This window comes from Streptomyces sp. NPDC021224 (assembly GCF_044332905.1).
In the GTDB taxonomy this organism is placed as follows: Bacteria; Actinomycetota; Actinomycetes; order Streptomycetales; family Streptomycetaceae; genus Actinacidiphila.
This window is the reverse complement of the sequence record NZ_JBIRPW010000004.1, coordinates 535,173-592,843: the sequence shown is the minus strand read 5'-3', so window position 1 is coordinate 592,843 and position 57,671 is coordinate 535,173. Positions and strand designations below refer to the sequence as shown.

General features: G+C 72.6%; 47 protein-coding genes and 1 pseudogene (1 of these 48 only partly in view). 36 read left to right on the top strand and 12 right to left on the bottom strand.

Going from position 1 to position 57,671, the window contains the following annotated elements; translation table 11 throughout:
- From ACH4PY_RS14235 to ACH4PY_RS14205, 7 genes are all read left to right on the top strand, one after another.
- Positions 1–296 carry the end of an HAD family hydrolase gene (locus ACH4PY_RS14235; protein ID WP_398180743.1) on the top strand. The gene continues 421 nt to the left of window position 1, outside the view, so only the last 296 of its 717 coding nucleotides appear in the window; the start codon falls outside the window, past its left edge; it ends in the stop codon at positions 294–296.
- Positions 297–611: 315 nt separating this feature from the next.
- The gene (locus ACH4PY_RS14230; RefSeq protein WP_398180741.1) at positions 612–2,189 is read left to right on the top strand and encodes an ABC transporter substrate-binding protein; all 1,578 of its coding nucleotides are present in this window, start codon (positions 612–614) and stop codon (positions 2,187–2,189) included.
- Between the two features lie 119 nt (positions 2,190–2,308).
- Entirely contained in the window at positions 2,309–3,328 is a 1,020-nt protein-coding gene (locus ACH4PY_RS14225; protein WP_398180738.1) for an ABC transporter permease, read from the top strand.
- Complete coding sequence (locus ACH4PY_RS14220; protein WP_398180735.1) at positions 3,328–4,392, top strand: ABC transporter permease; 1,065 nt, start codon at positions 3,328–3,330, stop codon at positions 4,390–4,392. The genes ACH4PY_RS14225 and ACH4PY_RS14220 overlap by 1 nt, the downstream gene beginning before the upstream one ends.
- Positions 4,389–5,450 (top strand): ABC transporter ATP-binding protein, encoded by a 1,062-nt coding sequence (locus ACH4PY_RS14215; protein WP_398180732.1) that lies wholly within the window; start codon positions 4,389–4,391, stop codon positions 5,448–5,450. Before ACH4PY_RS14220 ends, ACH4PY_RS14215 begins: the two co-directional genes overlap by 4 nt.
- The gene (locus tag ACH4PY_RS14210) at positions 5,434–6,780 is read left to right on the top strand and encodes an ABC transporter ATP-binding protein (RefSeq protein ID WP_398180729.1); all 1,347 of its coding nucleotides are present in this window, start codon (positions 5,434–5,436) and stop codon (positions 6,778–6,780) included. The genes ACH4PY_RS14215 and ACH4PY_RS14210 overlap by 17 nt, the downstream gene beginning before the upstream one ends.
- A 150-nt stretch (positions 6,781–6,930) precedes the next feature.
- On the top strand, positions 6,931–8,526 hold the full coding sequence (locus ACH4PY_RS14205; RefSeq protein WP_398180726.1) for an ABC transporter substrate-binding protein: 1,596 nt from the start codon (positions 6,931–6,933) through the stop codon (positions 8,524–8,526).
- 97 nt (positions 8,527–8,623) lie between these two features.
- Here the strand turns inward: ACH4PY_RS14205 and ACH4PY_RS14200 are convergent, their stop codons facing one another.
- Together ACH4PY_RS14200 and ACH4PY_RS14195 are read right to left on the bottom strand one after the other, a co-directional pair.
- Positions 8,624–9,295: a response regulator gene (locus tag ACH4PY_RS14200; protein WP_398180723.1), complete on the bottom strand. Its 672-nt coding sequence runs from the start codon at positions 9,293–9,295 to the stop codon at positions 8,624–8,626.
- Positions 9,296–9,314: 19 nt separating this feature from the next.
- Positions 9,315–10,217, bottom strand: a complete 903-nt coding sequence (locus tag ACH4PY_RS14195) for a RecB family exonuclease (protein ID WP_398180720.1) — start codon at positions 10,215–10,217, stop codon at positions 9,315–9,317.
- A 159-nt stretch (positions 10,218–10,376) separates the two neighbouring features.
- Here ACH4PY_RS14195 and ACH4PY_RS14190 point away from each other — a divergent pair, with 159 nt between their 5' ends.
- The 3 genes from ACH4PY_RS14190 (at position 10,377) to ACH4PY_RS14180 (ending at position 13,554) form a co-directional block, all read left to right on the top strand.
- The gene (locus ACH4PY_RS14190; RefSeq protein WP_398180717.1) at positions 10,377–11,582 is read left to right on the top strand and encodes a site-2 protease family protein; all 1,206 of its coding nucleotides are present in this window, start codon (positions 10,377–10,379) and stop codon (positions 11,580–11,582) included.
- Positions 11,583–11,777: 195 nt separating this feature from the next.
- A complete protein-coding gene (locus tag ACH4PY_RS14185) occupies positions 11,778–12,680 on the top strand; it encodes a tRNA (adenine-N1)-methyltransferase (RefSeq protein ID WP_398180714.1) in 903 nt (300 codons plus the stop codon).
- A gap of 274 nt (positions 12,681–12,954) precedes the next feature.
- Positions 12,955–13,554 (top strand): hypothetical protein, encoded by a 600-nt coding sequence (locus ACH4PY_RS14180; protein ID WP_398180711.1) that lies wholly within the window; start codon positions 12,955–12,957, stop codon positions 13,552–13,554.
- Positions 13,555–13,594: 40 nt separating this feature from the next.
- Here the strand turns inward: ACH4PY_RS14180 and ACH4PY_RS14175 are convergent, their stop codons facing one another.
- Entirely contained in the window at positions 13,595–13,894 is a 300-nt protein-coding gene (locus tag ACH4PY_RS14175) for a ferredoxin (RefSeq protein WP_398180708.1), read from the bottom strand.
- Positions 13,895–14,135: 241 nt separating this feature from the next.
- Between ACH4PY_RS14175 and arc the strand changes: the two genes are divergently transcribed.
- The 6 genes and pseudogenes from arc (at position 14,136) to prcA (ending at position 19,855) form a co-directional block, all read left to right on the top strand.
- Positions 14,136–15,902, top strand: a complete 1,767-nt coding sequence (gene arc / locus ACH4PY_RS14170; RefSeq protein ID WP_398180705.1) for a proteasome ATPase — start codon at positions 14,136–14,138, stop codon at positions 15,900–15,902.
- 95 nt (positions 15,903–15,997) lie between these two features.
- A complete protein-coding gene (dop, locus tag ACH4PY_RS14165; protein ID WP_398180701.1) occupies positions 15,998–17,509 on the top strand; it encodes a depupylase/deamidase Dop in 1,512 nt (503 codons plus the stop codon).
- 184 nt (positions 17,510–17,693) lie between these two features.
- Positions 17,694–17,912, top strand: coding sequence for a ubiquitin-like protein Pup (locus ACH4PY_RS14160; protein ID WP_398180698.1), 219 nt, complete (start codon positions 17,694–17,696; stop codon positions 17,910–17,912).
- 103 nt (positions 17,913–18,015) lie between these two features.
- Positions 18,016–18,231: pseudogene (locus ACH4PY_RS14155) on the top strand (endonuclease VII domain-containing protein); the annotation flags it as partial.
- The gene (gene prcB / locus ACH4PY_RS14150) at positions 18,183–19,028 is read left to right on the top strand and encodes a proteasome subunit beta (RefSeq protein ID WP_398180695.1); all 846 of its coding nucleotides are present in this window, start codon (positions 18,183–18,185) and stop codon (positions 19,026–19,028) included. The pseudogene ACH4PY_RS14155 and the gene prcB, both read left to right, overlap by 49 nt.
- Before the next feature lie 65 nt (positions 19,029–19,093).
- Entirely contained in the window at positions 19,094–19,855 is a 762-nt protein-coding gene (prcA, locus tag ACH4PY_RS14145) for a proteasome subunit alpha (protein WP_398180692.1), read from the top strand.
- A gap of 17 nt (positions 19,856–19,872) precedes the next feature.
- Here prcA and ACH4PY_RS14140 read toward each other — a convergent pair whose 3' ends face one another.
- Positions 19,873–20,895 (bottom strand): LacI family DNA-binding transcriptional regulator, encoded by a 1,023-nt coding sequence (locus tag ACH4PY_RS14140; protein WP_398180890.1) that lies wholly within the window; start codon positions 20,893–20,895, stop codon positions 19,873–19,875.
- Positions 20,896–21,073: 178 nt separating this feature from the next.
- On the opposite strand from ACH4PY_RS14140, the gene ACH4PY_RS14135 reads away from it, so the two are divergent.
- The 12 genes from ACH4PY_RS14135 to ACH4PY_RS14080 all read left to right on the top strand — a co-directional run bounded on the left by ACH4PY_RS14135 (position 21,074) and on the right by ACH4PY_RS14080 (position 33,439).
- Positions 21,074–22,327, top strand: a complete 1,254-nt coding sequence (locus ACH4PY_RS14135) for an MFS transporter (protein ID WP_398180689.1) — start codon at positions 21,074–21,076, stop codon at positions 22,325–22,327.
- 9 nt (positions 22,328–22,336) lie between these two features.
- On the top strand, positions 22,337–23,698 hold the full coding sequence (gene pafA / locus ACH4PY_RS14130; protein ID WP_398180686.1) for a Pup--protein ligase: 1,362 nt from the start codon (positions 22,337–22,339) through the stop codon (positions 23,696–23,698).
- A gap of 161 nt (positions 23,699–23,859) precedes the next feature.
- Positions 23,860–24,858, top strand: a complete 999-nt coding sequence (locus ACH4PY_RS14125; RefSeq protein WP_398180683.1) for an FKBP-type peptidyl-prolyl cis-trans isomerase — start codon at positions 23,860–23,862, stop codon at positions 24,856–24,858.
- Between the two features lie 149 nt (positions 24,859–25,007).
- Positions 25,008–25,379, top strand: coding sequence for an FKBP-type peptidyl-prolyl cis-trans isomerase (locus tag ACH4PY_RS14120; RefSeq protein WP_398180680.1), 372 nt, complete (start codon positions 25,008–25,010; stop codon positions 25,377–25,379).
- Between the two features lie 161 nt (positions 25,380–25,540).
- A complete protein-coding gene (locus tag ACH4PY_RS14115; protein ID WP_398180677.1) occupies positions 25,541–26,479 on the top strand; it encodes a helix-turn-helix transcriptional regulator in 939 nt (312 codons plus the stop codon).
- 25 nt (positions 26,480–26,504) lie between these two features.
- Entirely contained in the window at positions 26,505–27,461 is a 957-nt protein-coding gene (locus tag ACH4PY_RS14110; RefSeq protein WP_398180674.1) for a helix-turn-helix transcriptional regulator, read from the top strand.
- A 9-nt stretch (positions 27,462–27,470) separates the two neighbouring features.
- Entirely contained in the window at positions 27,471–27,722 is a 252-nt protein-coding gene (locus ACH4PY_RS14105) for a hypothetical protein (protein WP_398180671.1), read from the top strand.
- Positions 27,723–27,733: 11 nt separating this feature from the next.
- The gene (locus ACH4PY_RS14100; protein ID WP_398180668.1) at positions 27,734–27,937 is read left to right on the top strand and encodes a hypothetical protein; all 204 of its coding nucleotides are present in this window, start codon (positions 27,734–27,736) and stop codon (positions 27,935–27,937) included.
- A 257-nt stretch (positions 27,938–28,194) separates the two neighbouring features.
- Positions 28,195–28,473 (top strand): Sec-independent protein translocase subunit TatA, encoded by a 279-nt coding sequence (gene tatA, locus ACH4PY_RS14095; RefSeq protein WP_398180665.1) that lies wholly within the window; start codon positions 28,195–28,197, stop codon positions 28,471–28,473.
- 106 nt (positions 28,474–28,579) lie between these two features.
- The gene (gene tatC / locus ACH4PY_RS14090) at positions 28,580–29,518 is read left to right on the top strand and encodes a twin-arginine translocase subunit TatC (RefSeq protein ID WP_398180662.1); all 939 of its coding nucleotides are present in this window, start codon (positions 28,580–28,582) and stop codon (positions 29,516–29,518) included.
- Between the two features lie 63 nt (positions 29,519–29,581).
- Positions 29,582–30,469 carry a diacylglycerol kinase gene (locus ACH4PY_RS14085; protein WP_398180659.1) on the top strand — a complete coding sequence of 296 codons (888 nt, stop codon included), beginning with the start codon at positions 29,582–29,584 and terminating at the stop codon, positions 30,467–30,469.
- A gap of 105 nt (positions 30,470–30,574) precedes the next feature.
- Positions 30,575–33,439, top strand: a complete 2,865-nt coding sequence (locus ACH4PY_RS14080) for a DEAD/DEAH box helicase (protein ID WP_398180656.1) — start codon at positions 30,575–30,577, stop codon at positions 33,437–33,439.
- 61 nt (positions 33,440–33,500) lie between these two features.
- On the opposite strand, the gene ACH4PY_RS14075 is transcribed toward ACH4PY_RS14080, so the two are convergent.
- The 5 genes from ACH4PY_RS14075 to ACH4PY_RS14055 all read right to left on the bottom strand — a co-directional run bounded on the left by ACH4PY_RS14075 (position 33,501) and on the right by ACH4PY_RS14055 (position 41,057).
- On the bottom strand, positions 33,501–34,076 hold the full coding sequence (locus ACH4PY_RS14075) for a hypothetical protein (RefSeq protein WP_398180652.1): 576 nt from the start codon (positions 34,074–34,076) through the stop codon (positions 33,501–33,503).
- Between the two features lie 122 nt (positions 34,077–34,198).
- Positions 34,199–35,830 (bottom strand): allophanate hydrolase, encoded by a 1,632-nt coding sequence (locus ACH4PY_RS14070; RefSeq protein ID WP_398180649.1) that lies wholly within the window; start codon positions 35,828–35,830, stop codon positions 34,199–34,201.
- 237 nt (positions 35,831–36,067) lie between these two features.
- A complete protein-coding gene (uca, locus tag ACH4PY_RS14065; protein WP_398180646.1) occupies positions 36,068–39,631 on the bottom strand; it encodes an urea carboxylase in 3,564 nt (1,187 codons plus the stop codon).
- Positions 39,628–40,254 (bottom strand): urea amidolyase associated protein UAAP2, encoded by a 627-nt coding sequence (locus ACH4PY_RS14060; RefSeq protein WP_398180643.1) that lies wholly within the window; start codon positions 40,252–40,254, stop codon positions 39,628–39,630. Before ACH4PY_RS14060 ends, uca begins: the two co-directional genes overlap by 4 nt.
- On the bottom strand, positions 40,254–41,057 hold the full coding sequence (locus ACH4PY_RS14055; RefSeq protein WP_398180639.1) for an urea amidolyase associated protein UAAP1: 804 nt from the start codon (positions 41,055–41,057) through the stop codon (positions 40,254–40,256). The genes ACH4PY_RS14060 and ACH4PY_RS14055 overlap by 1 nt, the downstream gene beginning before the upstream one ends.
- Positions 41,058–41,202: 145 nt before the next feature.
- Here ACH4PY_RS14055 and ACH4PY_RS14050 point away from each other — a divergent pair, with 145 nt between their 5' ends.
- Positions 41,203–41,865 carry a TetR/AcrR family transcriptional regulator gene (locus ACH4PY_RS14050; protein ID WP_398180636.1) on the top strand — a complete coding sequence of 221 codons (663 nt, stop codon included), beginning with the start codon at positions 41,203–41,205 and terminating at the stop codon, positions 41,863–41,865.
- A 276-nt stretch (positions 41,866–42,141) separates the two neighbouring features.
- Here ACH4PY_RS14050 and ACH4PY_RS14045 read toward each other — a convergent pair whose 3' ends face one another.
- Entirely contained in the window at positions 42,142–43,677 is a 1,536-nt protein-coding gene (locus ACH4PY_RS14045) for an amino acid permease (RefSeq protein ID WP_398180633.1), read from the bottom strand.
- A 291-nt stretch (positions 43,678–43,968) separates the two neighbouring features.
- On the opposite strand from ACH4PY_RS14045, the gene ACH4PY_RS14040 reads away from it, so the two are divergent.
- Genes ACH4PY_RS14040 through ACH4PY_RS14030 form a run of 3 tightly spaced genes read left to right on the top strand, consistent with a single transcriptional unit; the run spans position 43,969 to position 46,531 of the window.
- On the top strand, positions 43,969–44,718 hold the full coding sequence (locus ACH4PY_RS14040; RefSeq protein ID WP_398180630.1) for a PadR family transcriptional regulator: 750 nt from the start codon (positions 43,969–43,971) through the stop codon (positions 44,716–44,718).
- Complete coding sequence (locus ACH4PY_RS14035) at positions 44,715–45,755, top strand: ATP-binding cassette domain-containing protein (protein WP_398180627.1); 1,041 nt, start codon at positions 44,715–44,717, stop codon at positions 45,753–45,755. The genes ACH4PY_RS14040 and ACH4PY_RS14035 overlap by 4 nt, the downstream gene beginning before the upstream one ends.
- Positions 45,752–46,531 (top strand): ABC transporter permease, encoded by a 780-nt coding sequence (locus ACH4PY_RS14030; protein ID WP_398180624.1) that lies wholly within the window; start codon positions 45,752–45,754, stop codon positions 46,529–46,531. Before ACH4PY_RS14035 ends, ACH4PY_RS14030 begins: the two co-directional genes overlap by 4 nt.
- Positions 46,532–46,624: 93 nt before the next feature.
- Here the strand turns inward: ACH4PY_RS14030 and ACH4PY_RS14025 are convergent, their stop codons facing one another.
- Positions 46,625–47,479 (bottom strand): siderophore-interacting protein, encoded by an 855-nt coding sequence (locus ACH4PY_RS14025; protein WP_398180621.1) that lies wholly within the window; start codon positions 47,477–47,479, stop codon positions 46,625–46,627.
- Between the two features lie 92 nt (positions 47,480–47,571).
- Positions 47,572–47,952: a PPOX class F420-dependent oxidoreductase gene (locus ACH4PY_RS14020; protein ID WP_398180617.1), complete on the bottom strand. Its 381-nt coding sequence runs from the start codon at positions 47,950–47,952 to the stop codon at positions 47,572–47,574.
- A 463-nt stretch (positions 47,953–48,415) separates the two neighbouring features.
- On the opposite strand from ACH4PY_RS14020, the gene ACH4PY_RS14015 reads away from it, so the two are divergent.
- The 4 genes from ACH4PY_RS14015 (at position 48,416) to ACH4PY_RS14000 (ending at position 57,559) form a co-directional block, all read left to right on the top strand.
- Complete coding sequence (locus ACH4PY_RS14015; protein ID WP_398180887.1) at positions 48,416–50,053, top strand: cellulase family glycosylhydrolase; 1,638 nt, start codon at positions 48,416–48,418, stop codon at positions 50,051–50,053.
- 247 nt (positions 50,054–50,300) lie between these two features.
- Entirely contained in the window at positions 50,301–51,998 is a 1,698-nt protein-coding gene (locus ACH4PY_RS14010) for an MFS transporter (protein WP_398180614.1), read from the top strand.
- A 245-nt stretch (positions 51,999–52,243) separates the two neighbouring features.
- Positions 52,244–53,251, top strand: coding sequence for a LuxR C-terminal-related transcriptional regulator (locus tag ACH4PY_RS14005; protein WP_398180611.1), 1,008 nt, complete (start codon positions 52,244–52,246; stop codon positions 53,249–53,251).
- Positions 53,252–53,419: 168 nt separating this feature from the next.
- Positions 53,420–57,559, top strand: a complete 4,140-nt coding sequence (locus ACH4PY_RS14000; RefSeq protein ID WP_398180608.1) for a carboxypeptidase regulatory-like domain-containing protein — start codon at positions 53,420–53,422, stop codon at positions 57,557–57,559.
- The last annotated feature ends 112 nt before the right edge of the window (positions 57,560–57,671 follow it).

Here is a 57,671-nt window from a genome sequence, read left to right as displayed (position 1 = left end):
AGAACTTCGCCTTCACCCTCGCGGGCGACGAGATCGCCCGCACCAAGCCGCACCCCGACCCGTACCTGACGGCGGCCCGGCGGCTGGGCGCGGACCCGGCCCTCTGCGTGGTCGTCGAGGACACCGTGACGGGTGTGGCCTCCGGTGAGGCGGCGGGCTGCCATGTGGTCGCGGTGCCGTCGCTGGTGCCGATTCCGGCCGCCCCCCGGCGTACCGTCGTGCGCTCCCTCGACCAGGTGGACGTGCCGTTCCTGAGGTCCCTGGTCCGGGGCTCTGTGAATGTGGATCTTCACTGACGGTGACTGCTGAATAACATCTCACGAAGTGGAATCCGGGCAGTGTGATGATTGTCACACGACGCCCCATCGACAGCCGGTGGTGCGCCTGGGTGAGATTTCACTTATCGGTTTCCTACCCGGGTGATATGTCGCTTTTGACGCTCCGGCACTCGATAGCCCCGACGTTCGCATATCGGTGGTGAACGTCCTGTTACCGGTATGTAATGTCCCCTCAATCACTCCGTGTCCCGGTGGGCGACGGCCGTCCCGCTAATGTCCAGGGCGGTCGATGCCGACTCAACCGATCGGCATGTGAGCAAGGGGATTCACTGGATGTCACGAAACAAGCGTGTCGTCGCCGCAGCCGCCGTGGCCTTCCTGGCCGTCGGCGCCGCCGCGTGCGGTGGCAAGAAGGATAATTCGTCCGGCAGCAGCGGCGGTGGCAACGGTGGCGGCAAGGGCGCCGTGATCGTCGGCACCACCGACTCGGTGTCCTCGCTGGACCCGGCCGGAGCGTACGACTACGGCTCCTGGGAGATCATCGACAGCGTCTACCAGAAGGTCATGCACTTCCCGACCGGCGCCACCACCCCGGCCCCGGACGCGGCGAAGAGCTGCTCCTTCACCGACCCCAAGACGTACGCCTGCCAGATGCAGCCCGGCCTGGTGTTCTCCAACGGCGACCCGCTCACCGCGGCCTCCGTGAAGTTCACCTTCGACCGGATGCTGAAGATCGCCGCGCCCAACGGCCCCTCCAGCCTGCTGGCCAACCTCGACAGCACCACGGTCACCGGGACCGACCAGGTCACCTTCCACCTGAAGAACCCCGACTCGACCTTCCCCTCGGTGCTCGCCACCGACGCGGGCACGATCGTCGACGAGAAGGTCTACCCGGCCGACAAGCTGCTCGACGGCTCGAAGATCGTCGGCTCCGGCCCGTACACGCTGGACAAGTACACCGCCAAGCAGCAGGCGTCGCTGAAGGCCAACCCGAAGTACAAGGGCGACGCCAAGCTCAACAACAACCAGGTCGTGCTCCAGTACTTCTCCGAGGCGTCCGCGCTCAAGCAGGCCGTCAAGGACGGCGCGGTGACCGCCGCCTTCCGCAGCCTGTCGCCGACCGACACCGAGGACCTGAAGAAGACCTCCGGCATCCAGGTCCTGGAGGGCACCGGCACCGAGAAGCGCTACATGGTCTTCGACGCCAAGGTGAAGCCCGCCGACCAGAAGGCCGTGCGGCAGGCCGTCGCGCAGGTCATCGACCGCGCCGGCATCGCCAAGGACGCCTACGACGACACCGTGGCGCCGCTCTACTCGATGGTCGGCAACGGCATCGAGGGCCACACCGAGGCCTTCAAGGACAAGTACGGCGCGCCCGACACCGCCAAGGCCAAGGCGCTGCTCGACGCCGCCGGCATCAAGACCCCGGTGAACCTCGCCTACTCCTGGACGCCCACCCACTACGGCGCCGCGTCCGCCGACGAGGCCACCGCCATCAAGCGGCAGCTGGAGGCCACCGGCCTGTTCAAGGTCACCCTCAGCTCCACCGAGTGGCAGCAGTACCAGAAGGACGAGAAGTCGGACACGTACGCCTCGTACATGATCGGCTGGTACCCGGACCTGCCGGATCCCGACAACGACGTCGCGCCGTTCCTGACCAAGGAGCCCTTCCTCGGCACCGGCTACCTCAACCCGCAGATCCTGACCCTGCTCAGCAAGGAGCAGGGCACGGACGACAAGACCGTCCGCGACCAGGCCTTCGCCGACATCCAGAAGATCGTGGCGGAGGACGTCCCGATCATCCCGCTGTGGCAGGGCAAGCAGACCGTCGTGATCCGCGACGGGGTCACCGGCGCCGACAAGGCGCTCGACCCGACGATGTTCCGGTTCTACGAACTCGGCACGAAGTGAGCGGTGGCCGGCCCGCGGGGGAGTGACCCCCGCGGGCCGGCCCGGCCCGCGGCGCCAGCGCCGCGCATCCCGTCGTCCCCGGTCCGGGCCACTCCGGACAGCCACCGGAAAGTCACCGCATGAGCAACACGAGCAAGCAGTCGGGCTCGCTGCGCCGCTACGTCCTCACCCGGATCGCACTCGCCGTGCCCATGGTGCTGATCCTGCTGATCCTGGTCTTCGTGATGATGCGGGTGGCCCCCGGCGACCCCATCTCGTCGTCGCAGGGCGGCAAGCTGAACGCCACCGAACTCGCCGCCCGGCGGCACGCGGCCGGCTTCGACGCCCCGCTCTACCAGCAGTTCTGGGACTACCTGAAGTCGGTCGTCACCCTGAACTTCGGCACCACCTTCTCCGACCGCCGCAGCGTGCGGGACATCCTCGTCGAGAACGGCGGCGCCACCCTCACCCTGACCGCGGGCGCCCTGGTCTTCGCCGCCGTCATCGGCATCCCCGTCGGGCTGCTCTGCGGCCGCTACCGGGACAGTGCCGTCGACGTCATCGGCCGGCTGGCCAGCATCCTCAGCTACGCCTCCCCGGTCATCGTCACCGCACCGCTGCTCATGCTCGCGTTCGGCACCACCTCCGGGCAGGCGTCCCCGCTGATCCAGCTCAACGTGCCCACCCAGACGCACATCCTGATCATCGACGCGGCCCTGGACGGCGACTGGGACGCGGTCGGCGACATCCTCCAGCACCTGCTGCTGCCGTCCGTCGCGCTCGGCCTGCTGATCGTCGGCGTCTTCATCCGGATGATCCGCATCAACCTCATCCAGTCGCTCCAGGGCGACTACATCGAGGCGGCCCGCGCCCGCGGGGTCCGGGAACGGCACGTCGTCGCCCGGCACGGCTTCCGCAACGCCCTGGTGCCGGTCATCACCGTGCTCGGCCTCCAGGTCGCCATGCTGCTCGGCGGCGCGGTGCTCACCGAGCGGATCTTCAACTGGCCCGGCATCGGCCGCCAGCTGATCGACTACATCAACCAGCGCGACTACGTCGCCGTGCAGGGCATCGTCACCGTCTTCGCCCTGGCCGTCGTCGTGATCAGCCTGCTGATCGACTTCGTGAACGCGCTGATCGACCCGAGGGTGCGCTACTGATGGCCACGACGACTCTCCCCAACGGCCCGATCGAGCCCACCGAACCGGCCCCGTCCGGCACCCCCAGCCCCGGCGGCACCCGCTTCGGCGGACTGCGCCGGATCACCACCGCGGTCCGCGAGGCCCACGGCGTGCCCAAGTTCATGCTGTGGTCCGGCGGGATCATCTCGCTGCTGTTCGTGATCACCGCGGTCTTCGCGCCGCTCATCGCCCCGTACGACTTCGACACCTACCGCGACGGCGGGAAGAACTTCCCCAAGCAGGGCGCACCCGACGGCGACCACTGGTTCGGCACCACCGTGCAGAGCCTCGACGTGCTCTCCCGCACCATCTACGGCGCCCGCACCGCCCTGGAGGTGATGGTCCTCGCCGTCGTCTTCTCGCTCGTCATCGGCGTGCTGCTGGGCCTGCTGTCCGGCTACTTCGGCGGCTGGCTGGACCGCATCCTGGTGCTGGTGATGGACGCGCTGTTCGCCTTCCCGTACCTGCTGCTCGCGATCGTGGCGAGCTTCGTCTTCTCGGGCATCTCCGGCGGCGCGGTCGTCACCGCGGCGCTGTCCATCACGGTGGTCTACATCCCGCAGTACTACCGGGTGGTGCGCGCCTCCGCGCTGTCCGCCCGCGAGGCCACCTTCGTCGAGGCCGCCCGCGCCATGGGCGCCAAGCCCTCGGTGGTGATCCGCAAGTACCTGTTCGGCAACGTCATCCAGTCCGTGCCGGTCATCACCACCATGAACGCCGCCGACGGCATCGGCACCCTCGCGGGCCTGGGCTTCCTGGGTCTGGGCATCCAGCCCACCGACGCCGCCGAATGGGGCTACGACCTGGAGCGCGCGATCGACGACGTCAACGCCGGCATGTGGTGGACCTGCCTCTACCCCGGCCTGGCCATGGTCATCGCGATCCTCGGCTTCACCCTCCTCGGCGAAGGCCTCAACGACGTGCTCAACCCGACCATGCGCCGCCGCAGGATCCGCAAGGTACTGCTCCCCGCCCACACCAGGCGCCGTACCGTCACGGCTCCCGAACTGCCCGACGCGTCCGAAGGCGAGGCCGTCAAGTGACCGAACCCGTCCTGTCCGTCCGGGACCTGCGCGTCTGGTACGGCACCGACCGCGGCGCGGTCCGCGCCGTGGACGGCGTCAGCTTCGACGTCCGGCCCGGCGAGACCCTCGGCCTGGTCGGCGAGTCCGGCTGCGGCAAGTCCACCCTCGGCCGCGGCGTGCTGGGCCTGACCCCGTCCGCCGCCGCCGTCGACGGCGAGGTCGTGCTGCGCAGCCCCGGCGCCGCCGGCCGCGACCTCGTCGGCCTGCCCGCCAAGGAGCTGCAGAAACTGCGCGGCCCCGAACTCGGGCTGATCTTCCAGGAGCCGATGACCCGGCTCAACCCGCTCATGCGGATCTCCCAGCACTTCGAGGAAGCGCTGCGCGCCCACCACAAGGACCTGCCCAGGAAGGAGATCCGGGCCCGCGCCCTGGAGGCGCTGCGCGGCATGGGCATCCCGGAGAGCCGCTACGCCAGCTACCCGCACGAGTTCTCCGGCGGCATGCGGCAGCGCATCATGATCGCGCTGGCGCTCGTGCTGCGGCCCGCGTTCATCGTCGCCGACGAACCGACCACCGCGCTCGACGTGCTGGTCGAGGCGCAGATCATCAAGATCCTCGCCGACCTGCGGAAGAACTTCGACACCTCGCTCGTCCTCATCACCCACAACCTCGGCATCGTCGCCGAGGCCTGCGACCGCGTCGCCGTGATGTACGCCGGGCACATCGTCGAACAGGGCGACGCCCGCGAGGTCTTCGCCCGCCCGCAGCACCCGTACACCAAGGAGCTGCTGCGCTCCACCATCTCGCTGGCCACCACCGGGCTGCACTTCATCCCGGGCAGCCCGCCGGACCTGGTGGAGCCGCCGACCGGCTGCCGCTTCCACCCGCGCTGCCCGGTCGCGATGCGCGGCTGCGCCGAGATCGAGCCGCCCGAGGTGCGGCTGCCCACCGGGGTCACCAGCGCGTGCTGGCAGCAGGCGCTGGACGTCGCGCCCGAACTCGCCGACGAGCTGGGACCGGACGGGCGCGAAGCGCTCCACGCCGTAGAGGAGATCAGCGTTGCTGACGAAGCCTGACATCGAGCCGGCCGGCGACGGCGCCCCCGGCGACGCCGGCGAGCCGCTGGTCGAGGCGTCCGGCCTCGAAGTGCACTTCGGCCTGCGCGGCCGGCTGCTGGGCCGCTTCACCGGGCAGGCCGCGGGCGGCGCCGTGCGCGCCGTCGACGGCATCGACCTGCGGCTGCGCAAGGGCGAGGTGCTCGGCCTGGTCGGCGAGTCCGGCTCCGGCAAGACCACGCTGGGCCGCACCCTGATCGGCCTGACCAAGGCCACCGGCGGATCCGTCCGCTACCGCGGCCAGGACATCACCGGGCTCGGCGAACGGCAGCTGCGGCCGATGCGCCGCCGCCTGCAGATGGTCTTCCAGGACCCGCACGCCTCGCTCAACCCGTCGATGGACATCCGCACCGCGGTCGGCCACCCGCTGCGCATCCACAACCTCGTCTCCACCGAGGCCGAGTACGAGGCCCGCGTCGTGGACGCGCTGGAGCGCGTCGGCCTGACCCCGCCGGAGCGCTACCTCGGCAAGTTCCCCGGCGACCTGTCCGGCGGCCAGAAGCAGCGCGCGGTGCTCGCCCGCGCGATCATCGCCGAGCCCGAACTGCTCGTCGCCGACGAGCCGATCTCCATGCTGGACATGAGCGTCCGCGCCAAGATCCTCCAGCTGATGCTCGACCTCAAACGCGACCTGGACCTCACCTACGTCTACGTCACGCACGACCTGGCCAGCGCGAAGTTCTTCTGCGACACCATCGCGATCATGTACCTCGGCCGGATCGTCGAGTACGGGCCGACCGCCGAGGTCTTCGCCAACCCGCAGCACCCCTACACCGAGGCGCTGCTCGCCGCGATCCCCGAGCCCGACCCCGAGCGGGCCGTACCGCGCGAACTGCCCCGCGGCGAGATCCCGGACGCCGCCCGGCCCCCGCTGGGCTGCTCCTTCCACCCGCGCTGCCCGGTGGCCGTCGCCGGCTGCGGCTGGGAGGCCCGCGACCTGCGCACGCTGCTGGAGAACCGCTGGCTGGAGCTCGCCCCGGAGGCCGCCGAGCGCGAACGCGGGCTGTTCGCCGATGTGGAGGCGCTCGCCGTACCGGGCCTCGGCACCGCCGAGATCCAGCCCGGCCGCGGGCACACCCCCGAGGAGGTCCTGGACTTCCTGCGGGCGCTGCGCGACGAGGACGGCGCCGAGGACCGCCCGCACGAGCCGCTGTGGCGCGGTGTCGCGGACCTGCGCAGCGAGCACGGCCGCGCCGTCGTGGAGTTCGCCGCCGCCCGCGACCCGCGGCTGGCACTCGTCGCCGGCGGGGACGTCCAAGTGGCCTGCCATTTGCGGGAGTCCGTCGGCTGACCTGCGAAGGGACCGCTGCCGGAGCCGTCCGGCACTACGCATAGGGTGAACCACGCGAGCCCCGCACACCACGCGGGGCTCGCACATCTCGTGAGCCAGGCCAACAAGGCGGATCTCACGACCACGCCAGGCAAGAGGAGAACGACGAGGATGAACCGCAAGCTTCTGGTCCTGCCCGTGCTGCTGGGCGCGATGTCGCCACTGGTCACCGGGTGCGGCAGCACCAGTGTGGGAAGCAGCGGCGGCAAGCCCATCGTCGTGGGCACCACCGACAGCATCGAGCTGACCAAGGACAACCCGGCGCCGCTCGACCCGGCCACCTCCTACGACAGCGCCACCTGGAACATCTTCTACAACACCTTCCAGATGCTGCTGACCTACCAGCGCGGCAGCACCACCCCCAGCCCGGACGCGGCGTCGGAGTGCCACTACACCGACAACACCGTGCTGACGTACCAGTGCCGGATACGCGACGGCCAGCAGTTCTCCAACGGGCACCCGGTCACCGCGCAGGACGTGAAGTTCTCCGTCGACCGCATGCTGAAGATCAACTTCGCGGCCGGTCCCGCCACCCTGCTGTCCGGCGTGAAGTCCGTCGACGCCCCCGACGAGTCGACCGTGGTCTTCCACCTCAAGGCCCCCGACACGACCTTCCCGGCCAAGCTCGCCACCCCGGCCGCGGCGATCCTGGACCCCGCGGTCTACCCGGCGGACAAGCCCTACACCGGCTTCCGGCTGGTCGGCTCCGGCCCCTACACCCTCGACTCCTTCAAGGAGGCCAAGGGCGGCGACTTCAGCAAGAACGGCCATTACAAGGGCACGCTGAAGATGAACAACGACAAGATCCAGCTCAAGCTCTTCGCCGACTCCCACGCCATGGAGAAGGCGCTGAAGTCGGGCGGCATCGACGTCATGGCCCGCACGATCAGCCCGGACCAGATCAGCGGCCTGCTCGGGAGCACCGACTCCACGATCAAGACCACCGAGTCGGCCGGCGGCGAGGCCCGCTACCTCTTCCTCGACACCTCCTCGGCCGACCTCAAGACGCTCGCGGTGCGGCAGGCGCTGGCCCAGGTCATCGACCGGGACGCGATCACCCGCAACGTCTACCAGGGCACCGCCGACCCGCTGTACTCGGTCATCCCGGCCGGCATCACCAGCCACACCAACTCCTTCCACAACCGCTACGGCGACCCGTCGGTGTCCAAGGCCAAGACACTGCTGCGCAACGCCGGGGTGACGGCGAAGGTCCCGCTGACCATCAACTACCGCCGTGACACCGGCGGCACGATGAACGGGGCCGAGGCCCAGGAGATCGCCCGGCAGCTCAACGCCAGCGGCCTGTTCACCGTCACCACCAAGAGCGAGCAGTGGAACACCTTCCTGAAGAAGGCGACCCAGCACGACTACGAGCTGTTCGCGCTGAGCTGGCTGCCCGACTTCCCGGACCCGGACAACTACCTGGCGCCGTTCTTCGACAAGGAGAACTTCCTCAACCTCGCCTACAACAACGCCACGATCCAGAACACGCTGCTGCCGGCCACCCGCAAGCTCGCCGACCGCGGCACCACGGCCACGGCGTTCGGCCGGGCCCAGGACCTGATCGCCGACGACGTGCCGATGCTGCCGCTGTGGCAGGGCAAGCAGTACATCGCGACGCGCGACGGCATCACCGGCGTGGAGTGGGCCCTCAACTCCTCCACCACCACCCAGTTCTGGGAGCTGGGCCGCGGCAAGACCGGCTGACGCCCGTCCCGGCCGCAGCACACGTCCGCAGGCGCCCGGTCCCCGCACGGGGGCCGGGCGCCCGGCGTTCCGGGCGCCCGTCTCCGGCCCGGAGGCCTCAGCCCGCCCCCGGGCGCACCAGCCCGCTCTCGTACGCGTACACCGCGGCCTGCACCCGGTCGCGCAGGCCCAGCTTGGTCAGCACGTGCCCCACATGCGTCTTGACGGTGGTCTCCGACACGAACAGCTCGGCGGCGATCTCCGCGTTCGACAGGCCGCGGGCCACCAGCCTGAGCACCTCGACCTCGCGTTCGGTCAGGGCGTGCAGCGGCTGCGGCACCGAATCCTCCCCGGACGGCAGCCGCCCGGCGTACTTGTCCAGCAGCCGCCGGGTGATGCTCGGCGCGAGCATCGCCTCGCCCGCGGCCACCACCCGGATCGCCTGCACCAGCTCGGCCGCCGGCGCGTCCTTGAGCAGGAAACCGCTGGCCCCCGCCCGCAGCGCCTCCACCACGTACTCGTCCAGGTCGAACGTCGTCAGCACCAGCACCTTCGCCGGGCCCGAGCGGTCGGGACCGGTGATCTGCCGGGTCGCCTCCACCCCGTCCATCCGGGGCATCCGGATGTCCATCAGGACCACGTCGGGCTGCAGCGCCCGCACCTGGTCCAGCGCCTGCTGGCCGTCCCCGGCCTCGCCCACCACCGCGATGTCGGGCTCGGCCTCCAGGATCATCCGGAAACCGGTACGCAGCAGGGGCTGATCGTCCACCAGCAGGACGCGGATCGCCACGGTCTTCCTCCGTCTTTCGCTAGACCGGACCATTCTCACCGACGACGGGCAGCGCTCCCGCGATTTCCGCCAGCGGATACGGCGGGGGAGTCCCCCCGAATTCCGGACAGAACGCCTGGTGGTCGCACCACCCGCACAGCGCGGTGCGCCGCGGCAGCCACTCCCCGCTCGCCGTCGCCGCGCGGATCGCCTCCCACAGCGCCAGCAGCCGCCGCTCCGTCCGCAGCAGGTCGGCCTCCGACGGGTCGTACGTCAGCACCTCGCCACTGCCCAGGTACACCAGCTGGAGCCGCCGCGGCACCACCCCGCGCAGCCGCCACAGCACCAGCGCGTAGAACGTCATCTGGAAGAGCGGCTCGTCCCGGTACTCCGGGCGCGGGGCCTTGCCGGTCTTGTAGTCCACCACCCGCAGCTCGCCGGTCGCCGGTGCCACGTCCAGCCGGTCGACATAGCCGCGCAGCGTCAGGCCGGACTCCAGCACCGTCTCCACGTACAGCTCGCGCTCGGCGGGCTCCAGCCGCGTCGGATCCTCCAGGGTGAACCAGCGCTCCACCAGCGCGCCCGCGCCCTCCAGCCACTCCGCGAGCGCGGCAGGCTCCGCCGCGTCGAACAGCGCCGCCAGCTCCGGGCGGGCGGCCAGCAGCCGCTCCCACTCGCCGGGCACCAGGGCGCGGGCTCGCTGCGGGGTGCGCTCGGCGGCCGGGGCGTCGAAGAGCCGCTCCAGCACCGCGTGCACCACCGTGCCGCGGGTCGCGGCCGGGCTGGGCTTCTCCGGCAGCTTGTCGATCACCCGCAGCCGGTAGAGCAGCGGGCAGCGCATGAAGTCCGCCGCGCGGGAGGGCGAGAGCGACGAGGGCGGGCGCGGGTGCCTGCCCCGCCCGGCCGTGCCCGCGCCTGCTTCGCTTTCGGTGGTCGTCCCCATGGCAGACGACCTTACGGCCTGCCACCGACAAGCCGGTGCCCGCCGGACGTAACGGAGCAATAGCATGGCTGCCGAGGCCTCGGTCACGCATGATCGGTACTGATCGCACCGGTCGGGACGGGGCGGGACCGGGATCTTCCAGCCGAGCGAGGGGAAGCAGTGAGCGAGAGCGGTGGGCCGCCGTCCGGCAAGAACGACGCCCCTGGGGGCGACCCCGCCACGGCCGCGCGCGGCCCCGGCGGAGGGCTCCTGATGGGCCGCTTCTTCGGCGTCCCCATCTACGTGGCGCCCAGCTGGTTCCTCATCGCCGCCCTGATCACCTGGGTCTTCGGCGACCAGCTGGACACCGTGCTGCCCGAACTGGGCCGGGCGCGCTACCTGGTCTCGTTGTTCTTCGCCGTCGCCTTCTACGGTTCGGTGCTCGTCCACGAGCTGGCCCACACCGTGGCCGCGCTGCGCTTCAAGCTCCCCGTGCGGCGGATCCAGCTGCAGTTCTTCGGCGGCATCTCGGAGATCGAGAAGGAGTCCGACACCCCCGGCCGAGAATTCGTCCTCGCCTTCGTCGGACCGCTGCTGTCGCTGGTGCTCGCGGGCGTCTTCTTCGGCGGCATGCAGCTGGTGGAGTCCGGCACGGTCCCCGGCGTGCTGCTCGCCGGACTGATGATCAGCAACCTCATCGTGGCGATCTTCAACTTCCTGCCCGGACTGCCGCTCGACGGCGGCCGGATGCTGCGCGCCGTCGTCTGGAAGATCAGCGGCCGCGCCATGACCGGCACCGTCGCCGCCGCCTGGGTCGGCCGGGCCCTCGCGCTCGCCGTCCTCGTCGGGCTGCCGATGCTCTCCTACGGGCGCGACGCCGGCGGCAGCGGCGTCGACTCGCTCACCGACGCCCTGCTCGCGGCGATCCTCGCCGCCATCATCTGGACCGGAGCCGGCAACAGCCTGCGCATGGCCCGGCTGCGCGAGCGGCTGCCCGCGCTGCGCGCCCGCACCCTCACCCGGCGGGCCGTCCCGGTCGCCTCCGACACCCCGCTGTCCGAGGCGCTGCGCCGCGCCAACGACGCCGGCGCCCGCGCGCTCGTCGTCGTCGACGGCCACGGCGACCCGACCGCCCTGGTGCGCGAGTCCGCGATCGTCACCACCCCCGAGCACCGCCGCCCCTGGATCGCCGTCGGCGGCCTCGCCCAGGACCTCACCCCGGGCATGCGGGTGTCCGCCGAACTGGCCGGCGAGGACCTGCTCGACCGGCTGCGCGCCACCCCCTCCACGGAGTACCTGGTCGTCGAGCCCACCGGGGAGATCTACGGCGTGCTGTCCACCTCGGACGTCGAGAAGGCCTTCATCGCGGCCATGTCCCGCCCGTAGCGCCCCCGCCAGGGGTGGACGGGCCGACACCGCCGGGGACGCTCCGGGGCGGCCGGAGCAGGCCCGGTACGGCCGGGGAGGGCGCCCGGTACGGCCGGAGGCGTGCGCGGGACGGCCGGGAGCTGCGTCCGGTGCGGCCGGGAGCTGCGTCCGGGACGGTCGGGAGCGGGGGAAAAGCCCGATAAGGTGATCCCCATGTCCGAACCGACCGGTGCCGCCCGCCGTCGCGGGCCCTTCAGAGTCGGGGACCAGGTCCAGCTCACCGACCCCAAGGGACGCCACTACACCTTCACGCTCGAAGCCGGGAAGCAGTTCCACACCCACAAGGGCGCCTTCCCGCACGACGAGCTGATCGGTGCCCCCGAGGGCAGCGTGGTGCGTACCACGGGAAACGTCGCGTATCTCGCGCTGCGCCCGCTCCTCCCCGACTACGTCCTGTCCATGCCCCGCGGCGCCGCCGTGGTCTACCCCAAGGACGCGGGGCAGATCCTGGCCATGGCCGACATCTTCGCCGGCGCCCGCGTCGTCGAGGCCGGTGTCGGATCGGGATCGCTCAGCACCTTCCTGCTGCGCGCCATCGGCGACCACGGCATGCTGCACAGCTACGAGCGCCGCGCGGACTTCGCCGAGATCGCCTCCCAGAACGTCGAGCGCTACTTCGGCGGCCCGCACCCGGCCTGGCAGCTCACCGTCGGCGACCTCCAGGACAACCTGTCCGACACCGAGGTCGACCGCGTCATCCTGGACATGCTCGCCCCCTGGGAGTGCCTGGAGGCCGTCTCCAAGGCCCTGGTGCCCGGCGGCATCCTGTGCGCCTACGTGGCCACCACCACGCAGCTCGCCCGCACCGTCGAGTCGATCCGCGAGCACGGCAGCTTCAACGAGCCCGCCGCCTGGGAGACCATGGTGCGCACCTGGCACGTCGAGGGCCTCGCCGTCCGCCCCGACCACCGGATGATCGGCCACACCGGCTTCCTGCTCACCGCCCGCCGCCTCGCGGACGGCGTCGAGCCGCCGCTGCGCCGCCGCCGCCCCGCCAAGGGCGCCTACGGCGAGGACTACACCGGTCCCGGCAGCGGCTCGGGCGCCGACAGCTAGGGCCCGGCCGCCGGGGCGCACGGAAGCCGGGGCGCCCGGCGGCCAGGGCCCGGCCGCGGGGTCATGCCCCTGGGGGTACGCCGAATTTCGGCCAACTTCGGTACGACGCCGCCGGTTTGTCCGTTCCGCACAAGCCGGCGGCCCGTTTCCCGGAGCCATCCGGCAGCCCCCGCACCCCGTCCCGCGGGGCACACCCGCCCCCGCCGTTCCCGCCCGGTGTGACGTGTGGCACGATGCCCGCAACCCCCGCCGAGCGACCCCGGGAGACAGGCGAGTGCAGCCCTCCGCAGGTCAGGACGTGGACCTCCCGCACACCCGCGCCCGGAGCGTCCACTGGATCACCACCGCCGCCGCGGTCGGCGCCGTGGTGGCCGCGATAGCCGCCATCCAGCCCGCCGACGCCTCGCCGCGCACCCACACCGCGGCCGCGCCCGCCGGCCCCGAGGGGCCCGCGGCCCCCGTCGCCCCGCCCGACCCGCATGCCGCCACCTACCCGCTGACCTGCGCCCCGGGCACCTCGCCCGACGTCGTCAGCCAGGTCTCCGGCGACCTCGACGGCGACGGGCGGCCCGAGACCGCCGTCGTCGTGCGCTGCCACTCCGACACCGGCACTCCGCCCAGCGGCGTCTACGTGCTCAGCCTCCCCGCCAAGCCCGGCGGCCCGCCGCGGATCGCCGTCACCCTGGTCAAGCCGCAGGACAACCGGCAGATCCGGGACTTCCGGCTGGAGGACGGCACCGTCAAGGCCACCGTGCTGGGCTTCTCCTCCGACAGCGTCCCGCAGTGCTGCCCCGACATGAGCCGCACCTACACGTGGGAATGGCGCGGCGACCGCTACGTCGCGCTGCCCGGCCCCGCCCCGAACACCGTCTGAGGCAGCCCGCGCGGCCCCGGCCCGGGGCCGCGCCGAGCGGCTACTCGGCGTCGGGCCCGTACACCTCGACGCGGTCGGCCACCCGGCGCACATGGATGCAGTCGCCGGGACACTCCTTGGCGGAGTCCACCACGTCCCGCAGCAGGGGCAGCGGGACGGGTACGGTGGCCCCGGGCGTCTGGACCAGCTCGTCGTCCGCGTCCTTCACGTAGGCCAGACCGTCGATGTCCAGCTCGAACACGTCCGGCGCGTACTGCACACAGATCCCGTCGCCGGTGCACAGATCCTGGTCGATCCAGACCTCGAGCGCCTCAGCCGCCTCAGCCGTCTCGTTGCTCACGGAAACTCATCCCTGCCGTTGGTCGTTCAGGAAGCAACCGGCCCATCCGGCTGTTGACCGAATCGACGATACAACCGGCTGCTTTCCGGGCGCGCTCGGTGGGTATCTCAGTGGCGGAGGGACGTGCGCAAGGGTGAAGATCGGACACACCGCGATCGTCTTTGTGATCTAGGGGTTTCAACCCCCACCAGCCCAGGTAGGGTCTGGAAACGTCCAGCTCCCCTTGGAGGAGGTGAGGACCGTGGCGGCCCACGACGACGACATCAACCGTGGCGGCCGACCCGCTCGGGGTTCGGAAGAACCCATGAGCCAGGTCGCCTTTCTTGAGCAGGAGATCGCCGTCCTGCGACGCAAGCTCGCCGACTCTCCGCGGCACACGAGGATTCTCGAGGAGCGGATCGTCGAGCTGCAGACCAATCTGTCCGGCGTGTCCGCGCAGAACGAACGGCTGGCGGGCACCCTCCGCGAGGCCCGCGACCAGATCGTGGCCCTCAAGGAGGAGGTCGACCGGCTCGCGCAGCCGCCGGCCGGCTTCGGCGTCTTCCTGCAGGCCAACGACGACGGCACGGCGGACATCTTCACCGGCGGGCGCAAGCTCCGGGTGAACGTCAGCCCGTCCGTCGACCTCGACGAGCTCCGGCGCGGCCAGGAACTGCTGCTCAACGAGGCGCTCAACGTGGTCGAGGCCATGGAGTTCGAGCGCATCGGCGACATCGTCACCCTCAAGGAGATCCTGGAGGACGGCGAGCGGGCCCTGGTCATCGGCCACACCGACGAGGAGCGCGTGGTCCGGCTCGCCGAACCGCTGCTCGACGGCACCCTGCGCACCGGCGACGCCCTGCTGCTCGAACCCCGCTCCGGCTACGTGTACGAGCGCGTGCCCAAGAGCGAGGTCGAGGAGCTGGTGCTCGAAGAGGTCCCCGACATCGATTACCGCCAGATCGGCGGCCTCGGCAACCAGATCGAGCAGATCCGCGACGCGGTGGAGCTGCCCTACCTGCACGCCGACCTGTTCAAGGAATACGAACTGCGCCCGCCCAAGGGCGTACTCCTCTACGGCCCGCCCGGCTGCGGCAAGACGCTCATCGCCAAGGCCGTGGCCAACTCGCTGGCCAAGAAGGTCGCCGAGGTCACCGGCCAGCCGCAGGGCAAGAGCTACTTCCTGAACATCAAGGGCCCCGAGCTGCTGAACAAGTACGTCGGCGAGACCGAGCGGCAGATCCGCCTGGTCTTCCAGCGGGCCCGCGAGAAGGCCAGCGAGGGCACCCCCGTCATCGTCTTCTTCGACGAGATGGAGTCGCTCTTCCGCACCCGCGGCAGCGGCGTCAGCTCCGACGTGGAGAACACCATCGTCCCCCAGCTGCTCGCCGAGATCGACGGCGTCGAGGGCCTGGAGAACGTCATCGTGATCGGCGCCTCCAACCGCGAGGACATGATCGACCCGGCCATCCTGCGCCCCGGCCGGCTGGACGTGAAGATCAAGATCGAGCGTCCGGACGCCGAGGCGGCCAAGGACATCTTCTCGAAGTACCTCCTGGACACCCTCCCGCTGCACGGCGACGACCTCGCCGAGCACGGCGGGTCGCCCGCGGCAACCGTCGACGCGATGATCCAGTCGGTCGTCGAGCGGATGTACTCCGAGACCGAGGAGAACCGCTTCCTGGAGGTCACCTACGCCAACGGTGACAAGGAAGTCCTGTTCTTCAAGGACTTCAACTCCGGCGCCATGATCCAGAACATCGTGGACCGGGCCAAGAAGATGGCGATCAAGGCCTTCCTCGACCACGAACAGCGCGGAATGCGGGTCTCCCACCTGCTCGCCGCCTGCGTGGACGAGTTCAAGGAGAACGAGGACCTGCCCAACACCACCAACCCCGACGACTGGGCCCGCATCTCCGGAAAGAAGGGCGAGCGGATCGTGTTCATCCGCACCCTGGTGACCGGAAAGCAGGGCGCGGACACCGGACGATCCATCGACACCGTGGCGAATACCGGACAGTATCTGTAGGCACTACCCTCCGGCTGCGGGTCCCCACAGCGGGCACCCGCAGCCGGTGTGTGTTTCCCGCCCCGCACGGGCCGGGGCCGGGCAAGGAGGGCCGCATGACCGTACGGCGAGTAATGGGCATCGAGACGGAGTACGGGATCTCCGTCCCCGGCCACCCCAATGCCAATGCCATGCTCACCTCGTCCCAGATCGTCAACGCGTACGCGGCGGCGATGCACCGGGCGCGCCGCGCCCGCTGGGACTTCGAGGAGGAGAACCCGCTGCGGGACGCCCGCGGCTTCGACCTCGCCCGGGACGCCGCCGACACCAGTCAGCTGACCGACGAGGACATCGGCCTGGCCAACGTCATCCTGACCAACGGCGCCCGGCTCTACGTCGACCACGCGCACCCCGAGTACTCGTCCCCCGAGATCACCAACCCGCGCGACGCGGTGCTGTGGGACAAGGCCGGCGAGCGCATCATGGCCGAGGCCGCGCAGCGCGCCGCCCAGCTGCCCGGCGCCCAGCCGATCCACCTCTACAAGAACAACACCGACAACAAGGGCGCCTCCTACGGCACCCACGAGAACTACCTCATGCGGCGCGAGACGCCGTTCTCGGACATCGTCCGGCACCTCACGCCCTTCTTCGTCTCCCGCCAGGTCGTCACCGGCGCCGGCCGCGTCGGCATCGGCCAGGACGGTCAGGGCCACGGCTTCCAGCTCAGCCAGCGCGCGGACTACTTCGAGGTCGAGGTGGGCCTGGAGACGACCCTCAAACGGCCCATCATCAACACCCGCGACGAACCGCACTCCGACGCCGAGAAATACCGCCGGCTCCATGTGATCATCGGCGACGCGAACCTCTCCGAGATCTCCACCTACCTCAAGCTCGGCACCACCGCCCTGGTGCTGTCGATGATCGAGGACGGCTTCATCAAGGTCGACCTCGCCGTCGACCAGCCCGTCCGCACCCTGCACGAGGTCTCCCACGACCCCGGGCTGCGCCAGCTCGTCACACTGCGCAACGGCCGGACACTCACCGCCGTACAGCTCCAGATGGAGTACTACGAGCTCGCCCGCAAGTACACCGAGGAGCGCTACGGCACCGACGCCGACCCGCAGACCAAGGACGTGCTGGCCCGCTGGGAGGACGTGCTCAACCGGCTGGAGAGCGACCCGATGAGCCTGGCGCGGGAGCTGGACTGGGTCGCGAAGCTGGAGGTCCTGGAGGGCTACCGGCGCCGTGACGGCCTCGGCTGGGACGCCGCCCGGCTCCAGCTCGTCGACCTCCAGTACGCCGACGTACGCCCCGACAAGGGCCTCTACAACCGCCTGGTCGCCCGCGGGCGCATCCAGCGCCTGCTGGACGAGCCGGAGACCGCCCGCGCCGTCACCAAGCCGCCGGAGGACACCCGGGCGTACTTCCGCGGCCGCTGCCTCGAACAGTACGCCGACGACGTGGCCGCCGCGTCCTGGGACTCGGTCATCTTCGACCTCCCCGGCCGTGACTCCCTGCAACGCGTCCCCACCCTGGAGCCCCTGCGCGGCACCCGCAAGCACGTCAAGGAACTCCTGGACCGCTGCCGCAGCGCCGAGGAACTGGTGCGCATCCTGTCCGGCGGCTGATCCCGCAACGGTCTCCGGCGGCCGGGCCCCGGCAACCGATCTCCGGCGGCCGAAGCACGGCTGAAACGGGTCAGAACCGGGAATCAACGGGGTAGCACTCGGACGTTGACTAATCGAGAGCCAAGATCAGGGCCGCCTTGTAGGGTCGATCTTGCAGGGCACGCAACCGAGCGGGGTGAGGGACATGGCAACCAAGGACACCGACGGCGGGCAGCAGAAGGCAACGCGTTCCACGGACGAGGTCGAGGAGGTCCAGGAGGACACCAAGGCCGCCGATGACCTCAAGGAGCGCCAGGAGAAGCTCTCCAGCGACGTCGACTCCGTCCTCGACGAGATCGACGACGTACTCGAGGAGAACGCCGAGGACTTCGTGCGAAGCTTCGTTCAGAAGGGTGGACAGTAATCGCGGATGTGAACGAGGGCTCCCGGTGGTGCCCTCGCTGCCGAGAAGAGCTGCCTTCCACCGCCCTCGCGCGGAACAGAAGTACACGCGACGGCTTCCAACGGGGCTCTGCGTGATCTGTCCCGCCGCGCCCCCGATCCATGTGGATCACTGCCACGAAACGGGTAGGGTCCGGGGCGTACCGTGCTTCAACTGCAATTCCGCCATCGGCAAGTTGGGTGACGATCCCGGCACATTGCGGCGGGCTATCGCTTACTTGGAGGGAAACGCGTGGAAGCCAACTCTCGTAGCACCGGGCGTCTACCAGCTGCCTTCCTGACGCCCGGCTCGTCGTCCTTCCTGGACTTCCTGGGGGACCATGCCCCCGGGCTGCTGCCGGGGAACCGGGCGCTGCCGCCGCTCAAGGGGGCGGTCGAGCTGCCGCACGGGACGACGATCGTGTCCGCGGTCTTCGACCGCGGGGTCATCCTTGCGGGTGACCGGCGGGCGACGATGGGCAATGTGATCGCGCAGCGCGACATGGAGAAGGTCTTCCCGGCCGACGAGTACTCGGCGGTGGGCATCGCGGGTACCGCGGGGCTCGCGGTGGAGATGGTCAAGCTCTTCCAGCTGGAGCTGGAGCACTACGAGAAGATCGAGGGCGCGACGCTCTCCCTGGAGGGCAAGGCCAACCGGCTGTCCACGATGATCCGGGGCAACCTGAGCATGGCGCTGCAGGGCCTCGCGGTCGTCCCGATCTTCGCCGGTTACGACCCGGACCGCGGCAAGGGCCGGATCTTCTCCTACGACGTCACGGGCGGCCGCAGCGAGGAGCTGGGCTTCGCGGCCACCGGCTCCGGTTCGGTGTACGCCCGGGGCACCCTCAAGAAGCTCTACCGGAGCGACCTGACGGAACGCGAGATGACCACCGCCGTCGTCCAGGCGATCTACGACGCGGCGGACGAGGACTCGGCGACCGGCGGTCCCGACCTGACCCGGCGCATCTTCCCGACCATCACCGTGATGACGGACGAGGGCTTCCGCCTGCTGCCCGACTCCGAGGTCGGCCCGATCGCCCGCGAGGTGGTCGAGGCGCGCCAGGGCCGCCCCGACGGCCCCCAGGCCCCGGTGCTGTGACCGCGGGTCAGCCGACGTCCCTCCGCGCGCTCCCAGCGCCGATCGCAGAAAGGCACGGTTAGCCGGTGTCCACGCCCTTTTACGTCTCACCCCAGCAGGCCATGGCGGACCGCGCCGAATACGCCCGCAAGGGCATCGCGCGCGGCCGCAGTGTGGTGGTGCTCCAGTACACCGACGGCATCGTCTTCGTCGCGGAGAATCCGTCCCGCGCGCTGCACAAGGTCAGTGAGATCTACGACCGGATGGCCTTCGCGGCGGTCGGCAAGTACAACGAGTTCGAGAATCTGCGGCTCGGTGGTGTCCGTTACGCCGACCTGCGCGGATACACCTACGACCGGGCCGATGTGACGGCCCGGGGCCTGGCCAACGTCTACGCGCAGACGCTCGGCACGATCTTCTCCAGCGTGGGCGAGAAGCCCTACGAGGTGGAGCTGATCGTCGCGGAGGTCGGGGCTGCGCCCGAGGACGACCAGATCTACCGGCTGCCGCACGACGGCTCCATCGTCGACGAGCACGGGGCCGTCGCGGTCGGCGGGAATTCCGACCAGATCGGCAGCTACCTCGACCAGCGGCACCGCGACGGCATGAGTCTCGCGGAGGCGCTGGCGCTGGCGGTCGACTCGCTCAAGCGCGACACCAACGGCAGCGACCGGCAGATCACCGCCGAGCAGCTGGAGGTCGCGGTCCTGGACCGTACGCGCCCGCAGCAGCGGAAGTTCAAGCGCGTTCTCGGCACCCAGGTGGCCCGGCTGCTCGACGAGGCCGCCGCGCCCGGGGCCGAGCCGGAGGCCGCAGCGGACGAGGAGGAGCCGCCGCCCACCGCGTAGGGCACGGGCCCGCCGCCCTATGCGGGCGGCGGGGCCGTGGAACCGCGCGGGACGAGGGTGAGGGGCAGTTCCACCGCGGGGGCGGGGCGGCCCGCGAGGACGGCGAGCAGCGCGCGCATGCCGTGCTCGCCGATCGCCTCGGCGGGCAGCCGTACGGTGGTCAGCTCGGGGTCCAGCGCCCGCGCGAGGGACAGGTCGTCGAAGCCGGTCACGGAGACGTCGGCGGGTACGGACAGCCCCAGCGCGCGGGCGCCCTTGCACGCCCCGGCGGCGAGGATGTCGTCGTCGCACAGCAGCGCGGTGGGCCGCGGTCCCGGCGCGGTGAGGGCGCGTACTGCGGCGCCGAGGGCCGCGTCGACGCCCAGCGCGGAGTGGTGGGTCACGGCCGCGGGCGCGCCGGCGGCGGCGAGTTCCGCGGTGACGGCCTGCGCGCGGGCGCGGAAGGTCCAGGTGTCGACGTCCGCGGCGATGTGGGCGATGCGCCGGTGGCCGAGGGCGAGCAGGTGCCGGACGACCTGGCGGATGCCGTCGGTGACGGCGAGGTTGACGGTGGGCGGTCCGCCGGGCACGTCGGGGTCGCTGTCGAGCATGACGAGCGGCAGTCCGCCGTCGCCGATGCCGGTGAGCGCGTCGGCTGCCATGGACGAGGCGATGACCCCGTCGATGGCGGTGCGCGCGGAGCCGAAGGGGTCGCGGGCCGGGCCGGTGCCGGCGGGGGAGGGGTAGAGCACGACGCCGAAGCCGTGTTCGGCGGCGACCCGGGCGGATCCGGCGTAGACCCGGGCGAAGTACTCGTGGGTGAGGGCGGGGACGACGAGCATGGCCGTCCTGGTCGCGCCGAGCCGCAGGCTGCGTGCGGCGAGGTTGGGCCGGTAGCCGAGCCGGGCGGCGGTCTCGCGTACCGCCTGCGCGGTGGGTTCGGAGACCCGGCCGCGCCATTTTCCGCCGAGGACGAGGGAGACGGTCGCCTGGGACACCCCGGCGGCGCGTGCCACGTCCCGTGAGGTGACCCGTGCGTCCCGGGCCGCCGCGCCGCGCAGGGTCCCGGACGGGCGGTGCGCGGCGGCGGGCCCGTCCGCGCTGCCCGGGGCGGGGGGCGGCGGGGTGGCGGGATCGTGCACTGCGGACTCCGTGGTCGGGTCGGGCGGATGGACCGGCGGCTGGCGCCATGGTACGTATGAGGGCCGACGTTATACGTAACACCAGAGAGGGGCGGGCATGGGCGGCGCCGGGTACGGGGAGCTGCTGCGGACACCGCACGCGGCGCGGCTGCTCGGCGGGACGCTGCTGGGACGGCTGCCGAACGCCATGGCCGCGCTGGCGGTGCTGCTCTTCCTGCGGGACGAGGGCGCGGGCTACGGGCTGGCGGGCGGCCTGTCGGCGGTGTACGGCTGCGCGGTGGCCGTGGGGCAGCCGCTGCTGGGGCGGGCGGTGGACAAGCGGGGGCAGCCGCGGGTGATGGCCGGGGCGGCGCTGCTGTCGGCCGCCGGGTTCGCGCTGCTCGCGGCGACGGGCCCCGACCCGCTGCCGCTCGCGGTGGCCGCCGTGGTGCTCGCGGGGGTGGCCACGCCGCCGCTGGAGGGCGGGCTGCGGGCGCTGTGGCCCGGTGTGCTGGGCGACAGCCCGGAGCGGGTGCAGCAGGCGTACGCGCTGGACGCGGCCGCCCAGGAGGTCATGTTCGTCGTCGGGCCGCTGCTGGTGACGCTGCTGGTGGCGGCCGCCTCGCAGGCCGCCGCGCTGGTGGCGACGGGGTTGCTGGGCGTGGCGGGCACCCTGGTGGTCGTCACGTCCCCGCCGTCGCGCCGCTGGCGGGCCGCCGGGCGCGAGGCGCACTGGCTCGGCGCGCTGCGCTCACCGCGGCTCGCGGTGCTGCTGGGCGCCTTCTTCTTCCTGGGCATCGCGCTCGGCGCCCTCGCCCCGGCCGCGGTGGCGTACGGCGACGCGCACGGCGGCGGCGCCACAGCCTCGTACGTGCTGGCCGTCAACGGGCTGGGCGCGCTGGCCGGCGGCGTCACGTACGGGTCGCGGAACTGGCCGGGCACCCCGGAGCTGCGGCTGCGGGTGCTCGCGGTCGCCCTCGCGTGCTGCTACGTGCCGCTGCTGCTCGCCCCGGGCCTGCCCGGGATGCTGCCGCTGGCCGCGCTGTCCGGCTTCTTCCTCGCCCCGGCGCTGGCCTGCGGCTTCGTGGTGGTCGACCGGCACGCGCCGGCGGGGACGGTGACGGAGGCGTTCTCCTGGGTGGTCACGGCCGTCGGTGTCGGCGGCGCGCTGGGGACGGCGGCCGCGGGCGCCGCCGCCCAGCGCGGCGGCGCGGCGGCCGGATTCGCCGTGACGGCGGCGGGCTGCGCCGTCGCGACGGCGGTACTGCTGGCGACCGGCGGATTCCTGACGGCGGCAAACCTCGAAACCCGGCCGGAAAAAGATCCAAATCGTGCCGTCGAACCCCGTTTCAGCTCCACGCATCAGGCGTAATGTTCAGACATGGACCGCCGCATTTTCGGGCTGGAGAACGAGTACGGCGTCACGTGCACGTTCAGGGGACAGCGGCGCCTGTCCCCTGACGAGGTGGCGCGGTACCTCTTCCGCCGTGTCGTGTCATGGGGCCGGAGCAGCAATGTTTTCCTCCGCAACGGCGCCCGCCTCTACCTCGACGTCGGCTCGCACCCGGAGTACGCCACTCCCGAGTGCGACAACGTCACCGAACTCGTCACGCACGACAAGGCCGGTGAACGGATCCTGGAAGGCCTTCTCGTCGACGCCGAACGCCGGCTGCACGAAGAGGGCATCGCCGGGGATGTCTACCTCTTCAAGAACAACACCGACTCGGCCGGCAACTCCTACGGATGCCACGAGAATTACCTGGTGGCCAGGCACGGAGAATTCTCCCGGCTGGCCGACATCCTGATTCCCTTCCTCGTGACGCGGCAGCTGCTGTGCGGCGCGGGCAAGGTGCTCCAGACCCCGCGCGGCGCCGTCTTCTGTGTGAGCCAGCGCGCCGAGCACATCTGGGAGGGGGTCAGCTCGGCCACCACCCGCTCCCGGCCGATCATCAACACCCGCGACGAGCCGCACGCCGACGCCGAGCGCTACCGCAGGCTGCACGTCATCGTCGGCGACTCCAACATGTCCGAGACCACGATGCTGCTCAAGGTCGGCGCGACCGACCTGGTGCTGCGGATGATCGAGGCCGGGACGGTGATGCGCGACCTGACGCTGGAGAACCCGATCCGGGCCATCCGCGAGGTCAGCCACGACATAACGGGACGCCGCAAGGTCCGTCTCGCCTCCGGGCGGGAGGCGTCGGCGCTGGAGATCCAGGAGGAGTACTACTCCAAGGCCGTGGAGTTCTGCGAGCGCCGCGGCATCCGCAGCGGTGTCATCGAGCAGGTGCTGGAGCTGTGGGGCCGGGCGCTGGAGTCGATCGGCAGCGGTGACCTGGGCCGGATCGGCACCGAGATCGACTGGGTCATGAAGTACCAGCTGATCGAGCGCTACCGGACCCGCGACAACATCTCCATGTCGCATCCGCGGGTCGCGCAGATAGACCTCGCCTACCACGACATCCACCGCCGCCGGGGCCTGTACTACCTGCTGGAGCGCAAGGGCCAGGCCGCGCGTGTCTGCAACGACCTGCGGATCTTCGAGGCGAAGTCCGTGCCGCCGCAGACCACCAGGGCCCGGCTGCGCGGTGACTTCATCCGTCGCGCCCAGGAGCAGCGCCGCGACTTCACCGTCGACTGGGTGCATCTGAAGCTCAACGACCAGGCGCAGCGCACCGTGCTGTGCAAGGACCCCTTCCGGTCGGTCGACGACCGGGTGGAGAAGCTGATCGCCGGAATGTAGGACCGGGCGGCCCGGCGCGCCGGGCCGCACTCGGCCGAAATCCCTGCACAGCAAGCCCACAGGCCCCGTACGGACGTCGTACGGGGCCTGCGGCACACCGTAGGGTGTGGGGCGGCAATCCACGACCGAAAGCCCCGCCCCCGACCCGAACGAGGATCCCCGTGCGCCGACGCTCCGTCCTGCTCGCCGTCCCCGCGCTCATGCTCACCGCCGCCGGCTGCGGTAAAGACTCCGGTAAGAGCGGCTCCGGGGCCTCCACGTCGCCCTCGGCCTCGGACACCCCGAGCGCGACGGCCAGCTCCACCCCGAAGATCGCCTCCGGCCCGCTGCCGGCCATCACCGCGGGCACGGCGTTCAACAAGAAGCCGACCGTGGCCAAGGGCACCGAGACGCCGTCGAAGGACCTGGCCGTCAAGACGGTGATCCAGGGCAGCGGTCCGGCGGTCGCCGCGGGTGACTACATCCGGGTGAACTACCTCGGCCAGATCTGGAAGTCCGCCAAGGTCTTCGACACCTCCTTCGGCAAGCAGCCGTACGCCACCCAGATCGGCGCGCAGAAGGTCATCCCCGGCTGGGACCAGGGGCTGATCGGCGCCAAGGCGAACAGCCGGGTCATGCTGAGCATCCCGCCGGCCCTCGGCTACGGCACCTCCGGCAACGCGCAGGCGGGCATCGCCGGCACCGACACGCTGGTCTTCGTCGTGGACGTCCTCGACGTGTGGAACGGCCGCTCGTCGGCCAAGGGCAAGCTCGTCCCGCAGAACGACGCCAACCTCCCGAAGGTCGGCACCAACGTCGACGGCCTGGCCCCGTCGGTCACCGTGCCCAAGGTGAAGGCGCCGACCAAGCTGGTGTCCAACTACGTCATCGAGGGCGACGGCGCCGCCGTCAAGGGCAGCGACACGCTGCTGGTGCAGTACAAGGGCGTGCTGTGGGACGGCGCCAAGGAGTTCGACTCCAGCTACTCCCGCAAGCAGCTCACCGACTTCCCGCTCACCGGTGTCATCCCGGGCTGGACGAAGGGCCTGACGGGCAAGAAGGTCGGCAGCCGTGTCGTGCTGGTGACCCCGCCGGACCAGGCCTACGGCGACCAGGCCCAGAGCTCGATCCCGGCGAACTCCACGCTGGTCTTCACCGTCGACATCATCGCGGTGCTCTGAGCGGTGCTCTGAGTGGTGCTCCGACCGGTCCCGCTCTCCCGCAGGCGCGCCGCCGCGCCGCCGCCGTTGTCCACAGCCCTTCCGGACGCCGTCTCCCGGACTCTGCAAGACTGTGCAGGTTGCCCGCAACCGTACAAGGAGCACGGACTGTGAACATCGAGAAGCCCGAGATCGACTTCCCGGGCGGCGAGCCGCCGGCCGACCTGGAGATCAAGGACATCTGGGAGGGCGACGGACCGGTCGCCGAGGCCGGTGCCACGGTCGCGGTCCACTACGTCGGCGTCGCCTTCTCCACCGGCGAGGAGTTCGACGCGAGCTGGAACCGCGGCGCGCCGCTGAAGTTCCAGCTGGGCGTCGGCCAGGTCATCCCCGGCTGGGACCGCGGCGTGCAGGGCATGAAGGTCGGCGGCCGCCGCCAGCTGACCATCCCCGCGCACCTGGCGTACGGCGACCGGGGCGCCGGCGCCGCGATCAAGCCGGGCGAGACGCTGATCTTCGTCTGCGACCTCGTCTCGGTCTGAGCCGGATCCGGAAGCGTCCCGCGGACACGGGCGCCGTCCCCCCTGCGTAGGCACGGGGGACGGGCCCGGATCTGCGCGCCGTCCGCGCGCGGTACGGTGCGGGAGGACATCCGGGCGGCAGCGGACCCCGGAAGACGCGGAAGAGACAGAAGGGGGTGGCGGTGGCGATCGCCAAAGCCGAGCGGCTGATGAACCTGGCCCTGTGCCTGATGAACACCCGCCGTCCGGTCAGCAAGCGCGAGCTGCGTGCCTCCATCGAGGCCTACCACGAGGTGGCCTCGGACGACGCCTTCAACCGGATGTTCGAGCGGGACAAGGACGACCTGCGCGAGCTGGGTCTGCTCATCGACACCGTCGAGAACCTGGAAGGCGAGTTCGGCTACCTCGCCCGCAGCGACCGCAACCGGCTGCCCGACATCGCCCTCGACCCGGAGGAGGCCGCCGCCCTCGCGCTCGCCGCGAAGGTCTGGCAGCAGGCCCGGCTCGCCGAGGCCGCCAGCGGCGCGCTGCAGAAGCTGCGCGCGGCCGGGGTGCCGTACGAGGACGCGCACAGCGCGCTGGAGCCGCGCATCCCCACCCCGGAACCGGCGTTCGAGGCGCTCATGCTGGCCACCCGCGAGCGCCGCGCGGTCGCCTTCGACTACCGCAAGGCCAACGCGGTGCGCCCCGAGCCGCGGCTGGTCGAGCCGTGGGCGCTGGAGTGCTGGCGCGGCCACTGGTACATGGCGGGCCACGACCGTGACCGCGGCGCGGTGCGGGTCTTCCGGCTGTCCCGGATCAGCGGCCGGGTCAAGTCCCGCGGCCGCTTCACCGCCGAGGTGCCCGCGCACGTGGACGTCCGCGCGGCCGTCGAGCGCTGGGCGGGCGAGGGCGCGACGGCCACCGCCACCATCCGGCTGCGCCGCGACAGCGGCTATCCGCTGCGGGCCCGCGCGGTGGTCCTGACCCCGGTCGACGCCGAGTGGGACGAGCTGGAGGTCCCCTACGGCCACGGGCTGGACGCGTGGCTCGCCGAATTCGGGCCCGACGTGGTCGTGCTGGCACCCGAGGAGCTGCGCTCCGAGGTGCTGGACCGGCTGCGCGCGGTGGCCAAGGGCTGACGAGGGCTGAACGGGAGAGGGCGGCATGAGCAACGCGATCGACCAGACCCGCAGGATGCTGTCCCTGGTGACATACCTGCGCGAGCGGCCCGGCGCCCGGGTGGACGAGGTGGCGCGCGCCTTCGGCGTGACCGAGGCCGAGCTGATCGGCGACCTGAACGTGCTGCCGCTGTGCGGCACCAGCTTCCGTGGCGGCGACCTGCTCGACATCGACACCGACGGCGAGCAGATCTGGTGGCACAACCCCGGCACCGCCGACGACGTGGCCCAGCCGCTGCGGCTGGCCGCCGACGAGGCGACGGCGCTGCTGGTCGCCGCGCGCGCGGTGGCCAACCTGCCGGGCCTGCGCGACAGCGACCGGCAGGCCCTGCTGCGGGCCGGCGCCAAGCTGGAGGCGGCCGCGGGCGAGGCGGCCGGCGGCAGCGCCCGGCTGTCGGTGACCTTCGAGTCCGAGGGCAGCGTCTTCGCCACCGTGGACCGCGCGCTGACCGAGCGGCGCCGGCTGTGGATGCGCTACTACTCCCCGGGACGCGACGCGCTGACCGAACGCGAGGTCGACCCGATCCGGCTGTTCGCGGTGGGCCACACCTACGTCGAGGGCTGGTGCCGGCTCTCCGAGGACCGGCGGACCTTCCGGCTGGACCGGGTCGCCGAGATCCGGCTGCTGGACGAGCCGTCCGACCCACCCCGGCTGGAGCCGCGCGACCTGTCACAGGGGCTCGTGCAGCCCGCGGGCGACGACCCCGAGGTCGTCGTCGAGGTCGGACCGGGCGGGCGCTGGGTCGCCGAGTACTACCCGCACGACAGCGCGGAGGAACTGCCCGACGGCGGGCTGCGCATCACCCTGCGCACCCCCGACCCCGGCTCGCTGCGCCGGCTCGCGCTGCGGCTGGGCCGCGACGGGCGGATCGTCGCGCCCGCGGCGCTCGCCGCCGACGCGCGCGACGCGGCCGTGCGCGCCCTCGCCGGGTACGGGGAGTAGAGGCCGCCCATGACGGTGAGCTGCCCGCCGCCGGAGGCCGGGGCCGGCCCCGCGGTCTTCCGGGCCGGCTGCCCGCACTGCCGGACCAGCTTCGAGATCCCCGCCGACGCCCTGCGGCTGGCCATCGGCGCCAGCGCCCGCACCACCTTCTACTCGTTCACCTGCCCCGAGTGCGGGGAGGCCGTGCGCAAGCCGGCCGGGGAGCGGATCGTGGAGCTGCTGACCGTCGGCGGGGTCCGGACCATGCGGCTCCAGCGGTAGGCTGCCGGGCCATGTGGTGGATCTTTCTGAGTGTCGGCCTGGCGGCCGCGGGCCTGCTGGTGCTCGCGGTGTTCGCCGCCCGGGTCTTCCGCGCGGTGGGCGAACTGGCCGCGCAGGTGGCCGCCAGCAGCGAGGCGCTGGGCACCGCGGGCGACCGGCTGCAGCGCGCCGCCGCCCCGCTGGCCAGGACCGCGGGCGAGATCACCCGCCGCTGAGCCTGCCGCGGCGGCCCGCGTGAAGGTACGCTGACCCGGCGACCGGACCCGGCTCGGGCCCGCTGATCAGGGGCTGTTCCGGTGCGGTCGCAACCTGGTGGACTCCGGCACACATTCCGGCGTTCACCACCGCACGCTACGATCCTTGCGTGGGTGATGACCGGCGGACCGGGAGACCGGGGTGTGCCGACGGCCACCGGCCCCCGCAACGACGTACCGCACGGACCCGCCGCCCCCGGTGAGAAGGTAGACGAATCATGCTCGGCAACCTCAAGCCCCTTGAGCTCCTCCTGATCCTTCTCGTCGTCGTCCTGCTCTTCGGCGCCAAGAAGCTGCCCGACATGGCCAGGTCGCTCGGCAAGTCGGCCCGCATCCTCAAGAGCGAGGCCAAGGCCATGAAGAACGACGACCCGACCCCCGCCGCCCAGCCCGGCACCGCGGCCCAGGAGCAGGCGGCGCCGAGGACCATCCAGTCCGCGCCCGGCGACACCGCCAGCGCCCGCCCGGTCGAGGACCGTACGACGACCACCGGCTGACCGCCCGCCCGGCGGTTCCGGCCGCCGGGCCGGACAGCGAACGACCAAGCCGAACGACCAAGCCGAGAAGCACCGCCGACGGCTGCCGCACGAGACGAGGACGTGGGTGCTCAAGACTGCCCGCAAGCAGCAGAAGGACCCCGAGGGGCGGATGCCGCTCGCGGACCACCTGCGAGAGCTGCGCAACCGGCTGTTCAAGTCCGTGCTCGCGGTCATCGCCGTCACCGTCGTGGCCGCGTTCTTCTACAAGGACATCATCCACCTGCTGCAGCAGCGCATCCCGGACAACGTCCGCTGCCTCGACGGCAGCTCGGCGGGCCACAAGGGCAGCGACGCCTGCGCCACGATGACCGTCAGCGGTCTGATGGGCGGCTTCTCCATCGCCCTGAAGGTCTCGCTGATGGCCGGTGTGGTCGGAGCGTCCCCGGTCTGGCTCTACCAGCTGTGGGGCTTCCTCGCCCCCGGCCTGCACAAGAACGAGAAGCGCTACACGCTGGGCTTCGTCGGCGCGGGTGTGCCGCTCTTCCTCGGCGGCGCGGTGCTGGCGTACGAGATCCTGCCGCAGACCGCGCGGATCATGATCGGCTTCGTGCCGGACGACACCACCAACCTGCTGCCGCTGGACGACTTCCTCGACCTCGTCGTCCGGCTGGTCATCGTCTTCGGCCTCGCCTTCGAGCTGCCGCTCGCGCTCGTCGCGCTGAACTTCACCGGCATGGTCACCGGCAAGCGGATGCTCGGCTGGTGGCGCGGCATGGTCATCGGCATCACCGTCTTCGCCGCGGTCGCCACGCCCACCGGCGACCCGCTCACCATGTGCCTGCTGGCCGCGCCCATCGTGCTGCTGTACTTCCTCGCGATCGGCGTGTGCTTCTTCAACGACTCGCGCCGGGCCCGCCGCCGCGCCGCCGACCCCGACTTCGCGCTGGACCCGGACGAGGCCTCCAGCCTGGACCACGTCCCCGAGCAGGTCGGCTCCGTCGAGCCGCTCGACGACGAGGACGACGACGACCGGCGCGGCAACGGCTACGACGACGCCACCTGACCGGCGCCCTTCGGCGGACCCGGCCCGTACCGCCGGAGCGGTGACACGGGATAGGGTCCGCCCGTGACCGGCGACATCACCCTTCTCGTCAACCCGACCTCCGGCCGCGGCCGAGGTGCCAGGGCCGCCGCGCCCGCCGCCGAGGCGCTGCGCTCGGCGGGCCTGGCCGTCCGCACCGTCGTCGGCTCCGACGCCGCCGACGCCCTCGACCAGGCCCGCAAGGCCGTCGACGGCGGTACGGCCGCGCTGGTCGCGGTCGGCGGCGACGGCATGGTCTCGCTCGCGGTGCAGGCCGTCGCCGGCACCGGGACCCCGCTGGGCGTCGTCGCCGCGGGCACCGGCAACGACTTCGCCCGGGTCTGCGGCCTGCCCGTGCGCGACCCGGCCGCCGCCGGCGCCGTCATCGCCGCGGCGCTGACCGAGGGCCGCAGCCGCCCGCTCGACCTGGGCCGGACCGGCGACCGCTGGTTCTGCACCGTCATGGCCACCGGCTTCGACTCGCGCGTCAACGACCGCGGCAATCGGATGAGCTGGCCCCGCGGCCGCTTCCGCTACGACGTGGCGATGCTCGCCGAACTGGCGGCGCTGCGTCCCATCCGCTACCGGGTGCAGTTCGACGACGCCCCCGAGCGCGAGTTGGACGCCACCCTCATCGCGGTCGGCAACGGTTCCTCCTACGGCGGCGGCATGCGCATGTGCGCGGACGCGGAGATGGACGACGGGCTCTTCGACATATGTGTCGTCGGCCCCTGCACCCGCCGCACCCTGCTGCGCGTCTTCCCGCTCGTCTACAGCGGCAGGCACCCGCGGCACCCGGTCGTCACCGTGCACCGCGCCGCCCGGGTACGGCTCGCCGCCGCCGACGTCACCGCCTACGCCGACGGCGAGCGGGTGGGCCCGCTGCCGCTGGCCGCCGAGACGGTGCCGGGCGCCCTGCGGCTGCTGGTCTGAGCCGCGTCCCGTACGCCCCACCTGCCCCGCGAGCCGGCAACCGTGCTCCGCGGGAGATAAAGATCACGCGGTGTGTCGGTCCCGTTGGGTAGGCTCAGGAGCGAGATGACAGACGAGAAGTCCGACGAGATGTCCGGCGATCTCCACGACGAGATGTCGCCCGCCGAGCGCTACGCCGCGAGCCGCCGCCGTGCCGCGGAGAACGCCACCGCGCTCGCGCAGTTCCGCGAGCTGTACGAATTCGGCCTCGACCCGTTCCAGACGGAGGCCTGCGAGGCGCTGGAGGCGGGCAGCGGCGTCCTGGTCGCCGCCCCCACCGGCTCCGGCAAGACCATCGTCGGCGAGTTCGCCGTCCACCTCGCCCTCCGCGAGGGCCGCAAGTGCTTCTACACCACCCCGATCAAGGCGCTGTCCAACCAGAAGTACAACGACCTCGCCAAGCGCTACGGCACGGACAAGGTGGGCCTGCTCACCGGCGACAACAGCGTCAACGGCGACGCGCCGGTGATCGTCATGACCACCGAGGTGCTGCGCAACATGCTGTACGCGGGCTCCGCGGCCCTCGACGGCCTCGGCTACGTGGTCATGGACGAGGTGCACTACCTCTCCGACCGCTTCCGCGGCGCGGTGTGGGAAGAAGTGATCATCCACCTCCCGCAGTCCGTGACGCTGGTGTCGCTGTCCGCGACCGTCTCCAACGCCGAGGAGTTCGGCGACTGGCTCGACACCGTACGCGGCGACACCCAGGTCATCGTCTCCGAGCACCGCCCCGTCCCGCTGTGGCAGCACGTGCTGGCCGGCCGCCGGATGTACGACCTCTTCGAGGAGAAGGCCGACGGCACGGGCACCCGCGGGCGCCGCGAGGTCAACGCCGACCTCGAACGCCTCGCCCGGATGGAGAACCAGCGCACGTACCACCCGCGCGCCAAGCGCGGCCGGGAGGCCGACCGCGAGCGCGAGCGGCGCGCCCGCAGCCGGGTCTGGACGCCCAGCCGTGCCGAGGTCATCGACCGGCTCGACGCCGAGGGCCTGCTGCCCGCCATCACCTTCATCTTCAGCCGGGCCGGCTGCGAGGCCGCCGTCCAGCAGTGCCTGTACGCCGGGCTGCGGCTCAACAACGACGAGGCCCGCGCCCGGGTCCGGGCGATCGTCGAGGAGCGCACCCGCGCCATCCCCGACGAGGATCTGCACGTCCTCGGCTACTTCGAGTGGCTGGAGGGCCTGGAGCGCGGTATCGCCGCCCACCACGCGGGCATGCTGCCGGCCTTCAAGGAGGTCGTCGAGGAGCTGTTCACGGCCGGGCTGGTCAAGGCGGTCTTCGCCACCGAGACGCTCGCGCTGGGCATCAACATGCCGGCCCGCTCGGTGGTGCTGGAAAAGCTCGTGAAGTGGAACGGCGAGACGCACGCCGACATCACCCCCGGTGAGTACACCCAGCTCACCGGCCGCGCCGGGCGGCGCGGCATCGACGTCGAGGGCCACGCCGTGGTGCTGTGGCAGCGCGGCTTCGACCCCGGCGCCGTCGCGGGCCTGGCCGGGACGCGGACGTACCCGCTGCGCTCGTCGTTCAAGCCGTCCTACAACATGGCCGTCAACCTCGTCGGGCAGTTCGGGCGGCACCGCTCGCGCGAGCTGCTGGAGACGTCCTTCGCACAGTTCCAGGCCGACCGGTCCGTCGTCGGCATCTCCCGGCAGGTGCAGCGCAACGAGGAAGGCCTCGACGGCTACAAGGAGTCGATGACCTGCCACCTCGGCGACTTCGACGAGTACATGGCGCTGCGCCGCGACCTCAAGGAGCGCGAGGCGCACCTGTCACGGCAGGGTGCCTCGCTGCGCCGCGCCGCCGCGGCGGAGGCGCTGGAGAAGCTCAAGCCCGGCGACATCATCCACGTCCCCGCGGGCAAGTACGCCGGGCTCGCGCTGGTGCTGGAGCCGGGCGTCCCCGGCGGCCGGGCCGCCGGGCACATCCCGCGCGACGGCGTCTACCACGACGGGCCGCGCCCGCTCGTGCTCACCGCCGAACGGCAGGTCAAGCGGCTCGCGCAACTGGACTTCCCGGTGCCCGTCGAGGCGCTGGACCGGATGCGCATCCCCAAGTCCTTCAACCCGCGCAGCCCGCAGTCCCGCCGCGACCTCGCCTCGGCGATGCGCAGCAAGGCCGGGACGGCGGGCTGGGCCGCCCCCGCGCACCACCGCCGCAAGGAGCGGTCGGCCGCCGCGGACGACAGCGAGATCCTGCGGCTGCGCGCCGAGATCCGCGCGCACCCCTGCCACGGCTGCGACGAGCGCGAGGACCACGCCCGCTGGGCCGAGCGCTACCACCGGCTGCGCCGCGACACCCAGCAGCTGGAACGCCGTATCGAGGGCCGTACCAACACCATCGCCCGCACCTTCGACCGGGTGTGCGCGGTGCTCGCCGAGCTGGGCTATCTGGAGGGGGACCAGGTGACCCCCGAGGGGCGCCGGCTGGCCCGCCTCTACGGCGAACTGGACCTGCTGGCCAGCGAGTGCCTGCGGGACGGAGTGTGGGACGCGCTGGATCCGGCGGAACTGGCCGCGTGCGCCTCCGCCCTCGTCTACGAGTCCCGGCAGGCCGACGACGCGGTGACGCCCAAGCTGCCCAGCGGCGGCGCACGGGCCGCACTCGGCGAGATGGTCCGCATCTGGGGCCGGCTCGACGCGCTGGAGGAGGACCACCGGATCAACCAGACCGAGGGCGTCGGCCAGCGCGAGCCCGACCTCGGCTTCGCGTGGCCCGCCTACCGCTGGGCCTCCGGCCACGGCCTGGACGCCGTCCTCGGCGACGCCGACATGCCCGCCGGTGACTTCGTGCGCTGGTGCAAGCAGCTCATCGACGTCCTGGGCCAGATCAGCGAGGCCGCCCCGCAGGGCAGCCCCGTCCGGCGCACCGCCCGCAAGGCCGTGGACGGCCTGCTGCGGGGGGTCGTCGCGTACTCCTCGGTGGGCTGACCGGCGGGCCGGGTCCGCCGGGTCAGCCCACCCGGGTGAGGCGGGCCGGGTCCGCCGGTCGTCAGCTCACCCGGGTGCAGGTCAGGGAGCCCTTGAGGGTCACCACCGCGCCCGAGCCGCTGTAGTCCTTGGCGATCTGCAGGCCGTCGACCGTCACCGTCCAGGTGCCGCCCGTCTTCTTCGCCGTCACGCCCTGCGAGTGCGGCACCCGGCCCGAGTACGACGTGCCGTCCGGGGTGTTGAAGAGGGCCACCTGGGTGGGGCTGTCGGCCGTGGTGGCGATGAAGGACGGGAAGATCTGCTTCTTCGCCAGCACGTCCGGCGTCGTCACACCGATGAGCTTGCCGCCCTTGACCTCGCACACCACCCCACCGGAGAAGTCCGCCCCGCCGGAGGCGGCCCCGGTGAAGTCCAGGTGCCCCGACACCGTCCGCGCGGGCTTCGCGGGCGGGCTGCTGCTCTCGGAGGCGCTCGCGGAGGGCGTACCGCTCCCGCCGGACGCGGCGGCGGTGCCGGACGCGGTGGCCTTCGCATCGTCGGACTTCTTGCCGGACGAGTCCGACGAACACCCGCTGAGCGCGGTGACGGCGAGCGCCGCGCCGAGCGCGACAGCGGTGAGAGCGGTGCGGTGACGCATGAGGCGGATGTTCCTCTCCCGGAGGCCTGTGGTCGCGCCAGTGTACGGATACGCGGGACGAACCCGGCGGTGCAGGTCGCCCGCGGACACCGCCCCCCGGCCGGGGCCGCGCGGCCGCGGGCTCAGCCCCGGGTACGGGAGAGGTACGCGCGCCAGCCGCCGTACCCGGTGATGTCCGGGGCGGCGGCCAGGGCGGCGGGCTCGCAGAGGAAACCGGTCGCCTCGGTGCCGTCGCGCAAAATCACCCGGCCCAGGGCCATCGGACGGGGAAGGGCCGCGGCCAGGGCGCCCAGCGCCGCCGGGGACAGCTCCCACACCTCGGCCTCGACGGGCGCGCCGCCCTCCGCCACCCGTGCCAGACCCGGCTTGGCCGGCACGGTGTCCAGCGCGTACAGCCGGTAGACGGGCGCCGTCGCGGTCGTCTCCGCCAGCCGGGCGCCCAGCGCGAGCAACTGCGGGTTGAGCGGCTGACCGGACAGATGCGCGCCCACCACCGCGAGCCGCACCGGCGGCTCCAGCAGCGCGGCGATCTCCGCGACCCGGTCGTCCGCGCCCGCCGGGCCGAGCAGCGTCACCCCGAAGGGCCGCCCCCGCACCGTGCCGCCCGGCACCGCGGCCGCGCACAGGCCCAGCAGGTTCGCCGAGTTGGTGAAGCGGCCGAGCCGGGTGTTGGTGCCCACCGGGTCGGCGGCGACCTCCGCGAGCGTCGGGTGGCCCGGCGTGGTCGGGAGCAGCAGCGCGTCGCAGCCGTCCAGCTCGGCGGCCGCGCGGGCCCGCAGGTCCGCGAGCCGCTCCCGGTCCGCGACGAGACGGTGCGCCGGGATGTCGCGCGCCGCACGGATGATGCCGGCCACCGTCGGGTCCAGGTCCGCGCCGACCCGCTCCACGAACGCGCCCACCGCCGCGTAGCGCTCCGCGACGAACGCGCCGCCGTACAGCAGCTCGGCCGTCTCGCTGAAGGGCGCCAGGTCGATCGTCCGCAGCTCGGCGCCGGCCGCGGTGAGCCGCGCGGCTGCCGCGTCGTACGCAGCCGCCCAGCCGTCGTCCAGCTCGCCGAGCTGCCCGGGGCGCGGGACCGCGACCCGCCACGGGCCCGGGCGGCGCGGCGGCGGCACCGGGCTCGCGAGCAGCGCCAGGGCGCGGCGGGCCTCCGGCAGCGTACGGGCGAAGACGCTCACGCAGTCGAGGCTCGCGCACGCCGGGACCACGCCCCGCGTCGGCACCAGGCCCGGCGTCGGCTTGAGGCCCACGATGCCCTGGAAGGCCGCCGGGACACGGCCCGAGCCCGCGGTGTCGGTGCCCAGCGCGATGTCCGCGAAGCCGAGCGCGACCGCCGCGGCCGAGCCCGAACTCGACCCGCCGCCGATCCGCTCCGGCGCGAGCACGCTGGGTACGGGCCCGTAGGGGCTGCGGGTGCCGACCAGGCCGGTCGCGAACTGGTCCATGTTCGTGGAGCCCAGCACCACCGCGCCGGCCGCGCGCAACGCCGCCACCGCGGGCGCGTCGCACTCCGGCACATACGCGTAGGAGGGGCAGCCCGCGGTGGTCGGCAGCCCGGCGACGTCGATGTTGCCCTTGACGGCGAGCACCGTCCCGGCGAGCGGCAGCGCGGCCCCCGCCGCGACCTTGGCGTCCACCTCCCGCGCGTCCGCGGCGGCCTCCGCCTCCGGCCGCAACGCGATCCACACGTCCGCCCTGCGGGCCTGCTCCATCCGCCGGTACGCCGCGGTGACGCGCGCCTGCGCTCTGCTCATCGGTGGGCCTTTCGCTCCGAGCGTGCCTCGCGCGGCTCTCGCCGCGGCTGTCTGTGGGTGGTGCGTTGCGCGCGGTTCGCCGCGCTCTTTGCGCCCCGGGGTGCCGCTTGCGGCGGGTGCCGCAACCGTCCACCGGGGGATGGTCCCGGGACTACCGCACGGGGCAGCCCGGAGGGCTGGGGCCGGCCCGGGGGCCACGATCCAGGGGGCGGTGTCCCCAGGCGGATGGCCGAGGCGTCACAGAGGGGCCAGCGTCAGCAAAGGTGTGCCGGGGGAGACCTGGTCGCCCGGGGTGACGTGGACCGCCGCCACGCGGCCCGCGACCGGCGCCGCCATCGGGGACTCCATCTTCATCGCCTCCAGCGTGACAAGGTGCTGCCCCGCCGCGACGCAGTCGCCCTCGCGGACGGCGACCCGCCACACCCCCGCCGCGAACTCCGCCTCGACGACGCTGCCGCCCGGCGGCACCTCGACCTCCTCCGCGAGCCCGGCGGCGGGAGCCGCCCCCGCGGAGTCGGCCCGCGCGAATTCGCCCGCGGCCTCCCACGCGGCCCGCTCGGCCGCGAAGGCGGCGCCCTGCCGGGCGCGGAAGCCCGCGATGGACTCGGCGTTCTCCGCGAGGAAGCGCTGGTGCTCGGCGAGCGCGAACTCGCCCTCCTCCACCCGCAGTCGCAGCCGTCCGGCCGCCATGTCGGCCCGCAGGTCGAGGAGTTCGTCGGCCTCGACGGGATACCACCGGATGCGGTCGAAGAAGCGCAGCAGCCACGGTTCGGCGGTGCCCGCCGCCGCGTCGCGTCCGGACCAGACCTGGACCGTACGGCCGACGAACTGGTAGCCGCCGGGCCCTTCCATGCCGTAGACGCACAGGTAGGCCCCGCCGATGCCGACGGAGTTCTCCGCGGTCCAGGTGCGTGCCGGGTTGTACTTGGTGGTGACGAGGCGGTGCCGCGGGTCGAGGGGTGTGGCGACGGGGGCGCCGAGGTAGACGTCGCCGAGGCCGAGCACCAGGTATTCGGCGTCGAAGACGGTGCGGTAGACGTCGTCGACGGAGTCGAGTCCGTTGACCCGCCGGATGAACTCGATGTTCCACGGGCACCAGGGCGCGTCGTCGCGGACGCCCGCCATGTAGCGGGAGATGGCCTCGCGCGTCGCGGGGTCGTCCCAGGACAGCGGCAGGTGGACGGTGCGGCTGGGCACCACCAGGTGTTCGGTGGCGGGGAGTTGCTCCTCGGCCTCGCGGACGAGGTCGAGGAGTTTGCCGGTGGGCAGGACGTCGGGATCGACGTGGATCTGGAGCGAGCGGATACCGGGCGTGAGGTCGACGACCCCGGGCAGCCGCCGCGCGGTGAGGTGTTCGGCGAGCGCGTGCACCCGCATGCGCAGGGCGAGGTCCAGCTGCATGGGCCCGTACTCGACGAGCAGGTTGTCGTCGCCGCTGCGCCGGTACGTGACGGCGGGGCCGCCGTCGCCGGGCTCGGCGCGGCCGAGGACACCGCCGTCGCCGAGCACCGGGCGGCACGCGACGGGGGCCGCAGCGGGTGCGGCCCGCAGCCCCGCGGCCGCGTCCTCGGTGACGGGCACGAACCGCACCGTGTCGCCGGGCCGCAGCTGGCCGAGCTTCCAGCGCTGCCCGGTGACCACGGTGGCGGGGCAGACGAAGCCGCCGAGCGAGGGTCCGTCGGGCCCGAGCAGTACGGGCATGTCGCCGGTGAAGTCGACGGCGCCGACGGCGTAGGGCGTGTCGTGGATGTTGGACGGGTGCAGGCCCGCCTCGCCGCCGTCGGTGCGTGCCCAGCGCGGCTTGGGGCCGACGAGCCGTACCCCGGTGCGCGCGGAGTTGAAGTGCACGCTCCAGTCGGCCGCGTAGAAGTCGGCGATGTCCTGCTCGGTGAAGAACTCCGGTGCCGCGTGCGGCCCTTCGACCGCGCCGATCTCCCACGTGGTGCCGATCGCGGGGCGCCGCGCGGGCACCACGGGCGTGCCGTCCGCGGTGGCGGCGCCGCCGTGCAGGACGTCGGCGGTGCGCAGCGCCCGCCCGCCGTGCCCGCCGAAGCGGCCGAGGGTGAACGTCGCGGCGCTGCCGAGGTACGGCGGCACGTCGAGCCCCCCGGCAAGCAGCACGTAGGTGCGCAGGCCCGCCTCGTGGGGCGCGCCGACGTCCAGCAGGCCGCCGGCCGGTACGGTGACCGGCTCCCACTGCGGCACCGGCTCGCCGTCCACCGTCACGGGTGCGGGTGCGCCCGTGACGCACACGGTGGTGGTGTGGCTGAAGCGCAACGCCGGTCCCTGGAGGGTGCATTCGAGCCCGGCGGCGCCTTCGCCGTTGCCCAGCGCGGTGTTGCCGAGCCGGAAGGACAGGTCGTCCATCGGCCCGCACGGCGGCACCCCGACGTGCCACAGCCCGGTGCGGCCCGGCCAGTCCTGGACGGTGGTGAGGGTCCCGGCGCGTACGACGTCGATCCGCCGGGTGGGGTCGGTGACGTCCTCCAGCGTCGCGGTGTGGTGCGTGGCGGCCCGCAGCGCGGGTTCGGCGAGCGCGGCCCGCAGCAGGCCGAGGTTGGTCTCGACGCCGTCGACACGGGTGGCCGCGAGCGCGTCCGCGAGCTTCGCGAGCGCCGCCTCCCGGTCGGCCCCGTACGCGATCACCTTGGCGAGCATCGGGTCGTAGGCGGTCGTGACCTCGGTGCCGGTCGCGACCCAGGTGTCGACCCGTACGTCCGGCGGGAATTCCACCCGGGTGAGCACCCCGGCGCTGGGCCGGTGGCCGCGTGCCGGGTCCTCGGCGTAGACGCGCGCCTCCACCGCGTGGCCGGACGGCCGGGGCGCCGCGCCGGGCGCCTCGCCGTCACGGGCCAGCCGCAGCATCCACTCCACGAGGTCGACGCCGTAGGTCTCCTCGGTCACCGGGTGCTCCACCTGGAGGCGGGTGTTGACCTCCAGGAAGTACGCCTCCTCGCGTGCCGCGTCGTACACGAACTCCACCGTCCCGGCCGAGCGGTAGCCGACCGAGGCGCACAACGCGCGGGCGCTCTCGGCCAGTTGCTCGCGCAGCGCGGCGGGCAGGCCGGGCGCCGGGGCCTCTTCGAGCACCTTCTGGTGGCGCCGCTGGAGGGAGCAGTCGCGGTCGCCGAGCACCGTGACCCCGCCGCGGCCGTCGCCGAAGACCTGCACCTCGACGTGCCGGGCGCGTTCGACCAGGCGCTCCAGGAAGAGCCCGGCGGAGGAGAAGCCCGCCGCCGCGGCGCGCTCCACCGGCTCCCAGGCGGCGGCCAGTTCGGCGGGGGTGCGGCAGGCCCGCATGCCGATGCCGCCCCCGCCGCCGGTGGCCTTGAGCATCACCGGGTAGCCGAGGTCCCCGGCGGCGGCGAGCGCGGCGTCCAGGTCCGGCAGCAGTCCCGTACCCGGGAGCAGGGGCACACCGGCCGCCTGGGCGGCGGCCCGTGCGGTGTGCTTGGCGCCGAAGACCTCCAGGTGCCGTGGTTCGGGTCCGACGAAGACGAGTCCGGCGGCCTCGCAGCGGCGCGCGAAGTCCGCGTCCTCGGACAGGAATCCGTAACCGGGGTGCACCGCGCCCGCCCCGCTCTCGCGCGCGGCGGCGAGCACGGCGTCCGCGTCGAGGTAGCTCTCCTTGGCGGGCGCGGGCCCCAACCGTACGGCGGTGTCGGCGAGGTGGACGTGCGGGGCGCCGCGGTCCGGGTCGGAGAAGACCGCGACGGTCCGCAGGCCCGTGCGGCGCGCGGTGCGCAGTACCCGGGCGGCGATCTCGCCGCGGTTGGCGACCAGCAGGGTGTCGAAGCTCATCGGGCCGCCTCCGGTGCGGTGACCGTCATCCGTACCGGTGTCGGGTCGAAGCCGTTGCAGGGGTTGTTGATCTGCGGGCAGTTGGAGACCAGCACCAGCACGTCGCGCTCGGCCCGCAGGGTGACGGCGAGCCCCGCGGCCGAGCGGCCGTCGACGATGCCGAGGGTGCCGTCGTCCTCGACGGGGACGTTCATGTACCAGTTGACGTTGCTGACCAGGTCGCGTTTGCCGAGGCCCCAACGGGCGCCCTCGGCCAGGAAGTTGTCGGCGCAGGCGTGCTGCGACCAGGTGTGGTGGCCGTAGCGCAGGGTGTTGGACTCCTTCGAGCAGGCCCCGGCGATCGTGTCGTGCCCGCCGCAGCTGTCGGCCGTGACCGTCATCAGCGGGGTGTGCTCGTTGGACATCAGGACGCTGCCGGTGGTCAGGAAGATGCCGCCCTGCGCCTGGAGGGTGTCCGGGGCGCTGTAGCGGATCGCGGTGTCGGCGGCGTCGTAGACCAGGAAGTCCACCGCCTGGTTGCCGTGCAGGTCGGTGATCGTCAGCAGCCCGCCCGCGGGCACCACCGCGGACCAGGGTGCGCGGGCGGCGACGGTGGCGGTCGTCGTGGAGGTTGCCGAGGTCATCACAGCCCCTTCGCGGTCAGGTGGTCGGCGGTGTTCTGGAAGGCGCGGCGGCCCTCCGGGGTGTCGTCCCACAGCGGATCGCCCGGCCCGGTCGGCCGCCCCGGCCGGGCGGTGACCTCCAACGGGCCGCACACGTACGACGGATGGGGGTCCAGCGGATGCGGCACGTTGGCCAGCAGCACCGTCAGCGGCATCTCCGCGCGCAGCGTCACCGCCGTGCCGGGGCCCGCGGAACCGGTGAACTCCAGTGATCCGTCGGCGTCGACGCGCACGCCCTGGAAGAACGACAGCGACGGCGGCAGATCGCGCGGCTCCAGCCCCTGCTTGGCGGCGGCCAGTGTGAACAGCTCCCGCCCCGCCGGGGTGCCGCCCTGCGGCGAACCGTCCCCGTAGCGCGCGGTGTTGCGCACCGCCGTGGACGTACCGCACAGCGTGTCGTGCCGCCCGCTGGTGTCGGCCACGAGGGAGGCCAGCACCCGGCCCTGGTCGGACAGCAGCAGCCGGCCCGCACCGAGGTAGGCGTTCCACTGCACCTTCACCGTGTCGGCGACGTTCAGCCGCTCCCACGGGCTGCCGGTGACGAAGAGCAGCACGTGCGCGCACGCGGTGCCGGTCGGGTCGGCGAGCCGCAGCTCGGTGCCGCGGGCCAGCGCCTTGTGCGTGTAGTTGCCGCCCGCGACGGTCTCCGCCCACACCAGCCCGTCCGGCGCGGGCACCAGCGGCATCGCCGCCGTGCGCCGGCCCTGCTGCGCCCGCGCGTGGTCCCGCGCGCCGTACGTCGTCCCTGTCGCCCCTGCCGCCACGCCGCACCTCCAGTTTCTGTCGTGCGACAGAAATTAGGTGGGGGCGGATTCCGCGCGATTGCCCGCGCGTTGCACCCGGGTTACCGGCTCCTCACCGCACCCGCCCGGTACGGGGGGAGGCCCGCGCCTGTGCGACGATCGCGGCGTGAGTGGTACGGAGCCGGGTGCCGGCGGCAGCACGGGCGGACGCGGGAGGCGCGTCGGGCGGCCCCGCGCACAGGCCCGCCCCGACAGCGGGCTCACCCCGCGGCAGGAACTGCTCGCCGCAGCGGGCGAACTCTTCACGACCCGCGGCTACACCGCCACCACCACACGGGCCGTCGCCGAACGGGCCGGCATGCGGCAGGCGACCATGTACCACTACGTCAGCGGCAAGGAAGAGCTGCTCGCGGAACTGCTGGAGGGCACGGTCACGCCGTCCCTCGCCCTCGCCGAATCCCTGCTGGCCGACCGGGAACGCCCCGCCGAGCGGCGGCTGTGGGAACTGTGCCGCGCAGACGTCGAGCTGCTGTGCGCCGGGCCCCACAACCTCGGCGCCCTCTACCTGCTGCCCGAGGTACGCGACGAACGGTTCGCCGCGTTCCGCTCCGCGCGGGGCCGGCTGCGGGGGGCCTACGCGGCCCTGCTGGCCGCGACCGCGGCGGGCGCCGCCCTTCCCCCGGACGACCTCGCCCTGCGCGCGGACCTGCTCTTCGCCCTGATCGAGGGCGTGATCCTCGCACCCCGCGCCCGCGCGGCCGCCGACTTTCCCGCCGCCACGGCGGACGCCGCGCTACGCCTCGCCGGCTGCGTCTCCGGCTGCCCCTGAGCTTGCCGGGTACGCCCCGTCCTGCCCCTCGCGGCGGGCACCGCGACCTTCCCCCGGTGGGGGTTGCGCGCGCAGTTCCCCGCGCCCCTTTCGCTCCGGGGTGCCCCTCGGGGCAGGTGTCGCGACCTTCCCCCGGTGGGGGCCAAGCGCGCAGTTCTCCCTCAGGCTCCGTGCGAGGGCACTCGTTTGTCAGGGGCGCGGGGAACTGCGCGACGAGCCACGACGGCGGGAAGAGCGCGAGGCCCACCGTAAGAGGCAGCCCGGAGCGGCCTCGGCTCAAGAAGCGGAGACGCGGCGGAAGAGGCGGAAGGCCGCGCCCAGCGCGAGCGCGGCGGCGAGGAAGAGCAGGGTGAACCAGCGGAAGTACCAGTGGCCGCCCGACGGGTCGTAGACGGCGGGGCGCGGCCACGCGAGGTTCACGGTCATCGCGAGGCCGTACACGAGGGCCGCGGCGTTGACCGGGACGCCCCAGCGGCCGAGCGAGAACGCGGGGGCGCCGGACTCGTCCGTCACCGGCGGGAGCGGCGCCCGCAGTCGCCGCAGCAGTTGCGGGCCGGTCACCATCGAGTACGCCAGGTACAGCATGACGATGCACGTCGTCCCGATCGCCAGCCACGCGTCCGGCGACGCGAACGCGATGAGCAGCAGCGCGGCGGAGAGGACGCCGACGACGAGTGCGGGCACGGCGGGCTGCCCGGTGCGCGGGGAGACCCGGGCGAGCGCGGGGGAGAGGGGCAGTGCCCGGTCCCGCGCCATGGAGAAGAGCATGCGGGTCGCGGACGTCTGGATGGCCAGCGTGGCGACGGCCACCGCGAGTGCCACGTCGCACAGCAGGACACGCCCGAGTCCGCCGCCGAGCCGGCTGGTGAGGACGTAGGACAGCCCGTCCGTGCCGAGCCGCCCGTCGGTGAGGCTGGGCGCGGCGAGCAGCGCGGCGAGGACCAGCAGGGAGGCGAGCACCCCGGCCGCGGCGAGCGCGGTGAGGATGGTGCGCGGCGCTACCCGCCGGGGATGCCGGGTCTCCTCGCTCATCTCGCCCGCGCTGTCGAAGCCGATCATCACGTACGCGGCCGCGAACGACCCGACCAGCAGGGCGGATCCGCCGCCCCCGCTGTGCACGGTGACGGACGGCGAGCGGTCGGCGTGCGTGAGCAGCAGAACGACGATGAGCACCGCGCCGACGATCTCGGCGGTGACGCCGACCCGGTTGACCACCGACATGACCTTGTTGTCCAGCAGGTTGACCGCGGTGGTGAGCGCGAGCAGGACGATGCCGAGCAGGGCCGCGTTCGCCGCGCCGTCCGACGACACCGGTGAGGTGTCCGTGCCGATGATCTGGAAGCCGGACCAGACGGCCGGCAGCACCACCTGGAGGGCGAGCGCGGCCGCGGCGACGACCACGATCTGCCCGAGCACCATGATCCAGCCCGCGTACCAGCCGAAGACGGCGTTGCTGAGCCGGCTCGACCACTGGTAGACGGCGCCGGAGATCGGGTAGCGGGCGGCGAGTTCGGCGAAGCACGCGGCGACGAGCAGCTGGCCGATCAGGACGGCGGGCCAGGTCCAGAAGAAGCGCGGGCCGCCGAAGGAGTACCCGAAGGCGAAGAACTGGAAGACGGTGGTCAGGACGGAGATGAAGGAGAAGCCGGCGGCGAAGGACGCGTAGCGGCCGAGGCTGCGGTGCAGTTCCTGGCGGTAGCCGAAGTCCGCGAGCCCGGCGGTGTCGCCGCCCGGACCGGTGGCGGCGGGTGCGGCCGGCCGCGGGTCCTGCGGCGGCCGCGCCTGGACGGCGGGCGGTCTGCTGGTGGTCATGGCCGGGCCCCCTGTCGGGTGGTGTCGTCCGGTGTTCCTGTCGAGCGACAGAAATTAGGCACGGGGTGTTTCCGCCGCATCACGCATCCGTGTCCGTCGCGGGCCGAAGTCCTCACGCGCCGCCGTCCGGTCGCGGGGCCGCCCACCGCAGGCCCTCTCCCGCCCGGCGGTGGGCGGCTACGCGCGCTGTACGCTGCTCCGAAATTCGCGATACATCGCCTTGCTCGCGACTGTCGGACGCGATATATTCGGCGCCGGATATACGGCAACGGGCAACGAGCAGTGACGGGGATGAACGCGGTGGCGAAACGGCGCAAGCTGTCCAACCCGCTGGCGCTGGCGGTCATGGTGTTTCTCGGCGAGCGGCCGATGCACCCGTACGAGATCGCCAGGCTGCTGCGGCAGCGCGGCAAGGAATCCAGCATCAAGATCAACTACGGCTCCCTCTACACGGTGGTCCAGAACCTGGAGAAGCACGGCTTCGTCGAGGTCGCGGGAGTCCAGCGGCAGGGCAACCGGCCCGAGCGGACGCTCTACGGCCTCACCGAGGAGGGCCGCACCGAGGCCCACGACTGGCTCGCGGACCTCGTCGCGGTGCCCGCGCAGGAGTACCCCGGCTTCGAGGCCGCGCTCTCCCTCATCGGCGCCCTGCACCCGGACGACGCCGCCGAACTGCTGGCCGAGCGCGCCGCGGCGCAGGAGGTGCAGGCCGCCGCGCTGCGCGGGGTGCTGGTCAAGCTGGGCGCCGAGCTGCCGCGGCTGTTCCTGATCGAGACCGAGTACCAGGCCCGTATGCGCGAGGCCGAGGCCGCCTGGATCCGTGAGCTGCTCGCCGAGGTGGCCGCGGGCCGGCTGTCCGGCCTGGACGAATGGCGCGCCTGGCACGACACGGGCGCCCCGCCGGAGGACTGGCAGCGCTTCGAAGAGCAGTACCGCGACGCGGAGGCCGAGGCCGACGCGGGCGCGGCTGGAGCACCCGGCGCCGCCCCCGCCGCACCGCCCCGCCCCACGACCGACGACCCGGAGGACACCCCCTCATGACCACCGCAGCGCCCGCCGTCGAGGCGGCCGGGCTCACCAAGACCTACCCCGGCGGGGTGACCGCCCTCGACGGCATGGGCGTCACCGTCGCCGCGGGCACCGTCTTCGGACTGCTCGGCCCCAACGGCGCCGGCAAGTCCACCACCGTCAAGATCCTCACCACGCTCGCCCGCCCGGACTCCGGCACCGCCCTGGTCGCCGGGCACGACGCGCTGCGCCACCCGGACCGGGTGCGGCGCGCCATCGGCGTCGTCGCCCAGAGGTCCGGCGCCGACCCGGTCGCCACCGGGCGGGAGAACCTGCTGCTCCAGGGGCGGCTGTACGGCATGCGCGGCCCCGCCCTCGCCCGCCGCGCCGACGAACTCCTCGACCGCTTCGACCTCGTGGAGGCCGGCGGGCGCCAGGTGCGGACGTACTCCGGCGGCATGCAGCGCCGGCTGGACGTGGCGCTCGGCCTCGTCCACCGCCCGCGGGTGCTCTTCCTCGACGAGCCGACAACCGGGCTGGACCCGGAGGCGCGCGGCGCGATGTGGGAGGAGATAGCCCGGCTGGCCGGTGACGAGGGCCTCACGATCCTGCTCACCACGCACTACCTGGAGGAGGCCGACCGGCTCGCCGAGCGCATCGCGATCGTCGACCGCGGCCGGGTCGTCGCCGAGGGCACCCCCGACGCGCTGAAGGGCGAACTGCGCGGCGACGCCGTCCATGTGGAACTGCGCGGCGCGCCCGGCGAGGTGGACGCCCGGCTGCTGGCCACCGCGCTCGGGGAGTTCACCGCGGTCCGCGACGTGACGGTCGAGGGCCGGCGGCTGAGCGCCCGCGCCGACGACGGACCCGCCGCCGTACCGCAGGTGCTGGCCGCGCTGGAGCAGCAGGGCGCGACGGTCGCCTCCGTCACGGTGGCCCGTCCCTCGCTCGACGACGTCTATCTGCGGTACGCGGGACGGCGGTTCGCCGACGCCGACGCGGGCGGCCGTCCGAAGGACGACGTCACCAGGGCAACAGGCGCGACGGACACGGGGGAGAAGGCCGCATGAGCACCGAAACCGCCTACCAGACCTGGTACATGACGCGGCGCCACCTCACGGCGATCATGCGGCAGCCGGTCGTCCTGGTCATCACGCTCGTCCAACCGGTCATCTGGCTCTTCCTGTTCGGCTCCCTCTTCCGCAGGGTCGTCGAGCTGCCCGGCTTCGGCGGCGGGTCCTACCTGGACTACCTGGTGCCCGGCGTCGTCGTGATGAGCGCGGTGTCCTCCAACATGTGGGCCGGGATGGGCACGTTGGAGGAGATCGAGCGCGGCACCCTCAACCGCTACCTGACCACACCGGTCAGCCGGGCGGCGCTGATGAACGCCAACGTCGTGCAGCAGGCCCTGACCACGGCCCTGCAGTCGGTGCTGATCGTCCTGCTCGGCAAGCTCGGCGGGGCCGACTACCCGGGCGGCGCGGCCGGACTGCTGGTGCTGCTGGCCGCCTCGGTGCTGCTCGGCACGGTGTTCGGTGCCGCGTCCAACGCGGTCGGCATGCTGGTGCGGCAGCGCGAGAGCATCATCGGCATCAACTCCTTCCTGCTGCTGCCGCTGACCTTCCTGTCCTCGGCGTTCATGGCGCCCGCGCTGATGCCGTCCTGGATGCGGCACGTCGCCGACGCCAACCCCGTCAACTGGGCCTTGGTCGCGGGCCGTTCGGCGATGGCGCAGCACCCCGACTGGGACGTGGTTCTCGGCCGGGGCGGTGCGCTGCTCGCCCTCGCGGTGGCGGCGGTGTGGCTGTCCACCCGCACCTTCCGCTCCTACCAGCGCTCGGTCTGAGACCGGGGGACGCGTGTGGGCGCGCCCGGTCGGCCGACCGGACGCGCCCACACGTTCCGCCGAGGCCGGCGCCCGTACGTTCCGTCGAAGCCGCTACGGGCGGCCGTCCGACTCCTGCTCGCGCTCCACCTCGGCGTTCCACTCCCGCTTGGACGACTGCCAGCCGTCCTCGTCCGCGCCGCGCCGCCAGTAGCCGGAGACCGACAGCCGCTCGCGCGGGACGCCCAGGTCCACCCGGACGAAGCGGCGCAGCTCCTTCACGAAGCCCGCCTCGCCGTGCACGAAGACCTGCACGTCGCCCTCGGGCACCGCCATCCGGGTGACGGCGGCGACCAGCGCCTCGCCGACCGGCCGCCCGCCGCGGTGCAGCCAGACCACCTCGATGTCGCCGGAACCGGAGCCCTCCAGCTTCTGCTCCTCCTCCGGGCCGGCCACCTCGACGAAGACCTTCGCGGGCGCGCCCGGCGGCAGTGCCTCGACGGCCGCCGCGATGGCCGGCAGCGCGCTCTCGTCGCCCGCCAGCAGATGCCAGTCGGCCGTCGGGTCGGGGGAGTAGGCGCCGCCGGGGCCCATGAAGTCGATGCCGTCGCCGGGCCGGGTGGCCGCCGCCCAGGGCCCCGCGAGGCCCTCGTCGCCGTGGTGCACGAAGTCCACGGTCATCTCGCCGGCCTCCGGATCCCAGGCCCGCACGGTGTACGTCCGGGTCCGGGGCCACTGCTCGCGCGGCAGGTCGCGGCGTACCGCCTCCATGTCCAGCGGCCGCGGGTACGCCACGCCCTCGGGCGGGAACACCAGCTTGACGTAGTGGTCGGTGAAGGCGCCGATGTCGGGCCGGTCGGCGGGATCGACGGCCAGCACCACGCGCACCATCCGCGGCGTGACCCTGCCGGTCCGCACCACCGTGGCGTGCCGTGCCCGCCGGCCCTTGGGTGCCGGTCGCTCTGCCATGGAAACCCGCTCTCTGCCGGAGATCGTGCTACTTAGGCAAGCCTAACCCGTGAGGCCGTCCGTGCCCCACCCGGATCTTCCGCCGCCCGGACTCAGATCCCCACCTTCTGCCGCTCGGGCTCGACGAGCGCGGCGACCCGCTCCGCGTCCCGCGCGTACGGCCGTCCGGTGTACTTCTCCGCCACCTCGTCCACGACCGCCCAGCCCGCGTCCCCGTCCAGCCACTCCACGACCCGCCCGCGGATGACCACCGGCTCGTACGGGTTGTCCGGCGACGTCAGCGAGATCGCGACCCTCGGGTCCCGTTGCAGGTTGCGGGCCTTGCGCGAGTCAGGTCCGGTGATGAAGACGATCCGGTCCCCGTGTGTCCCGATCCAGACCGGGACGGTGTGCGGCGAGCCGTCCGGCAGGACGGTGGCGAGATGCGCGATGGCGGTGCCGTCGAGCACCTGGCGGACATCGGGGTTCAGCATGGCAGTCGGCTCCTGACGTGTGACCGGTGAAGCGCCTGTGACCGGACACCGCTCCCGGCGGCCCCGGCGTACCACCATCCTGGACCGGATCGGCCCGGCGTGCGTCGACCCCCGGCATGCCGACACGGCGGCGGCCCCAGGCGTCAGTTTCCGGCGCCCCGAGGGGCGGTGAGCACCGGTCGGCCGCCCGCGAGCAGGCCGCTCGCACGCCGCCGGAGATTCCGCGTTCAGAAGGTGAAGGCCGTACGACCCCTTGACGTCCGTCGGGTGGCCTCGCTTCCATACCTTGTAGCCGGTGGGAGCGCTCCCATGGCTGAAGACGCAACCCCCCACACCACGAACCGAAGCGTTCCGTCCCCCCACCGAGAGGAAGCGCACCGTGGTTCCCTATCCGGATGTCCGGAGTCCGCTGAGAAGTCTGCGGCGGCTGCGCGTGCTCGTCGCGGCGGCCGTCGCCGCCGCGATGCTCGCCCTGCTGTCGATCGCGGGGCAGAGTCACGCCAGCGCCGCCCCGGTGCCGTCGGCGGCCGCCGCCGACGCGGGCAGCGGCTACTGGCACACCAGCGGCCGGCAGATCCTGGACTCGAACAACCAGGCGGTGCGCATCGCGGGCATCAACTGGTTCGGCTTCGAGACCAGCAACGAAGTGGTGCACGGCCTCTGGTCGCGCGACTACAAGAGCATGATCGACCAGATGAAGCAGCTCGGTTACAACACCATCCGGCTGCCCTACAGCGACGACATCTTCAAGGCCGGCGCGACCGCCAACAGCATCACCTTCTACAACATGAACACCGATCTGCAGGGCCTCAGCCCGCTGCAGATCATGGACAAGATCGTGAACTACGCGGGCTCCGTGGGCCTGCGGGTCATCCTGGACCGGCACCGTCCGGACTCCAGCGGGCAGTCGGCCCTCTGGTACACCAGCAGCGTTCCCGAGTCGACCTGGATCACCAACCTCAAGGCGCTCGCGACGCGTTACCAGAACAACACCGCCGTCGTCGGCATCGACCTGCACAACGAGCCGCACGACCCGGCCTGCTGGGGCTGCGGCGACACCACGATCGACTGGCGGCTGGCCGCCGAGCGCGCGGGCAACGCGATCCTGGGCGTCAACCCCAACCTGCTGATCTTCGTCGAGGGCATCCAGACCTTCAACGGCGTGTCCGGCTGGTGGGGCGGCAACCTGATGGGCGCCGGGCAGTACCCGGTCGAGCTGAACGTCGCCAACCGCGTCGTCTACTCCGCCCACGACTACGCCACCAGCGTCGCCCAGCAGACGTGGTTCACCGACCCGACCTTCCCGGCCAACATGCCGTCCGTGTGGTCGAAGTACTGGGGCTACCTCTTCGAGCAGAACATCGCCCCGGTGTGGGTCGGCGAGTTCGGCACGACCCTCCAGTCGACGATCGACCAGCAGTGGCTCAAGGCGCTGGTCAGCTACATGAAGCCGACCTCCGGAAACGGCGGCGACAGCTTCAGCTGGACGTTCTGGTCGTGGAACCCCGACTCCGGTGACACCGGCGGCATCCTCAAGGACGACTGGCAGACCGTCGACACCGTCAAGGACGGCTACCTGACCTCCATCAAGGCCCCGACCTTCGGCGGCTCCACGGGCGGTACCAACGGCGGCACCTCCTCGGGCACCTCCACCGGTACGTCCACCGGCACCTCGACGGGCACCTCGTCGGGTACGAGCACAGGTACGTCGACGGGCACCTCCACGGGGACGAGCACCGGCACGTCGACCGGCACCTCGTCCGGTACGACCAGCGGCACCACCGGCGGCAGCACCAACAAGGGCTGCACCGCCACGCTGCACGTCGACAACCAGTGGGACAGCGGCTTCACCGCCACCGTCACCGTGACCAACTCCGGCTCCGCGGCCACCTCGGGCTGGACCGTCAACTGGACGTGGCCCGGCAACCAGCAGGAGACCAGCGGCTGGAGCGCCACGATCACCCAGTCCGGCGCGCAGGTCACCGCGAAGAGCCTGAGCTACAACGGCGCGATCGCCCCGGCGGCGTCCACGAGCTTCGGCTTCCAGGGCACCTCCTCCGGCTCGGTCGGCTCCCCGGCGCTGAGCTGCACCGCCTCCTGACGCAGGGCTGACGCACCACCTCCGGGCAAGAAGCCGCCGGCGGGTCCCCGTAAGGGGGCCCGCCGGTGGCCGTTGCGGGCACGGGCGCGGGCGCGTCCGGCGCGCGGCCCGGCGCGGGGCGCCGCGACGCACCACGAGTCGCGGCGGCGGAGCCGTGCAGACCCCTAGGCATACCGACCGGTCGGTACTAGCCTCTGCCCACACTCCGTCACTCCGCGCGGGTTTCCGCATCCCCTGGAGGAGCCGCATGTCCGCCACCCCGACACCGTTCGACGCCGACAGACCCGGGCCGCAGTCCGCGGACCCCCGCCCCCGCACCCTCCTCGACCGGCTCCACCGCCGCGACCTGGCCGCGTACCCGGCGACCGGGCCGCGCATGGCGTACCTGGCCATCGTGGTGGTCACCACCGTCGTGCTCTACTACATGCTCTACATCCAGTACGCCGTGGCGACGTCGATCATCACGCACTTCGGCATGAGCTACCGCTACTTCGTGTGGGTCTCGGTGATCGGCAACGCCGCGGGCGCCTTCGCCTCGCTCGTCGCCGGGCTCGCCGACCGCTGGGGACGCGCCAACATGGTCGTCTACGGGCTGCTCGTCGCCTCGCTGCTGGTCTTCTTCGGACTGCCCAACGCCGGCGGCAAGGCCACCTACCTGGTGCTCTTCGCGCTCGTCAGCGTCATCGAGGGCATCGTGCTGGTCGCCACCCCCGCGCTGATCCGGGACTTCTCGCCGCAGCTGGGCAGGGCCACCGCGATGGGCGCGTGGACGATGGGCCCGGTCGTCGGCAGCCTCGTCGTCACCACCGTCACCAGCCAGACGCTGGACACCTCCAGCTGGCAGGACGAGCTGCGCTACTCCGCGATCGCCGGGCTCGTCGTCTTCGCCGTCGCGATCTTCGGGCTGCGTGAACTCTCCCCGGCGCTGCGCGACCAGATCATGGTATCGCTGCGCGACCGCACCCTGGTCGAGGCCCGCGCCAAGGGCCTCGACCAGGACGCGCTCGCCCGCCGCAGCCAGTGGCGGCAGATGCTGCGCCCGGCCGTCGCCGGACCGGCGCTCGGCATCGCGCTCTTCCTGCTGCTGTACTTCGCGGCGGTCGGCAACTTCGTCGTCTTCTTCGCCACCACCTACGGCTACAGCGAGCAGCGCGCCAACGCCGTCGCCAACTGGTACTGGGCCGCGAACGCGATCGCGCTGGTCGTCGTCGGGCTGCTGTCGGACCGGCTCAAGGTGCGCAAGCCGTTCATGGTCGCCGGGGCGGTCGGCTCGATCGTCGTGACGGCGCTCTTCGCGACCCGGGCCACGCATCCGGAAACCGGCTACTACACCTTCGCCTGGCTCTTCGTCGGTATCGGCGTCTTCAGCGGGGTGGCCTACGGCCCGTGGATGGCGGGCTTCACCGAGACCGTCGAGAAGCACAACCCGGCGGCGACCGCCACCGGGCTCGCCGTGTGGGGGTGGACGGTACGGATCGTCGTCGCCGTCTCCTCCGCGCTCATCCCGGTGCTGGTCACCTCCGTCACGCCGCTCGTCGAGCACGGTCCGCAGGTGACCGCCGCGCAGGCGCAGGGCGGGCCGGCGCTGGCCGTCGTGCGGGCGCACCCGCAGATCTTCGCCGAACTCGGCAAGTACCCGCCGGGCAAGGCGCCCGCGGACGTCACCGCCCGGGCGGTCCAGGAGGTCGGGCCCGCCGATCTCGCGGTCGTCCAGAAGGCACAGCCGCAGCTCGCGGTGCTCCAGCAGTACGGCACGAAGGTCCAGAAGGCCGCGCACGACGGCCCCGGGCAGTGGCGCACCTGGTGGTGGATCTGCGTGGGCGGACAGGTGCTCTTCCTGCCCTTCGTGTTCCTGATGTCGGGCCGCTGGAGTCCGCGCCGGGCCCGCGACGACGCCCGCGCCCACGAAGCCGCGGTCGCGGCGGAACTCGCCACCTTGAGCTGATCCCTGCGCAGTCCCCGCGCCCCTGAAAACGCTTGCCTCGCCCGGAGAACCGGCGCCCGTCCGGGGCTCGCGTCAGCCGCGCAGGGCAACACACCAGGGGCGCGGGGAACTGCGCGACCAGCCACCCACTCGGCGCGAGGTCCGGGGCCACCGGATGCGGCAGCCCGGGGGGCGCCGGGCGCCCGTGTCAACCGAGGCGAGGTAATCAAGGCGTCAAGCCCGTCGGCAGGCTATTGTGCGGCCACATGACCGAACGTCCGTTTGAGGCCCTGGGGTTGAGCCCGGACGCGGACCGGGCTTACTCCCTGCTGGTGTCCACCCGGGGCGTCGCCGCAGCCGAACTCGCCCGGCAGATGGCGGTGTCGGCGGACCGGGGCCAGGCGGCGTGCGGGGAGCTCGCGGCCCGTGGCCTGGCCCGCCGGGGCCGCGACGGGCGGTGGTACCCCGTACCGCCGCACGCCGGTTTCCGTCCGCTGCTGTCGCACGCGCAGGAACAGCTGCGGCTGGGACGGGAGTTACTCGACCGGCTGGACGCGGAGTACCAGCGCGTCCACGAGGGGTACCGGGCCGACGAGGCCGTGCAGGTCGTCGCGGGGCACGCGGCCATCGGGCGGCGGGTCGCGGAGGTGCAGGGCGCGGCGGCGCGCGAGATCACCGCCTTCGTGCCGGGCGCGGCGGTGGCGCCGCGCGGGGCGGTGCCGGCCGGGGTGCGGCGCCGGGTGGTGTTCGAACGGGCGGGGCTGGAGGCGGCGGGCGCGTTCGGGCCGCCGGGCGATCCGCTGACGACGGGCCGGGTGACGGGGCGGCTGCCGGCCCGGCTGGAGGTCGTGGACGCCGAGGTCGCCCTGATGCCGCCGCCCGAGGCGGCGGGCCCGGAGCCGGTGCTGCTGGTGGTGCTGGCCGGTCCGCTGCTGGGCGCGCTGACCGCGCTGTTCGACGCGGTGTGGGCGGGCAGTGTCCCGCTGGGCCGCCGTCCGGACGTCCAGCAGCCGCGCAGCGCCCTGCGGTTGCGGGTGCTGGGGATGCTGGTGAGCGGCAGTACGGACGCGGCGATGGCCCGCTCGCTGGGGGTGGCGGTGCGCACCGTGCAGCGCCATGTGGCGGCGATGCAGCGCGAGGCGGGCGTCGACAACCGGGTCCAGCTGGTGTGGCACGCGGCCCGGAACGGCTGGCTGGACGAACTCCCGGCGGGCTTTCCGGAAGGGCGTCCGGAGGGCCACGGGGAAGGAAACGTACGGCGTCCGTCCGGATGACGGGAATGCGACTCCGCACAGCGGGGCAAGTGGTGTCAGGTATTCGTCAACCGTTTGACGAATCCTTGGTGCACCTGAGGCACATGTATACGCCAGCGGTCCGAACGGCCGTGACCCCCGCGACGCACCCTGCCGCGTGAGGTCCCACCTGCCCCAGGGAGACCCCCCTTGCGCATACCCGTTCTCAGACGCAGCCGCCGCACCGCAGGTGTGGTGGCATCCCTCGCGACGGCCGCCCTCGCGGTCGTCGGCCTCCAGATACCGGCCGCGGCCCCCGCTTCCGCGGCCCCCTCGCAGAAGCCGGACGTCGTGCGGCAGTGCGACACCCCCGAGCCCGGGCACGCCTCCTGTCTGGCGTTGCGCAGGACGGATGTCGCCGCCAAGAAGGGCGTCCAGCCGCACGCCGCCACCCCGTCCGGATTCGGCGCCACCGACCTGCAGAGCGCGTACGCGCTGCCGGCCGACGGCGGCGCGGGCCAGACCGTCGCGATCGTCGACGCCTACGACGACCCGACCGCGGAGGCCGACCTCGCCGTCTACCGCGCGCAGTACGGGCTGCCGCCGTGCACCAGCGACAACGGCTGCTTCAGCAAGGTGAGCCAGCGCGGCGGGGACGACCTGCCGACGGCCGACCCCGACTGGTCCGGCGAGATCAGCCTCGACCTGGACATGGTGTCCGCGGCCGCGCCGCTGGCCCACATCCTGCTCGTCGAGGCGGACTCCTCCTACGTCGACGACCTGGGCGCCTCGGTGGACACCGCGGTCGCGCTCGGCGCCAAGTACGTCTCCAACTCCTACGGCACGGGCTACGACACCACGCCCGGCAGCGGCGAGGACCCGTCGGAGACCACGGACCTGGACCCGTACTACAACCACCCCGGTGTCGCGGTCGTCGCCTCCAGCGGTGACGACGGCTACGGCGTCAGCTACCCGGCGTCCTCCCAGTACGTCACCTCGGTCGGCGGCACCTCGCTGACGGCGGACGCGGGCAGCGCGCGCGGCTGGAGCGAGTCGGTGTGGAACAACGCGTACGGCGGCCCGGGATCCGGCTGCTCGCTGTACGAGCCCAAGCCGGCCTTCCAGACCGACACCGCGTGCGACATGCGGTCGGTGGCCGACGTCGCGGCGGTCGCCGACCCGGTGACCGGCGTCTCCGTTTACCAGACCTTCGGTGGCGGCGGCTGGGCGGTCTACGGCGGCACCAGCGCCTCCTCCCCGCTCATCGCGGGCGTGTACGCGGCGGCCGGCACCCCCGGCGCCGACACGTACCCCAACTCCTACCCGTACGCCCACCCGGGCGCGCTCAACGACGTGACCGAGGGCGACAACGGCTCCTGCACCCCGGCCGCGCTGTGCACCGCCGGGCCCGGCTACGACGGCCCGACCGGTCTCGGCACGCCCAACGGCCTGGCCGCCTTCTCCAGCGGCCCGCACGGTGTCGTCTCCGGCACCGTCACCGACCACGGCACCGGCGCACCGCTGGCCGGCGCGAAGGTGACCGTCGGCGACTCCGCGGCCACCACCGCCGCGGACGGCACCTACAAGCTGGACGTCGCGCCCGGCACGTACGACGTGACGGCCGCCGCCTACGGTTACCGCAGCGGCAGCGCGAGCGGTGTCGAGGTCGCCGACGGCGGCACCGTCACCGAGTCGTTCGCCCTGGACGCGGTGCCGACCCGCACCGTCACCGGCCGCGTCACGGACGGCTCAGGGCACGGCTGGCCGCTGTACGCCGCCATCACCGCCCAGGGCGTGCCCGGCAGCGCGGTCTACACCGACCCCGCCACCGGCGCGTACTCGCTGACGCTGCCGCAGGACAGCACGTACACCCTGCACGTCACGTCCAACTACCCGGGCTACCGGCCGGTGGACAAGGCCGTCGCGGTCGGTGAGGCCGACCAGTCGGTCAACATCGCGGTGCCGGTGGAGAGTTCGTCGACCGACGCGCCCGGCTACACCGTCCACCTGAACGGTGCCACCGAGCCCTTCACCTCGACCACCGCCGCCCCCGACGGCTGGAGCGTCGCCAACGCCGACGGCGCCACCGGCGGCTGGGTCTTCAACGACCCCGGCAAGCGCGGCAACCGCACCGGCGGCGAGGGCGGCTTCGCGATCATCGACAGCGACAACCTCGGCCAGGGCCTGCACCAGGACACCTCGCTGCTCTCGCCGTCGTACGACCTGAGCGGCAACACCGACCCGCTGCTCGCCTTCGACACCGACTACCGCGAGTACTCCAGCTCCACCGCGAGCGTGGACGTCTCCGGGGACGGCGGCACCACCTGGACCAGCGTGTGGAAGCAGACCACCACGTCGGTGTCCGGCAAGCACATCGAGATCCCGCTGAGCGACTACGCGGGCAAGAGCGACGTCCGGCTGCGCTTCCACTACACCGGCAGCTGGGCCTACTGGTGGCAGCTCGACAACGTCTTCGTCGGCAAGCGCTCCTTCGACCCGGTGCCCGGCGGCCTCGTCGTCGGCAACGTCAAGGACGCCAACACCAAGGACGGCGTCTCCGGCGCCACCGTCACCAGCACCGACAACCCGGCCGACCACGCCACCACGGTCGCCACGCCGAACGACCCGAACCTCGGCGACGGCTTCTACTGGTTCTTCTCGCACGCCACCGGCAAGCACCCGGTGAGCGCGGCCGCGTCGCACTACGCCACCGCCACGGCCACCGTGACCGTGCCGGCCGACGGCGCCGTGCAGCGCGACCTCACGCTCAAGGCGGGCCGCATCAAGGTCACGCCCGCCTCGGTGGACAAGACCGTCGCCTGGGGCAAGAGCACCTCCCAGGTCGTCACCGTCAAGAACACCGGCACCGCGCCGGCCACCGTCAAGCTCGGTGAGAACCCCGGCGGCTTCACCGCCCAGAAGGCGGGCGCGCCGCTCAACCTCGTCAAGGGCAGCTACTCGCCGCACTCGCTCGCCGGACAGCACACGGCGGGTGCCAAGGCCGTCGAGCCCGCGGTGGACCCCGCGGCCGGCGACGCCTGGAACGCCCTGCCCGACCTGCCCGTCACCACGGGCGACAACGCGGTCTTCACGTACAACGGGACCGTCTACTCGGCGTTCGGCTACACCGGACTGAACGACACCAGCGACCTGTACGCGTACAGCGCGGACAGCGGCGCCTGGACCAAGCTGGCCCCCGCGGCCGACACCCGTGAGTCCCCGGCGCACGGTGTGATCGGCGACAAGCTCTACGCGGTGGGCGGCTGGGGCGCCGACGGCGACCCGGACGCCAAGCTGGAGATCTACGACCCCGCCGCCAACAGCTGGAGCACCGGCGCCAGTTCGCCCAAGCCGTACGCCGGCGCGGGCAGCGCGGTGCTCGGCGGCAAGCTCTACTCGGTCGGCGGCTGCACCGGCACCGCGTGCGGCACCACCGACGTGACCGCGTACGACGCGGCGTCCGACACCTGGACGCAGCTCGCGGCCTACCCCGAGCCGGTGGCCTGGGAGGCCTGCGGCGGCGTCGGCGGCAAGCTCTACTGCTCCGGCGGCACCACCGACGCGGGCGAGATCACGCACGCCTACGTCTACGACCCGGCGGCCGACTCCTGGTCGCCGATCGCCGACCAGCCCACCGACGCGTGGGGCACCTCCTACACCGCCGCCAACGGCCTGCTGCTCATCAAGGGCGGCGCCGTCGACGCCAGCAGCTCGCTGACCAACCAGGCCTGGGCCTACCAGCCGAACGACAACACCTGGACGGCGCTGCCGAACGCCACCGCCTCGCTCTACCGCGGCGGCGGCAGCACCGGCTTCTACGCCGTCGGCGGGCTCGCGGGCCAGGTGCCCGCGAAGAACGCGGAGGTGCTGCCCGGCTACGACCAGGTCGACAGCGCGGACGTCGACTGGCTGACCGAGAGCGCCACCACGCTCACCCTCGCGCCGGGCGCCAGTGCCACGGTGACCCTCGGCCTGGACGCGTCCGTGCCCGAGATCACCCAGCCCGGCACCCTCACCGCCTCGCTCGGCGTCACGAGCGACACGCCGTACCCGGTGCCCGCGGTCGGCGTGAGCTTCACCGTCAAGCCCCCGGCGACCTGGGGCAAGATCACCGGCACGGTGTCCTCCGGCGGTACGCCGCTGGCCGGCGCCACCGTCCAGATCAACACCTGGGCCACCCACTACACCCTCAAGACCACCAAGGAGGGCACCTACTCGCTCTGGCTCGACGTGCGCAACAACCCCTTGCAGCTGATCGTCGCCAAGGACGGCTACCAGCCGACCACGACGACGCTCCGCATCACCAAGGGCGCGACGACCACGAGCAACTTCTCCCTCCTGAAGGACTGACCCCGCAACCCGTGGTGGGGCCCCGCCCCGCCCGGGCCCCCCCCCCCCGGGCCCCGGGGGCCCCCGGCGCCCCCCGCCGCAGCCGCGCGGCAGTCGCGGCGCACACGGCCCC

Bases quoted from the DNA above. Each gene is read 5' to 3' on its own strand.
- ACH4PY_RS14230 (WP_398180741.1), top strand. From the start codon at position 612: ATGTCACGAAACAAGCGTGTCGTCGCCGCAGCCGCCGTGGCCTTCCTG.
- ACH4PY_RS14225 (WP_398180738.1), top strand. From the start codon at position 2,309: ATGAGCAACACGAGCAAGCAGTCGGGCTCGCTGCGCCGCTACGTCCTC.
- ACH4PY_RS14220 (WP_398180735.1), top strand. From the start codon at position 3,328: ATGGCCACGACGACTCTCCCCAACGGCCCGATCGAGCCCACCGAACCG.
- ACH4PY_RS14205 (WP_398180726.1), top strand. From the start codon at position 6,931: ATGAACCGCAAGCTTCTGGTCCTGCCCGTGCTGCTGGGCGCGATGTCG.
- ACH4PY_RS14195 (WP_398180720.1), bottom strand. From the start codon at position 10,217: ATGGGGACGACCACCGAAAGCGAAGCAGGCGCGGGCACGGCCGGGCGG.
- ACH4PY_RS14185 (WP_398180714.1), top strand. From the start codon at position 11,778: ATGTCCGAACCGACCGGTGCCGCCCGCCGTCGCGGGCCCTTCAGAGTC.
- dop (WP_398180701.1), top strand. From the start codon at position 15,998: ATGACCGTACGGCGAGTAATGGGCATCGAGACGGAGTACGGGATCTCC.
- ACH4PY_RS14160 (WP_398180698.1), top strand. From the start codon at position 17,694: ATGGCAACCAAGGACACCGACGGCGGGCAGCAGAAGGCAACGCGTTCC.
- ACH4PY_RS14135 (WP_398180689.1), top strand. From the start codon at position 21,074: ATGGGCGGCGCCGGGTACGGGGAGCTGCTGCGGACACCGCACGCGGCG.
- pafA (WP_398180686.1), top strand. From the start codon at position 22,337: ATGGACCGCCGCATTTTCGGGCTGGAGAACGAGTACGGCGTCACGTGC.
- ACH4PY_RS14110 (WP_398180674.1), top strand. From the start codon at position 26,505: ATGAGCAACGCGATCGACCAGACCCGCAGGATGCTGTCCCTGGTGACA.
- ACH4PY_RS14105 (WP_398180671.1), top strand. From the start codon at position 27,471: ATGACGGTGAGCTGCCCGCCGCCGGAGGCCGGGGCCGGCCCCGCGGTC.
- ACH4PY_RS14100 (WP_398180668.1), top strand. From the start codon at position 27,734: ATGTGGTGGATCTTTCTGAGTGTCGGCCTGGCGGCCGCGGGCCTGCTG.
- tatA (WP_398180665.1), top strand. From the start codon at position 28,195: ATGCTCGGCAACCTCAAGCCCCTTGAGCTCCTCCTGATCCTTCTCGTC.
- ACH4PY_RS14080 (WP_398180656.1), top strand. From the start codon at position 30,575: ATGACAGACGAGAAGTCCGACGAGATGTCCGGCGATCTCCACGACGAG.
- ACH4PY_RS14075 (WP_398180652.1), bottom strand. From the start codon at position 34,076: ATGCGTCACCGCACCGCTCTCACCGCTGTCGCGCTCGGCGCGGCGCTC.
- ACH4PY_RS14070 (WP_398180649.1), bottom strand. From the start codon at position 35,830: ATGAGCAGAGCGCAGGCGCGCGTCACCGCGGCGTACCGGCGGATGGAG.
- uca (WP_398180646.1), bottom strand. From the start codon at position 39,631: ATGAGCTTCGACACCCTGCTGGTCGCCAACCGCGGCGAGATCGCCGCC.
- ACH4PY_RS14060 (WP_398180643.1), bottom strand. From the start codon at position 40,254: ATGACCTCGGCAACCTCCACGACGACCGCCACCGTCGCCGCCCGCGCA.
- ACH4PY_RS14045 (WP_398180633.1), bottom strand. From the start codon at position 43,677: ATGACCACCAGCAGACCGCCCGCCGTCCAGGCGCGGCCGCCGCAGGAC.
- ACH4PY_RS14040 (WP_398180630.1), top strand. From the start codon at position 43,969: ATGAACGCGGTGGCGAAACGGCGCAAGCTGTCCAACCCGCTGGCGCTG.
- ACH4PY_RS14035 (WP_398180627.1), top strand. From the start codon at position 44,715: ATGACCACCGCAGCGCCCGCCGTCGAGGCGGCCGGGCTCACCAAGACC.
- ACH4PY_RS14030 (WP_398180624.1), top strand. From the start codon at position 45,752: ATGAGCACCGAAACCGCCTACCAGACCTGGTACATGACGCGGCGCCAC.
- ACH4PY_RS14025 (WP_398180621.1), bottom strand. From the start codon at position 47,479: ATGGCAGAGCGACCGGCACCCAAGGGCCGGCGGGCACGGCACGCCACG.
- ACH4PY_RS14020 (WP_398180617.1), bottom strand. From the start codon at position 47,952: ATGCTGAACCCCGATGTCCGCCAGGTGCTCGACGGCACCGCCATCGCG.
- ACH4PY_RS14015 (WP_398180887.1), top strand. From the start codon at position 48,416: ATGCTCGCCCTGCTGTCGATCGCGGGGCAGAGTCACGCCAGCGCCGCC.
- ACH4PY_RS14010 (WP_398180614.1), top strand. From the start codon at position 50,301: ATGTCCGCCACCCCGACACCGTTCGACGCCGACAGACCCGGGCCGCAG.
- ACH4PY_RS14005 (WP_398180611.1), top strand. From the start codon at position 52,244: ATGACCGAACGTCCGTTTGAGGCCCTGGGGTTGAGCCCGGACGCGGAC.